Below are 55,387 nucleotides of genomic sequence, written 5' to 3'. Positions count from 1 at the left end.
GACCCTCTCCGGATGGCAGCAGCTCCACTTCGCCACCCCCGTGCCCATCACCGCCGGCACCACCTACGTCGCCTCCTACCACGCCCCCAACGGCAAGTACGCGGTCGACGGCGGGTACTTCACGGCGGCCCACCGGTCCTACCCGCTCGTCGCCCTGGCCGACGGCCCCGGCAGCGGCAACGGCCTCTACAAGTACGGCGCCTCCGCCGCCTTCCCCACCAACACCTACGGCTCGGTCAACTACTGGGTCGGCCCCGTCTTCACCACCACCGCCCCGGCCTCGCTCGCTGCGGACGGATCCACGGAGGTGACCGGCCAGTGAGCACCGTCAGCGTCGTCATCCCCTGCTACAGGTACGGCCACTTCCTCGCCGACTGCGTCCGCAGCGTCCTCGACGAACAGGAAGGCGTCGACGTCCGGGTCCTGATCATCGACGACGCGTCCCCCGACGACTCCGCGGACGTCGCCCGCGCCCTCGCGGCCGCCGACCCGCGGATCGAGGTGCACGTCCACGAACACAACAAGGGCCACATCGCCACCTACAACGAAGGCCTGCTGGAGTGGGCCGACGGGGACTACGTCGCCCTGCTGTCGGCCGACGACCGGCTGGTCCCCGGCGCCCTGGTGCGCGCCGCGGCCCTGCTCGACGCCCACCCCGAGGCCGGCTTCGCCTACGGCAGGCCGCTGCGGTTCCAGCACGGCGGACCGCTCCCCGCGGCCCGCACCCGCAGCACCGGCTCCGTGGTCTACCCGGGGCACTGGTGGCTGGAGCGGCGCTTCCGGGAGGGCACCGGCTGCATCACCTCGCCCGAGGTGGTCGTCCGCACCGGCCTCCAGCGCAAGGTCGGGGGCTACGACCCCGACCTCCCGCACGCCGGAGACATCGAGATGTGGATGCGGCTCGCGGCGCACGCCGACGTCGGCTACGTCCGCGGGGCCGACCAGGCCTTCTACCGCGTCCACGGCAACAACATGTCCACCACCGACTTCGGCGGACAGCTCGACGACCTGCGCCAGCGCCTCGTCGCCTTCGACGCGGTCCTGGACAAGTGCGGCGACCTGCTCCCGGACAAGGACCGGCTCTCGACCGCGGCCCGCACCCGGCTCGCCCGGTACGCACTGCGCCGCGCCTACCGCGCCTACGACCGGGGCCGCACCGCCGTGGTGCCGGTCGAGGAGCTGGAGGCCTTCGCCGCCCAGTGCCTCCCGGGCTACACCGCGCTCGGCGAGTACCGGGCGCTGCGCCTGCGCAGGCGGATCGGGGCCCGCGCCATGCCGTACCTGCAGCCGCTGGTGCTCTCGGCCGTCGCCGACCGGGGCCGCGAGTGGCTGTGGTGGCAGTCCTGGAAGCGCCGAGGGATTTGATGGACCGTCCGCACCACCGCCCCGTCCGCGGGGCACGGCCGAAGCGCCGGCCCGCCTCCTCAGCGGGCCGGCGCACCCACCGGCACCGGTACCGGCACCCGTCCCGCGTTCCCGGAACCGGCGCCGGCGCCCTCGCGCCGGAGCCGGTCCCGGCACACCAGCAGGCGGTCGGTCCACAGGGCGAAGGCCACCCCGCACACCGCGGCCAGCAGCACCGCCCCGGCCAGGGCGCGGCTCTTGGTGCCGCTCTGCGCGACCGGCGTCGGCGGGACCAGGACGGACACGCTCATCCGGGCCGCCTCCGGGATCTGCTGTCCGGCCTGGAGGTCCGCGACGTGCCGGGTGTACACCTCGACGACGGTCTTCACGGCCCGGTCGGCAGCGCCGGGATCACGGTGCTCGGCCTGCACCTGGAGCGAGGGGATCAGATAGCGGGGCGTGACGCTGGTGCCGCTGTTGCGGGGGATCAGCCGGTACGTGCCCCGCACCCCGGCGGCACGCAGCTCGGCCGCCCCGGCCGGCGCCTCCAGCTGCTGCACCGCCGCGTAGGAGACCGCGGCCAGCGGCGGCTGGAGGTTGGCGAGCTGGTTCGGGTGGGTGCCGGTCACCGGCGGTTTGACCACCACGATCGCCGAGCTCACGTACGCGGGGGCGGGGCGCAGCAGCGGTACGGCCCCGGCCGCCGCGAGGACGGCCGCGCCCACGAGCACGTACCAGCGGCGGCGCAGCGTGCGGAACAACTCACCAGGCGACACAGGATTCCTTCCGTCGCACCCGATCCTTTCAGGACGCGCAGCGGCCCGCCATCGGTTCCGGTACCTCCCTGCCGGCCGCCGGGGAGGCGACCGTGAGCATCGGCGAGATCCTGGCGGTGCTGCGGCGCCGCTGGTACGTGATGGCCTCCCTGACCCTGCTCGGCCTCTTCGCGGGCCTGCACCTGTACCGGTCGGTGCCGGTGGAGTACCAGTCGCAGAGCTCGGTGGCCCTGCTGGACTCCGCGGCCGTCGCCGAGCTGGCCCCCGCCTTCGGCAACCCCATCTCCAACGCCGGCGGTTCACTGGTCGTCACCGCCGACGTGCTGATCAGGACCCTGTCGGGAGCCGACGCGGCACGGGACCTGCAGGGGCTGGGCGTGAGCGACCCGTACACGGTCGGCTTCGCCGCGAACACCTCGGGCCCGATGCTGACGCTGACCGTCACCGGCCGGGACCGGGCCAAGGTGCTCAAGGAGACCAGCACCCTCACCGCCTTCGCGGGGGAGCAGCTCAACGCGCTGCAGGCCGCCTCCAAGGTGGAGCCCGCCTACTTCGTGCAGACCGCGCCCGTGGTGCTGCCGCAGACCCCCAAACCGCAGCTGAAGAGCCGCTACCAGCAGGTGCTGGCGGTGGTGATCACAGGCTTCACCGCCGGTTTCGCCCTCTCCTTCGTGACGGAGACCCTGGCGGCGTACCGGCGCCGGCGGCGAGAGGCCGCCGCCGCGGCGGCCGCGGCCGGGCAGCAGCCGAGGGGGCGGCGCCCGCGCCGCCGGCCCCGCACCCGGCAGCTGGACGCCGTCGCCGTCCTCACCGGCTACCTGGCCCTGGCCTTTTTCATCCCCTCGAACCTGACCCTGCCGGGCCTGGGCGGGGTCGGCACCCCCGCCAACGTGTGGGCCCTGCTGGGCCTGTTCTGGTACCTGGCCACCTGGATGACGGGCCGCGTCCGGCCCGCCCCCGGCACCCGACTGCCCCGCGTCGTGATGTGGCTGCTCGCGGTGTCCGTCCTGGCCTCGTACCTGGCCGACGCGGTCCGCGGCAGCTCGCACAAGGAGGTCCTCGGGGCCGACCGCGGCCTGATCGGGCTGCTGGTGTGGGTCTCGCTGGTGGTGCTCGTCACCGCCGGCATCCAGGACCGCGCCCGCCTCGACGTCCTGCTGCGGCGGGCGGTGGTGATGGCCGCGATCGTCGCCGCCATCGGCTACTACGACTTCTTCACCGCCAGCAACATCGCCGAGCGGATCAGCATCCCCGGCCTCCAGTCCAGCGTCGCGAAGATCACCACCCTGGACCGCGGGGCGTTCACCCGGCCCCGCTCCACCACGGCCCAGCCGCTGGAGTTCGGCGGCATGCTCGCCCTGCTGCTGCCCTTCGCCGTGCAGCAGGCCTTCGACCCGGTCCGCGCCCACCTGCGCGCCTGGCGCCGCTGGGGCCCGGTGGTGCTGATGGGCGGCGCCCTTCCGCTGACGGTCTCGCGGACCTCCATCATCGGCGCGCTCATCGTGGTGCTGGTGATGGTGCCGCGCTGGAAGCCGCAGCGCCGCTGGACCGCGATCGGCCTGCTGCTGGGCTCGGTCGCCTGCTTCAAGGTCCTCGTACCCGGCCTGATCGGCACCATCACCACGCTGTTCGGCTCGTTCCTGTCCAACTCCGACAGCAGCACCCAGGCCCGCACCGTCAAGTACACCGCGATCGTGCCCTACCTCGAGGAGCGCCCGCTGTTCGGGCGGGGCCTGGGCACCTTCACCCCCGACCTGTACTTCTTCACCGACAACCAGTACATGCTCACCCTTGCCGAGATGGGCCTGCTGGGCCTGGCCGCCCTCCTGGCGCTGTTCCTCACCGGGATCCACCAGGGCGGGGCCGTCCGCCGCCTCGCCGCCTGCGAGTCCGACCGCGAGCTCGGCCAGGCCTACTTCGCCTCGGCCCTCGTCGCCCTGGTCAGCAGCGCCACCTTCGACGCCCTCAGCTTCCCGATGTTCGCCGGGATGTTCTTCCTGACGATCGCCGCCGGCGGCAGCCACCTCGGCTTCCTCCGGCGTGCCACGCCGCAGTCCCCTACCACGGAGCCCGCATGTCCTCCCGTCACCCCGTCCCGGGTACCGGTCCCGTAGCCGTCCTCGTCGTCACCTGGAACAGCGCCCGCGTGCTGCCCGGGTTCCTGGCGTCCCTGCCCGAGGGCATGGCCGGCCTCGACTGGCACCTGGTCGTCGCCGACAACGACTCCGCCGACGGCACGGTGGACCTCGTCCGGTCGCTGGCCCCCGACGCCACGGTCGTCCGGACCGGCCGCAACGCCGGCTACGCGGCCGGGGTCAACGCCGCCCTCGAAGCCGCCACCGCCCGGTACGGCGACGACCTGCGGGCCGCCCTGGTCTGCAACCCGGACGTCCGCATGCGGCGCGGCTGCGCCCGCCTCCTCGTCGACGCCCTCGACGCCCCGCTGTCCGGCGGCCGCCGCGTCGGGATCAGCGTCCCGCTGCTGTACGAGGAGGACGGCACGCTCCAGCACTCGCTGCGCCGCGAGTCCCGGGTGGCGCGCGCCCTCGGCGAGGCGGTGATCGGCAACCGGCGGGCCGGCCGCTTCCCGCGGTGGAGCGAGCTGGTGACCGACCCGGAGGCGTACGCGCGGGCGACCGTCACCGACTGGGCCACCGGGGCCCTGATGGCCCTCTCCCGCGACTGCCTGGACGCCTGCGGCGCCTGGGACGAGTCCTTCTTCCTGTACTCGGAGGAGACCGAGTACTGCCTGCGCGCCCGCGACCTCGGCTTCGCCACCCGGCTCGAACCCGGGGCCTCGGCGGTCCACCTCGGCGGGGACTCGCAGGTCTCCCCGCGGCTGTGGACGCTGCTCACCCTCAACCGGGTGCGGCTCTACGGCCGCCGGCACGGGGCGGCGGCCACCGCCGCCTTCCGCGCGGCCGTCCTGCTGCGCGAGACCTCCCGGGCGGCGCTGGGCCGGCCGGCCAACCGGGCCGCGGCCCGGGCCCTGGCCAGCCCGTCCGCGCTGCACACCACCCCGGGCCCCTGACCGGCCCCCGCCCCGAAAGCCGGGTCACCCGGAGGGCGCCCGCCCGTCCCACGCGGTGTAGAAGCTCTCCGGGTTGACCAGGTACCGGACCGTCGGCCGGGGCAGGTGGCGGACCTCGTGGCGGCGGCCGTAGCGGCGTACGAGCTCCCAGTCCTCCCGCGGCAGCACCTCGGGCGTCCGGCGCAGTCGGCTGAAGTGCAGCGCCCGGCTGCGCCGCGCCACGAACGCGTTGGTGTCGAGGAAGGCCTCGTGCGCGGCCCGGCGCCGGTCGAAGGGCACCGACAGCACGTCCCGCTCGGAGCCGTCGGGCAGCACCCGGCGCAGCGCGGTGTACACCCCGTCGGGCCCGCCGGGCGCCTCCAGGACGGCCAGGGCCTGAGCGAGGTGGTCCGGCTCCCAGAGGTTGTCGTCGTCCAGGAAGGCCACGTACCGCGAGCGGGTCAGCCGGATCCCCACGTTGCGCACGACCCCGGCCGTGCCCGTGTTGCGGACCAGCGACACCGCGAACAGCCTTGGATCCTCCGGGAGTTCACTCAGCCCCGCTCCGTCGTCCACGACGATGACCACCTGGTCCTGCACGGTCTGCGCCAGCGCCGAGCGGACCGCCGCGCGCAGCGCCTCGGGCCGCCGGTGCGTGGCGATCACGGTGGCCACCAGGGCGTGCGGCGGCCGGCCCAGCAGGGCGGCGAGCCGGGCCGTCTCGGCGTCCTCGAAGCGGCGCAGCCGCACCGCCGACGGGGCGAGCAGCACCTTGTTCCTGGCCTCGAAGAGCACCAGCCAGCCGAAGGCCCGCTTGAGCAGCTCCCAGGGGGCACGGGCGATGCGCCGCATGAGGTCCTTCCGGTCGTCAGGGGGAGATCGGGGGTTCGACGGGCACGCCGCCGGTCGTGCGGTTGCCGCGCCACACGTTGCCCGCACCGCCCGCGTTCCAGGCGGTGGCATGGCCGTACGCCCCGGCGGCCGCGTGGTACTCGGTGGAGAAGACGTTGTCGGTGACCTGGATGTGCGTCGCGCCCGGCCCGCCCGCGTAGAGCGCGTACGCCCCGCCCGCCAGCCAGTTGCGGTCGACGGTCACCGAGGAGACGGTGCCGGTGTCGGCGAACAGCCCGATCGCGGCGGTCGCGCCCTGGTCGACGCGGACCGGGTTCAGCAGGGTGTTGTGGCGCACGCTGAGGCGGCCCTTGTTCCCGCCGCCGCTGATGACGGCGTCGGTGTGCTGCCACTCGCCGCCCTGGTTGCGGAAGGCGACGATGTCGTGGACGTAGTTGTCGTGCAGGTCGCCCTGGCCCATGGACAGCGCGTTGCCGAACACCGAGATGTCGCACCAGCCGACCTCGATCGAGCTGGTGCCCATGTTGGACACGGCGTAGTTGACGCCGCCGTTGTCGGGCCCCTTGCCCGGGACGGCGGTGATCGTCGTGTGCAGGACCTTGAGGCCGCCGTAGCCGGGGCGCAGGTTGATGCCCCACCAGTTCGCCGAGGTGATCCGGCTGTCGATGACGGTGACGTCGTTGGCGTAGACGTCCAGCGAGCCCTTGATGTCCCAGCCGCGGATCACCGTGCCGTCGGTCTTGACCGACATGTTGCCGGTGTCGTGCCGCTCCAGCCCGGTCCGCGGGCCGGTGCTGCGCTCGTCGGGGAAGCCGCAGGCGCCGGGGGAGGAGCAGGGCCCCGCCGGGCTCGGTGCGCCCGGCCCCGTGGGGGAGCCGGGGGAGGGCGAGCCGGAGGACGTGGCGGGGGAGGGGCTCGCCGTCCCCGTGGCGCCCGGGTCGGCCGAGGGCGCGGGCGGGGCTGCGGCGCTCGCCCCGGGGCCCGGGCAGTCGAGGGCGCTCTGCGGGCAGGGCCCGGCCGAGGGCTCGCCCCTGCCGGTGCGCTGCGCCTGGTACAGGGTCAGGACGACGGCCAGCAGGAGCCCGGCCGCCAGCCAGGCGGCAAGCCGCTTCCGGTCGCGTGCCACGGCGGCTACTCCCCGGCCGCCGCGGCCGCACCGGCGGACGCGGTCGCACCGGCGGACGCGGTCACGCCGCCCGCCGCGCCGCCCGCCGGGGAGCCGCGCAGGAAGCCCCGGCCGGGCAGCACGCACACCGCGTAGCAGACGGTGCCGGCGGTCGCGGTCGCGAGCAGCGCGAGGACGCCGTCGCCGAGCAGCCGCTCCAGGCCGAGGAGCACCCCGGCCATCACGGCACCGCCCAGGAACGGCCAGGCACACGCCCGTCCCACGGTCCCCACCCGTACCCCGCTGCGGTGCAGGGCCAGCAGGAACACCGGCACCACGACGACCCCGGCCACGAGCACGTGCCCCTGCGCCACGCCCACGATCCCCCCCGCTCCGGCGCCGGCCACCAGCACCGGGACCAGGACCACCAGCCACAGCCCCTGCACCCCGATCAGGGAGCGGCGCTGTCCGACGGCCACCAGGCAGTCGTACGCCAGCTCACAGCCGATCCGGACCAGGCCCAGCGCCATCAGCCAGGGCAGCGCGCCCGCCGCGGGCAGCCAGCGCTCCCCGTACACGAGCCCGATCACCGGCCCCGCGAGGACGGCGAGCAGCACGCACAGCGGCACGGTGCCGGTCATGACGACGCCCATGGCCCGCCCGAATCCGCCGGCCAGCGCCCCCGGCGACTCGGCCAGCCGGGAGAACCCGGCGAAGGACACCCGGCGGGCCGCCTCGGAGATGATCCGCACCGGCCAGCCCGAGATGTTGAAGGCGAGCACGTAGAACCCGAGGGCCGCCTGGTCGAGGGCGGAGCCCACCACCATGGTGTCCACGTTGACCACGCCGAGCGCGAGCATGCTGGCGCCGGCGAGCGGCAGCCCGAACCGGAGCAGCGCCCGCGCCTGCACCGCGTCCCAGCCGAACCGCAGGGTGCCCGGAGCGGCCAGGCAGCAGCCGACGAGGGCGGCGGCGTTGCCGGCGACCGAGCCCCAGGCGAAGCTCATGGCGCCCCAGCCCCGGACGGCCAGCAGCAGGGTGACCGCGGTGCTCAGGACGAAGTTGACGGCGTCGACGGCCATCCGGCGGCCCTGCGCGAACTCCCGGGTGAGGAAGCCGGCCGGGACCTGCGCCAGGCCGTCGAGGACCACGCACGCGCACATCACCCGCAGTACGCCGTCGGCCCCGGGCGCGCCGAGGACCCGGGCCACGGCGGGCGCCGCCGCGAACAGCGCCGCGTACAGCAGGCAGCTGGAGGCGGCGCTCAGGGTGAGGACGGTCGGGGCGAACCGGCGCGGGTCGCCCTCCCAGCGCACGAGGGCCAGGGACACGCCGAGTTCGTTCGCGGAGAGCAGGACGAGCAGGACCGTCTGGGCGATCCCGTAGACGCCCCACGCCTCGGGGCCGAGGAAGAAGCGGGCCAGGACGATCCCAGTGGCGAAGTTGCCGAGCCGCATGACCACGGTGTTGACCAGGCTCCAGCGGGCGGCCGAGCCGACCCTGCGCCCCAGGGACGGGGCCGGTGGCGCGGCCGCCGCCGGGGCCCCCGCTTCCGTACCGGCTCCGGTGCCGGTGGCCGGGCCGGTCACGGCGATCCCCCGGTCCGGTGCGCGGCGCCCGGCAGGGCGGGCTCCTGCGGCACGGACGCGGCGGCGCCGGACCCGGCCGCGCCGGGCTCGGACGCCTCGGACCCGGCCGCCCCGGCCCCCTCCGGTGCCGGCTCGGGCGCGGCGGGCCGGTGCCGTCCGGGCTTGCCCGGGCCGCGGCGGCGCGCCTCGACGAAGAAGGTGGCCACCAGGCTCAGCACGAAGCCCAGCACCCCCGCCATGACCAGGTACTGGATCCGGGTCTTGGTCTGCGGCTCGGGCTTCTGCGGCGGGACGATCGTCGCCATCCGGATCATCGCGTCCGGCGCCACCGACTGCTGGGCCTGGAACTCCTTCAGCCGTTTCTCGGCGTACGCGGTCAGCAGCTGGTCCGACCTCAGCACGGCGGCCGGCTCGGTCCCGGTGGCGCTCAGCCACATGAAGGGCCCCTGGGCATTGTCGGCGATCTTCGCCTCGTAGGTCCCGGTGACGCCCTGCGCCTTCAGCTCGGCCCGGGAGGCGTCGGAGTTGAGGTTGCGGGCCAGGCCGTCGGCCATTCCGGTGAGCGAGGACTGCGTGCTGAGGAAGGGGTTGCCGTCGAAGGCCACCGTGGCCTTCTTCGAGTTCAGGAGCGTCACCGTGCTCTGCGAGGTGTACTCCGCCGGGACCAGCAGGTACACGCCGGCGACGAGCGCGGCCGTGAGCAGCAGCCCGGGCAGCAGGACGTACCAGCGCCTGCGCATGACCCGCCAGATCTCCGCGAGATCCATGGTCTTCCCCCTCGCGGCGGCGCCCCGGGCGGAGCGCCGCCGCCCTGTTTCATTGCGGTGGTTGCGGTGTGGTGCGGTCTTGCAGTCGTACGGCCCTACGGTGCGCGGTGCGCCCGGGGCGCCAGGTCGGTGGGCCGCAGCCGGGTCCGCGCGCTCCCGCCGTCGAGCAGGACCCGGGCGATGCGCTCGCTCGCGCGGCCGTCCCACAGCTCGGGGCAGCGCGGCGCGGGCGGGTCGTCGAGCACCCGGTGCACGGTGGCGGTGATGCGCTCCGGGTCGGTGCCCGCGAGGACGTTGGTGCCCTCCTCGACGGTGATCGGCCGCTCGGTGTTCTCCCGCAGGGTCACGCAGGGCACGCCCAGCGCGGTGGTCTCCTCCTGGACGCCCCCGGAGTCGGTGAGCACCAGGCGGGCGCCGTCCTGCAGGGCGATGAAGTCCAGGTACCCGGCGGCCGGCACGAGCCGGATCCCGCCGGGCACGCCGGCCTCGGCCAGCCGGTCGGCGGTCCGCGGGTGCACCGGCCACAGCAGCGGGCAGCGGCCGGCGACCTCGCCGAGGGCCTTCAGCAGCCCGCGCAGGGCGTCGGGGTCGTCGACGTTGGCCGGCCGGTGCAGGGTGACCAGGCCGTACCCGCCCCGGGCCAGCCCGTGGCGCTCGAGCGCGTCGTTGGCCCGGGCCCGGTCCAGGTTGGCCAGCAGCGTGTCGATCATGACGTTGCCGACGACGTGGACCTGGTCCTCCCGGTACCCCTCCGAGCGCAGGTTCGCGGCCGCGTCGGGGGAGGGGGCCAGCAGGTAGTCGCTGACCCGGTCGGTCGCGACCCGGTTGACCTCCTCCGGCATGCTCCAGTCCCGGCTGCGCAGGCCCGCCTCCACGTGCGCGAGCAGCGGGCCCGCCTTCGCGGTGACCAGGGCGCAGGCCAGCGTGGAGTTGATGTCGCCGACCACCACGACCGCGTCCGGGGCCAGTTCGCCGAGCAGCGGCTCGAAGGCGGCCATCACCCGGCCGGTCTGCTGGGCGTGGGTGCCGGACCCGGCGCCCAGGTACCGGTCGGGCGGGCGGATGCCGAGGTCGCGGAAGAAGACGTCGTTCATGGAGGCGTCGTAGTGCTGGCCGGTGTGGACGAGCACCACCTCGGCGCCGTGCCGCTCCAGTGCGTCCATCACCGGTTTGATCTTCATGTAGTTGGGCCGTGCTCCGGCCACGCAGACGATCCGGGGCATGGGGTCAGAGCACCTCCACGGTGGGTCCGGACATCCGGTTGCGGCAGTCGAGGACGAACGAGGCGTGCTCGGTGACCATCGCGTAGTCGAAGGAGTCGTGGTCGGTCAGCAGGACGACCACGTCGGCGGCGGAGAGCTCCTTGCGGGTGGGCTCGACCCGGGTGAGCCGGGCGTCGACCTCCACGCTCTCCACCACGTGCGGGTCGGCCGCGCGCACCTTGGCCCCCATGTCCAGCAGGAGTTGGGCGATGCGCGCGGACGGCGACTCCCGGGCGTCGCCGGTGTTCTTCTTGTACGCGAGCCCCAGCAGCAGGATCCGCGAGCCGTTGACCGAGCGGCGCCTGTCGTTCAGCGCGTCGATGACGCGGCGCGTGACGTACTCGGGCATGTGGTTGTTGATGTCGTTGGCCAGTTCCACGAAGCGGAAGTTCTGGCCGAGTTCGCGCTGCACCCGCCACGACAGGTAGGACGGGTCGATCGGCAGGCAGTGCCCGCCGACCCCGGGGCCGGGGGTGAACTTCATGAAGCCGAACGGCTTGCTGGACGCCGCCTCGATGGCCTGCCAGACGTCGATGTCGAGGTGCCGGGCGAACATGGCGATCTCGTTGACGAGGGCGATGTTGACGTGCCGGAAGGTGTTCTCCAGCAGCTTGGCGAGCTCGGCCTCCTTGGGCGAGCGCACCGGCACGGTGGTGTCGACGAGCTCCCCGTAGAAGGCCTCCACCGCCTTCAGCGAGGCCGCGTCGACACCGGAGACCACCTTCGGCGTCTGCTGGAAGCCCCACACCGTGTTGCCGGGGTCGATCCGCTCGGGGCTGTAGCCGAGGTGGAAGTCGGCCCCGGCGCTCAGGCCCGAGCCGTCCTCCAGGATGGTGCCGAACAGCTCTTCGGTGGTGCCGGGGTAGGTGGTGGACTCCAGCACGACCGTCGCACCCGGCCGCAGGAACCGGGCCAGGGTGTGCGCCGACTCCTCGATGTAGCGCAGGTCCGGGGCGCCGTCCTGCAAGGGGGTCGGGACGGTGACGACCGCGACGTCGAAGCCGCCGCAGTCCCGCGCCAGTTCACTGGGCCGGTACGTGCCGCGCTGCAGGGCGCGGGCCAGCCGCTCGGAGGAGACGTCCTCCACGTACGACTCCCCGGCGGCGAGGCTCTTGACCCGCCGCGCGTCGACGTCGTAGCCGATCACTTGGTGTCCGACCTCCGCGGCCCTGATGGCCAGCGGGAGGCCTACGTATCCCTGTCCCACGACGACGACGCGCATCAGTGACTCCTGTTCGCGGAACCGGCAGACGGCGTCCGGCGGATGAGCTCCCGGACGGTCATGAGGAGGAAGGCGGTGTTGGTGGTGGCGTAGCGCTTGCCGAGGCGGCGCGGCTCCTGCAGGGCCCGGTAGAACCATTCGAGCCCCAGGCGCTGCCAGAGCTGCGGGGCCCGTCTGGTGATGCCGGCCAGGATGTCGAAGGAGCCGCCGACGCCGTGCACCACGTGGGCGCCGGTGCGCTTGCCGTAGCCGGCGGTGAAGATCTCCTTCTTGGGGGAGGTCATCCCGAGGAACAGCAGCTGCGCGCCGCTGTCGGCGACCGCGTCGGCGACCGGCCCCTGCTCGGAGTCCTCGAAGTAGCCGTTGCGGCTGCCGGCCACCCGCAGCGCCGGGAACCGCTCGGCGATGCGGCGGAGCATGAGCTCCAGGACGTCCTGGCGGGCGCCGAGCAGGTAGACGGGGATGCCCGCGGACTCGGCCGCGGCCAGCAGCCGCATGAACAGGTCGATCCCCGCCACGCGTTCGGGCAGCCGGACGCCGAGGACGCGGCCCGCCCACACCACGGCCTGGCCGTCGGCCAGTACGAGGTCGCAGCCGGCGACCGCCGCGGCGAGCCGCGGGTCGCGCCGCATGTTGACCAGCTTGGCGGCGTTCACCATGCCGATCTCGATCTGCTCCCCGCGCCGCACCGCCTCCAGGCAGCGCTGCACGGTCTCGTCCATGGTCAGGGCGTCGAGCGTGACCCCGAACAAGGACACGCGTCGGCTCATCCGTCCAACCCCCCGAGCCAGGCGTGGAGCATCCAGCCGAACTCGTACGGCCGGCACTCGCGGTCCACCGCGAGCGGCCGGAAGACCCGGTCGAGCGGGGCCAGCCGGGCCTGCGGGGCCACCCGCGTGGTGAGCCCGCGGGCGGCCCGTACCGCCTTGGCCGGGTCGCCGCGGTAGACCTTGCGCCAGGTGACGCCGTAGTCCTCGCGGATCATGGGCTCGCGCGGAGCGCCGTCGGGCCCCTGCAGCTCGGGCACCTGCACCATCCACGCCAGGCCGCACCGGATCGCGGCCCCGAAGTCGGTGCCGCCCGCCTCGGCCAGGTCGAACAGGGCGGTCGGCGCCATGGCGTGCTGGTGCACGCTGTACACCGGGTAGCCCTCCACCACGCCGCCCGTGCGGGAGTCGTAGTGCCACCACCACTGCCCGCCGTCCCCCTGCAGGGCGCAGATCCGGGCGGCGCAGGCGTCGGCGGCCTCCAGGGCCTGCGGGTCCGTGCCGCTCGCGTGCAGCCGGGCCAGCGCCTGGAGGGGATAGGTCTGGTCGGCGAAGCAGGCCACGTGCGAGCGGTATCCGGGGACCAGCCCCGGGCCGGTGGCGTGTGCGAAGAGCGGCACGCTGGGCGTCCTGGCCGCCAGCAGGCGGTCGCGTGCGGCCGCCAGGCGGTACTCGACGTCCGCCGAGTTCCGCGCCGCGGCGAGGGCGGAGAGCACCCAGGCCGCCTCGACCGTGTACTGCGGCCGGTCGGGCACGTCCAGCGCGGCGACCCGGGCGAGGGCGTCCGCGAGCTTGGGATGGCCGGTCTCGGCGGCCGCCCAGGCGATCAGCGCCGCGTCACCGAGATTGGGCACTGCGGGCAGCCGCTCCACCAGCAGCCCGGTGAACTCCTGGGCGGAGTGTCCGCCGAGCACGGCACGCTGCCGGTCCTCGGGCAGGAACCGCGCGCCGAGCGCGGTGATGGCCGCGTACCGGGTGCTGGTCCCGCGCCGCTCCACCCGGCGGGTGCCGTCGCGGGCGATCCTGCCCGCCCGGGTGAACACGAAGGTGTCGGCCCCCGGCACGTACATCTCGGGCAGGCCCGCCTCGGCCAGCGCGAGCAGCCGCTCGGCGAGCGCGTGCAGCGGCGGGTCCTCCTGGGCCAGTGCTCCTAATCGTGCGGCGGTCGCGGTCACCGGGCCCCCACCCCTGCCCCCCGCGCACTGCGCGCACCCCGTATGTCCGAGCTGCACGGCTCCAACACACCTACCCCCTCTGATCGCTCCTGGGACACGGCGGGCGGCGGCGTCCGGCAGGGGGTGCGCCCACGACGTGCGCGTTGCGCGTGACGGTGCACGACACGACCGCGCCGTGCTGCGCACGGCGCACGACGGCGCGCACGTACCGGCGGTGTGATCCTCCTGCGGCACGAGCCGTCCGGGGCCGCCCACTGGATCCCCCCAGCGATGCCCCGTCGTGTACAACCCCCCACTGAACCAAGCCTGTTGCCTGCTCAGATCCCGTGTACACGGACAAGGTATGCCCAAGGATGTTCGTTGATTGCGGTTTTGAGGAAATGCCGGTGACCCAAATTCCGACGCACCGTCAGGTCGGTGCGCGGGCCGGTGCCGGGCCGGTGTCCGGGCGGTGTCCGGCCGGTGTCAGGCCAGCTCGACCAGCGATCCGTCCTTCTCCTCGTGCAGCGCACCGGTGCGCGGGCACTCCCACACGCCCGGCCGCCCCTCGCACTCCACCAGCCGCACCCCGGCCCGGCCCACCCAGCCGATCCGCCGGGCGGGCACCCCCGCCACGAGCGCGAAGTCCGGCACGTCCCGGGAGACGACCGCGCCCGCCGCGACCAGCGCCCACCGCCCCACGCGCACCCCGGCCACGCACACCGACCGGGCCCCCAGCGAGGCCCCCTCGCCGACCACCACGCCGGCGGCCTCCCAGTCGTCCCCGCGCTTGAGCCGGCCGTCCGGGTCGACCGCCCGCGGATAGAAGTCGTTGGTCAGCACGGCGGCCGGCCCCACGAACACCCCGTCGCCGAGGACCGCGGGCTCGTACACGAGCGCGTAGTTCTGCAGCTTCACGTGGTCCCCGATGTGCACCCCCGGACCGACGTACGCACCCCGCCCGACGATGCAGCCGCGCCCGAGCCGGGCCTCCTCCCGTATCTGCGCCAGATCCCAGATCGTGGTCCCCTCCCCGAGTTGGGCGGTGTCGTCGACCTGGGAGGAGGGCTGGATGCGGACACTCACGGCGGTCCCCTTACGGCTCGCGAGGCGTTCGGTCACGCGCGCCGCTGCGGCGCACGCCCGGAGCATATGCGCCGCCGGCCCGTCCCACCCGCCGGATCAACGGACCGGCCGGGAACCGGACGTGGCGGCAGGCGGCGGCGCGTACGCCGTCGGGCCGGGCAGCGGACGCGCCGGCGCCCCGCGGCGCTGCCGCGACCCGGCAGCGCCGCCCGCCGCTCAGGGCCGGATGCCGTCGCAGGCGATCATCAGGTGGCGCGGGCCCCGCAGCACCGCGTTCCGGCGGTACGGCGGCGGATCCTCCAGCAGCCGCGGGTTCTCCAGCCGCCGCGCCAGCTCGCTCAGCGCGAGCTGCGCCTCCAGCCGCGCCAGCGGCGCACCGAAGCAGCTGTGGATGCCGCTGCCGAGCCCCAGGTGCTGGATGTCCTTGCGGTCCGGGTCGAAGCGGTCGGGGTTCTCGAACCGCTGCGGGTCCCGGTTGCCGGCCGCCAGCACCAGCCACATCGGTGCGCCCTTGGGGATGGTGACGCCCCGCACCTCCATGTCGACCAGCGGGGTGCGCTGCGGCAGCAGCTGGACCGGCGGCTCGAACCGCAGCAGTTCCTCCACCAGCGGCACCGCGAGCCCCGGCTCGGCCCGCAACCGCTGGAGCACGTCCGGATGGCGCAGCAGCGTCAGCATGCCGTTCGTGATCAGGTTGACGGTGGTCTCGTGCCCGGCGATCAGCAGCAGCGCCGCGGTGCTCAGCAGCTCCATGGTGGACATCGACTCGTCCGGGCCGTGCCCGGCCGCCAGCTGCGACAGCATGTCGTCGCCCGGGTTCTTGCGCCGCTCCTCGATCAGCCCGGCCAGGTACATGCCCAGCTCCATGCGGGCGTCGTGCGTGGTCTTCGCCCGCTCGGCCGCATCCGCGTCCGGATCGGGGTCCAGGCTCGCCGCCAGCGTGTCGGCCCACACGTGGAAGCGGGCCTCGTCCTCCCGCGGCACCCCGAGCAGCCGGCAGATCATGGTCACGGGGAACGGGTAGGAGAACTGGTCGACCAGGTCGATGCGCTCGGTGCCGGCGGTGTTCCCGCCGGCCCCGTTGCCGAGGCCGTCGATGAGCCCCTTCACGATGCCCCGGAGGTCGTCGCGCATCCCCTCGATCCGGTGCGGGGAGTGCGGCGGCCCGAAGGGCCGGTTGGTCATCCGGCGCAGCCGGTCGTGCTCGGGCGGGTCCAGCTTCAGGAAGCTCGGCGGCAGCGCCCCCTCCTCCTCGTCGTCGGCCAGCGGGTCGCCGCCGGAGGCGGTGCGGTTGCGGGCGTCGGAGCTGAGCCGCGGGTCGTGCAGCAGGCTCTTGATCTCGTGGTAGGTGCTGACCACGTACGGGCCCTCCCCGTCGTGGTAGACCGGCGTCCTGCGGAGCTCCTCGTACAGCGGGTACGGGTTCGCGCGGTTCTCGTAGTCCAGGATCTGGGTCAGGATGCCTTGCTTCATGGGCGGGTCCTCCGGGAGCGGGCGTGCGGGGCGGTCAGTGCCCGGCGGGGGTGAACGTCAACCGCCGGTCGGCCGGCGAGTATCCGCTGAGCGTCACGGTCGGCCCGTGCGTGGGAACCGACGGGTCGGGGAAGTCCGCCGGCACGGGCCGGGCCCCCTCGGCGCGCCGGTCGACGTTGGTGAACGGCGGCGGGAACGGCGCGGTCGTCTCGATCTGCCGCTCGTAGAACTCCAGCCAGCGCGCGTTGTCGAAGGTGACCGCGCCGATGACCCGGCCCTGGTACCCGTACACGCCGGTGAACCGGCGCTCGCCGAGCGAACCCTGCGTGATCATGATCTCGGTGCCCATCGACGGCACGCCGACGGACTTGATGTTCACGCCGAACTGGGACGACCAGAAGGCCGGGACCCAGAGGTGGGGGCGCCGGTCGGTGCTGTCGCTGAGCATGTTGTGGGCCGCGGTCTCCGCCTGGGAGACGGCGTTGCCCCAGTGCTCCAGCGACAGGAACTGGTAGCCGAACAGCGGGTGCGGGGAGCGGGCGACGTCGCCGGCCACGTAGACGTCGTCGGTGACGATGCCCCGGATGTCGAAGGCCCGGCAGCCCGCGTCGCAGGCGATGCCGCGCGGCCCCGCGCCCAGCCCGGAGCCGGCCAGCCACTCGGTGTTGCGCTGCGCGCCCAGCGAGACGACCACCACGTCGCATTCCAGCGTGGTGCCGTCCGACAGGTGCGCGGACCGGACCCGCCCGGTGGAGTCGCCCTCCAGGCCGGTCACCATGACCCCCGTGCGCAGGTCCACCCCGTTCTCGCGCTGCAGTTCGGCGGCCACCGCCCCGATGACCCCGCCGAGCGCGCCCACCAGCGGCGCGTCGGCCCGCTCGGCGACGGTGACCTCGAGCCCGCGCTCCCGGCAGGCGGAGGCGATCTCCGACCCGGTGAACCCGGCCCCGATGACCAGCACCCGGCGCGGCCCGGCGTCCAGCCGCTGGGCCAGCGCCGCCCCGTCGTCGCGGGTGCGCAGCACGAACACGCCGTCGAGCTCGCCCTCCGCCTCGTTCGGCCACGGCCGCGCCCGCACGCCGGTGGCGATCAGCAGCCGGTCGTAGCCGACCTCCTCGCCGTCGGCCAGTCTGACCCGGCGGGCCGCCATGTCCAGGCCGGTGGCCGCCACGCCGAGCCGCCACTGCGCGTCGACCGCGCGGCGGCGGGGCAGGGCGGTGTGCTCGGCGCGGGCCTTGCCCAGCAGCACCTGCTTGGACAGGGGAGGCCGGTCGTACGGCTCGTGGGGCTCGTCGCCGATCATGGTGAGGGAGCCCTTGAAGCCCTTCTCCCGGAGGGTCTCGGCCGCCCGCAGCCCGGCCAGCGACGCGCCCACGATGACGATCCGGCCGCCCTGCCTCAGGTTCTCCAGCGCCGTGTCAGGCATCGCGCGCCTCCAGCTCCTCCACGAGGATCGCCTGGACGGGGCAGGCCGCGGCTGCCTGGGCCACCCGCTCGCGCTGGGCGGCCTCGGCCTCCGGGTCGTACAGCAGCCCCTCGTCCCCGTGCATCGCAAACACGTCGGGCGCCAGGAAGGCGCACTGCGCGTACCCCTGGCATCGGTTCAGATCGACGACAAGCCTCAGCAAGGTGCGGTCCTTTCGGTGGTCCCCCGGGGCTTCCCGGCCAGCGTGCGGTCGGCGGCGGCCCGGGGCCCGTCCTGGGCGGCCGTTGGGGTGAGCGCGGCGAGCGCTAGGCGGTGGGCCGGCGGGCCGCGCGCAGCACGTAGAGGCTGACGGCCAGGGCCCAGGCGGGGAACGCCAGTTCCGCCCAGGGCACGGAGGAGCCCAGGGCGAGCAGCACCAGCCCGACCGCGTACCCCAGCAGGCTCAGCACCCGGGGGAAGACCCCGAGCCTGTGCCCGATGGTCGAGGTCGCGATGACGAAGACGGCGCCCATCCGCATGCCGTACGCGGTCAGCAGCGTGTACGCGTAGTGGCGGCCGAAGTCCTGCGGCTGGTCGGCCGCCAGCACCGTGCCCGCCGCGGCGGCCGCGCCGAAGAGGCAGGCGACGAAGACCAGCCCGCTGCCGAGGAAGACGGTGGCCAAGAAGCGGTCCTCGGCGTCCCCGGTGTGCTCGCGCAGCGCCCCCATGAACCACAGGAAGGCGATACCGGCGAACGGGACGAGCTCGACGGCCCAGTCCAGTGCGGCCCGGCGGCCCGGGGCGACGGCCACGTGCTCCCCGCCCGCCCCCGTCGGCAGGGAGATCCGGACCAGCACGATCGCCGCCGCCAGCAGCACGGCGAACACGACGCCCGCCAGGCCGGCGGCCTTCGGAGTGCCCGGATCGATGGTCCGGGAGCCACCCGGCGCGCGTTGTCCCATGCCCCCAGCAAGCCTGCCGGGGCGGGCCCCGGCCAGCGGAACCGGCCGCCCGGGTGACGTGGGGTGCCGCGCGCCGGCCCGGCCGGGCGGGTCAGTGCCCGGGTACCGCGCGGGGAACGGGCTCCCATGGGGAACGGGTCGCCCCGAAGCCGCTCTCGTGCACCCAGACGTGCGTGCAGGAGGGGCACTGCAGGTGCAGCAGGCTGCCCGTGTTCGCCAGCAGGTAGCGCCAGTGCCGCGCGCAGGTCCGCTGCGCCGCGCACGGGTCGCAGCCCTGCCGGTCGTCGCAGTTCGGACAGGCCACCCAGGCGCGGCGGCCCCGGTCGGCCTGCGGGTCAAGCGGCAGCACGGCCGCCGCCTTCGCGCGGGGGCAGCACACCCGCCGCGACCAGCTCCGCGTGGATGCGCTGCTGGTCGGCGTCGAGGCCGGAGTACAGCAGGGCGTGGGCGGCTTCCTCGCCGCGCAGCACCTCGACGGGGTCCCACTGCGGACCGAGGGCGGCCAGGACCTGGGCGCGGCGCTGCAGCTCCTGCGCGGTGAGGTCGACGTCGAAGGCGACCAGCGGGGTGCCGGAGCCGGGGGTCTGGTCGTGGGGGGCCATGCTCAGGAACTTAGGTATGCCTTCTCTCCCCGGTCAAGGGGAGGTGGGCAGGGTCACAGCGGGGCGGGGTCACAGCAGGCCGGAGGCCCGGTGGTCCCGCACCGGGCCTCGTACGGCCGGTGCTCCCGCACCGGGGCCGGACGGCCGGGGGCCGCACCGGCCTCGTACGGCCGGGGGTCCCGCCCGCCCACGGACGGCCCGGGCGGCCGGGTCCTGCGGCCGGGCCGGTCAGAGCCTCGGCGCCGACACGGGTACGCGCCGCACCGCGGAGACGGACCGGATCACGCCGCCGTCGACGTGGTTCGCCTTGAGCGCCTCGTACGCCTGGAGCAGCGCCCGGGTCCGGATCTCGCGACGGGCGGCGCAGGCCGTCAGGTCGCCCGCGCACTGCAGCTCCCAGCGGGGGAAGCGGCGCCGGGTCCGGGCCACGGGTGCGCTGGGCGCGAAGTACAGCATCGTGGTGTTCTCGTGCGGGTTGTGGGCCGAGCCCTCGTAGACCATCCGGCCGGCGGTCTCCAGCCGGTCCGCCAGGCGCGTGAGGGCGGCCTCCTCGGCCTCGGCCATGAACAGGCCGACGTGGTTCTCGAAGCCGTGGACGCGCTCCTGCGCGCTCACGTCGTCCTTGTAGCCGGGGCTGCAGCGCGGGAAGAGGAAGACCTCCACCTCCGGCGCCGGTTCGGTGGTGACGCGCAGCCGCGTCACCCGTATGTCCGCATCGTCCGGCAGCCAATGGCGCTCCACCAGACGGCGCTTGACCAGCACGCTCGGTATGGTGGTCGAGGCGCGCCAGCCGTTTTCCTCGAAGTACTCGAGAGCGGACTCGACCGTTTCCGGGAACAGTAGCGTTGCGCAATGCGAAACGACGCATCCGCTCTTGAGTTCCCGTTTGAGATCTCCCGGAATCCAGGGGGGGAGGAGAGCGTCCAGTGATTTGTTGGAGGCGTGGAGGGCGTAGTCAACAGCATGCTGGAGCCGCTGGACGTCGCACGGTTCGAACGTCACGGGATGCATGTCGCAGCCTTTCTGTTGCCGACACCCGATTAAAGCCATGTCACCCGTCAGGCGGCATTCGGCCCTACTCTGAATGGGTGAGCAAAAGTCGTTGACCTGCGCACCTTTGAGTTCTCCCGTGCCGCGGCCGGACCCCCTAAGGGATACGGGACCTGTGGCGGAAGGGTCTTCCCCAGGAGGTGGTGAGAATGTCGCGGTACGACAGAAGGAAATCTCCGCGTATCGTGATCGCCGGTGCCGGAATCGGCGGCCTGACAACCGCCTTGAGTCTTCATGCGGCAGGCCTGGACGATGTCGTGATCCTGGAATCCTGCCCGAAGATGCGCGCCGTCGGCGCGGGAATCAACCTGCAGCCGGCCGCCGTACGGGAACTCACCGAACTCGGTCTGGCCGAGGCGCTCGACGCGGTCGCCGTCGCCACCACGCGGCTCCAGTACCACCACCGCTACGGCGGCCTCATATGGTCGGAGGCCCGCGGCCGGGCCGCGGGCTACCGCTGGCCCCAGTACTCGGTGCACCGCGCCCGCCTCCAGGACCTGCTGCTGGCGGCGGTCCGGGACCGGCTCGGGCCCGGCGCGCTGCTGACCGGCCGCCGCATGGTCCGCTACGAGCAGGACCAGGTGCCCGGACGCCCCCGCGTACGGGCCTACGTGGCGGGGGAGTCCGAACCCTTCGCCTGCGACCTGCTCATCGGCGCCGACGGCATCAACTCGACCGTGCGCGCCGCGATGTACCCCGACGAAGGGCCGCCCCTGCACAACGGCATATCCATGTGGCGCGGGGTCACCCAGGGACCGCCCTTCCTCGACGGGCGCACCATGGTCATCCTCGGCTGCAACTCCCGGGTGAAGGCCGTGGTCTACGCGGTCTCCCGGCCGGACCGCGACGGACGGTGCCTGCTCAACTGGGTGGTGGAGAGCCGCACCGGCCACGGCACCGGCCCCGGCACCGAACCCGGCGCGGACGCGGCGGACGCCACCGGCGCCGACTGGGACCGCACCGTGCCCCCCGAGGACGTCCTCGCCCACATCGACGGCTGGCGCAGCGACTTCCTCGACCTCCACGGCATCGTCGCCGCCGCCCCCCGCATCGGCCTCTACCCGATGATCGACCGCGACCCGCTGCCCTCCTGGACCGACGGCCGCGCCGTCCTGCTCGGCGACGCCGCGCACCCCGTCTACCCCACCGGCTCCAACGGCGCCTCGCAGGCCGTCGTCGACGCCCGCGTCCTGGCGTACGAGCTCGCCCACCACGACGTGGACGAGGCCCTGGCCCGCTACGAGGCCGCCCGCCGGCCCCACACCACCAGCCTGCTCGCGGCCCACCGCCGCCTCGAACCCGACCCGCTGCTCCGCCAGGTGGAGGCCCTCGCCCCGAACGGCTTCCTCGACATCCGCCACGTCCTGCCGGCCGACCGGCTCGACGGCATCAAGTCCTGCACCCGCCAGGTCACCGGCACGGACGCCGCGGAGCTCAACGCACGTACCTCCTGGAGCGTCCCCGCATGAACGGCTTCCGCATACGCCCTCCCGCCGCCGCAGGGCTGGCCTCCGTCGCCCTGCTGGCGGCGCTCGTGCCCGCCCTCCTCCAGCCGCCGGCCGCCCGCCCCTCCGCCGGATCGGCCGCCCGGCTCCCCGACTGCGCCGCCGCCCCCGCCGGCGCGGCCGCCTGCACCCGGTGGGGCCCGGCCGCCGCCCTGGGCCACGGCACCGTGAGAACCTACGCCGAGTACGCCGGCGGGCACCCCCGGGCCCTGGGCGTCTCCCTGACCGCCGCCGCCCTCACCGGCCTGCCCACCGCCCCCACCGACGGCAGGCACTGCTACGACGCGGACGGCGACGCCCGCATCGACGGCATGCACGAATGCGTCGGCGGCCACAGCCGGGAGCTCGCCCTGCCCGACGCCCGGTCCGCCTCGACGGAACTCCCCTTCCGGTGGGCGCTGTTCAATTGGAACCCGTACGGCCACAACCCGCACGGACGGTACGACGTCCCCCACTTCGACGTGCACTTCTACCTCGTCCCGCAGGAGGAGCGCGCGCAGATCAGAACCGGCGGGTGCGCCCTGCTCATCGCGTGCGACCAGCTGAACGCGGCCGGCGAGCCCGTCCCCGCCGCCTACCTGCCGGCGGGCTACCCCGCGAGCAGCCCGCAGACCGCCGAGGGCGCCATGGGCGCCCACCTCGACAGCCGCCCGCCGACCACGGGCACGCTGAGCGGCCAGACCTTCATCTACGGGGCCTACGCGGGCCGGATCGTCTTCCTGGAGCCCATGCTCACCAAGGACTTCCTCCAACAGCAGCGCACCGGGCCCGCCCCGCACCGCACCTGCGAGGCGGTGCCCCAGCCGAAGTCCTGGCAAGTACCGGGCTGGTACCCCACCCGGTACTGCACCGCCTACCGGCCCGAGCGGGGCGACTACACGGTCTCCCTGACGGACTTCGTCCGCGCGCCCGCCACGCAGGACCTCGCGAGCGGCGGCTGACGGCGCCGCACGGCACGCGGCTCCGCATCCGGCACCGTCCCTGCATCGCACCGGGGCCCCCGCGTGGCGCACCCTCCGCGCCCGGCCTGCGGCCGTCACAATCGGAACGGCTCATGCCGCCCGAAGAGTCCCACCGCCTTTCACACCCGTTTGGGGGCCGGTTCATGTACGCAGCTGTGGTCCACGCCTTGGGGCAGCCGCCCCGGTACGAGTCCGTGCCGGAGCCCGTCCCCGAACCCGGCGAGGTCCTCGTCGAGATGCTCGCGGCGGCGCTCTACCCGCTGGTGCGCTCGTTCGCCTCGGGCGGCCACTACACGGGCGGCGACGCCCTGCCGCTGACCCCCGGCTTCGACGGGGTCGGCCGCACCGCGGACGGCGCACTCGTCTACGTCCCGGCCACCGAGCCCCCGCGCGGCACGATGGCCGAGCGCCTCGCCGTACCGGCTGCCGCCCTGATGCCCGTACCGGACGGCCTCGACCCGGTCGCGGTCGCCGCCGCCATGAACCCCGCCTCCTCCGCCTGGATCGCCCTGCGCGAGCGGGCCCGGCTGCGCCCGGGCGAATCCGTCCTCGTCCTCGGCGCCACCGGGAACGCCGGCCGGGCCGCCGTCCGCCTGGCCCGCGACCAGGGCGCCGCCGAGGTCGTCGCGGCCGGCCGCGACCCGCGGGCCCTGCAGGCGCTGGGCGGGCTCGGCGCCGACCGCACCGTCGCGCTGGACGGCAGCGACGAGGAGATCGCGGCCGCCTTCGGCTCCGCGGCCGCCGATGCGGACGTGGTCCTGGACTACCTGTGGGACCGGCCCGCGGAGCTGGCGCTCGACGGCATCCTGCGCCGCCGCACGGACCTCGCCCGGCCGCTGCGGTGGGTGCAGATCGGCTCGGCGGCCGGGCCCGACATGACCCTGCCGTCCGCCTGGCTGCGCAAGGCGGACGTGAGCATCTGCGGCAGCGGCCTCGGGTCGATCCCGGCCTCCCGCCGCGCCGCCGCCCTGCGCGACCTGCTCGCCCACCTGCCGTCCCTGGAGCCGACCACGGAGGTGACCGCCCTGCCGCTGTCCGAGGTGGAGGAGGCCTGGCAGTCCCCGCTGCCCTCCGGCTCCCGGATCGTCTTCGTGCCGTCCGGCGGCGGGGCACGCGCCGCGGGGGCCTCGCAGGTCTCCGCCGCCGGCGCCTGACGCGGCCGGCCCGGCGGGGGCGGCCCGCCGGGCCGGGCCGGCGGCCGGGTCAGTCGATCCGGTCCACGGGGGCGAGCAGCCCGTCCGCGGAGCCGGGCACCACGGGCAGGGACCGGGTGGTGAGCAGGTCGCCCGGTTCCACGGCGCCCGCCGCCGAGAAGCCGATGTGCACGCGCAGCCCGTATGAGCGTGCGGGATCGAGGTCCGGGACCCGCACGCCGAACGGGAGACGTCCGCCCGGGCGCAGGCGCACCCCCGTCCGTAGCTGCGAGCCCACCACCGTGGACGGCGCATCGGCCCGGGACACGTCCCGGACCTCCACCAGGACCCGGGCGCAGGCCACGGCGGGCGCATCGGCGGGCAGCACCACCCATCCCGTGACCTCGGACGTCATCCGGGCCGTCCCGCCCGGGCCGCCCCGTCGGCGGCCGGGGCCCCGCCGTACGGGACGGCCGGGATCACTGCAGTCCGGTGCGGCCGGCGAACAGGGAACCGAGCTGGGACACCAGGCTGTTGTGGCTGAGCTGGAGTTCCCCGACGAGCTGGGTGAGCCGGCGCACCTGCTCGGCGATGCCGTCGGACGGGCCGTCGGCCATGCCCGGTGCACGGTGCGGGCCGGCCGGGGCGAACGGGCTGCCGAAACCGAGGGCCGTGGCCTCCACGGCCGGCGCCCGCAGCCCGCGCGTCACCGGGTACAGCGCGTGCACCCCGTCGATGTCGCCCTGCGAGAGCCCGGTGCGCTGGCCCATCACCACGCCCGCGGGCAGCGGCTGCCGGGGCACGAGGGTCGGCTTGGCCGGATCGATCGCGAACGCCGTCGGCGGGTAGTGCATGATCGAGCCGTAGTCGTAGGGCCCCAGGTCGTCGCCGTCGGCGATGTGCTGGAGGAAGTTGAACTGCATCGACGGGTCGATGTTCGAGAACACCACCTTGACGAACCGGTCGCGGTCCTCGCGGCTCTGCTCGTGCCACAGGCCCACGGTGTGCCCGATCTCGTGGATGGCGTTGCCGGCCGTGCAGTGGGGGCCCAGGGTGATCGGCTGCCGGCCGCCCTGGCGGCCGACCATCGACGAGCAGCCGTCGCCCGGGACGAACCGGACGAAGTCCGGGAAGAGTCCCGCGTTCGCCGGCGTGCGCTCCACGAAGCGGATCCGCGTGTGCGCCTCCCAGTGCGCGATCGCCTCGGTGACGCGCTGGGGGTCGGGCAGGGCGGGGTCGATCTCGAAGGGGACGGTGGCGTTCGGCCAGCGGAACTGCCGGCCCGGGATCCCGATCGATTCCAGCAGCGACGGGTCGGCGGAGGCCTCGTTCTGCAGCTCCTTCACGGTGCCGAGGACGATGTCGCCCTCGAACACCGCCATCCCGTCGACGTCGGCGTACGGCAGCCCCTTGGTGCGGAACGTCTCGCCGGAGACCAGCGCGGTACCGACCGCGGGCCCGGACCGCAGCTCGCCGCTTCCGACGGGGCGGCCGCCGGTACTGCGGGCCCGCCCTGGTCCTGACGCGGTTTTCCGGCCCGCCGGTGCCTTCTCCGTCGCGGAGGCCTTCTCGGCCGGCTTCGCGCTCCTCGCGGCGGGAGCGGTCGTGGCCGTCTTCTTCGCGGCGGTCTTCTTCGTGGCGGCGGTCTTCTTCGTGCGGCGCTTCGGCTCCGGCGCGGGTGTGTTCATCGTTCACCTCGGTGCGGGGGGGTGGTGGGTCACGGCCATGCGTTCCACCTGCCGCCCGTCATCCATGCCTGCGGTGCCCCGATTTGCTCCGAACCGATGCCGCACGAGCGCGGCCGCCGCGAGCAGGGCGATCAGGGCGCACACCGCCGGCCAGCCGAACGCGGCGTACGCGCGCACCCCCAGCCAGGACCCCGCCGTTCCGCCCAGGTAGGAGCAGGTCATGTACGCGGTGGTGAGCCGGCTGCGGGCGTCGGGCCGGACGGCGTACACCCGCGCCTTGTTGGCGACCATGCCGCCCTGCATGGCCACGTCCAGCAGCAGCATGCCCGCGGTCAGCGCGGCCAGCCCGGCCGCGCCGCCGAGGGCGCCGGCGGCGAGGACCCCGGCCGAGACGACCACCCCCAGCAGGCAGACCAGGTTGACGGGGCGGGGCCCGTACCGGTCCACCAGCCGGCCGACGTACGGGGTGCACGCGAGGGTGGCCCCGCCGACCAGGGCGAGCAGGCCGACCGCCTGGGCCCCGTGGCCGTACACGGGTCCGGTCAGCAGCAGGGCCACGCTGGTCCACGCCGCCGAGAACCCGGCGAAGACGGCCGACTGGTAGAAGCAGGAGCGGCGCAGCTCCGGCTCGGCGAGCAGCAGCCGCAGGGGCTGCGCCAGGAACTCCCCGTACGGGCGGCGGACCGCCGACTCCGAGGGGGTGGTACGCGGGGCCGCGTACGCCATCACGGCCGCCAGCAGCAGGGCCGTCGCCGAGGCCACCAGGTACGGGGCCCGCCAGCCCAGCCACTCGCCGAGCACCCCGCTGAAGGTACGGGCCAGCAGCATGCCCGCGGTGGAGCCGCTCAGCAGCGTGCCGATGACGGCCCCCTGGCGCTCCGGCGCCGCCATCCCCGCGGCCATGGGCCCGATGACCTGGGCGGCCACCGTGGTCAGGCCGACCAGCCCGCTCGCGGCGACCAGCGGAGCCAGGGCCGGGGCGCAGCCGGCACCCAGCAGTGCCAGACCGGTGAGGGCGAGCAGCACCACCAGGAGCGGGCGGTTGGGGAACCGGTCGCCGAGCGGCACCAGCAGGACCATCCCGGCGGTGTAGCCGATCTGGGTGGCGGTCACCACGAGGGAGGCCGCATCGGGCGGGACGTCCAGCCCGGTGGCGATCAGCGGTCCGATGGCCTGGGGGAAGTAGAGGTTCCCCACGGCGACGGCGCAGGTCACGGAGAGGACGAGCACCAGCCGGCGGCTCGGCGGGCGGGCGGGAGCCGGGCGCGCGGGAGCCGGGCCCGCAGCGGGAGTCGGGGAGGTCATGGAGGCAGTCCACGCCAGCGGCAGCGCCCTGCCAACTGATGTAGCGTACGGCTTAATGATCAGCTTCGAGCTCGGCGTCGAGGACCTGGCGCTCACCCGGTTCGCGGTATCGCCGCTGGGCGAGACCGTGCTCAGCCTGCGGGTGCTGCGCGACCCGGGGATCTCCGCCCTGCACCTGCCGTGGCTCAGGACGGTCCGCCCCCGGCTGGCCGGCCTGGACCGCGACCTGCTGACCGCCCTCGTCACCGACCTCCTCACGCTGCCCGACTTCCTGACGCCCCGGCCCGCGGCCTTCGAGCCGGCCTTCGAGGACGAACTGGCCGTCGTCCGCGCCACCCCGCCCGACGTGGTCCGCCGCGACCTGCTGGCCGCATACGGCGGGGAGCCGCTGCCCGCGCCCCTGCACGCGGCCACCGCCGGCGGCGACGGGCCCGTCAGTGACCTGCGCGATGCCGTCTGCGCGCTCCTGCACGGGTACTGGGAGCGCGCCGTCCGGCCGTTCTGGCCGCAGATCCGCCTGGTGGCCGAGGCCGACATGACCTACCGGGCCCGCCGGCTGGCCCGGGGCGGCGCCCGGCTGCTCTTCGCCGACATGCACCCACAGCTGAGCTGGGAGGACGAGGGGGGCCGCGGCGTCCTGCGGATCCACCGGACCATCGGCGGCTACCACACCGAGGCCTCGGGCCGGGGCCTGCTGCTCGTGCCCTCCGTCTTCGCCCACAAGTGCGCTCCGCCGGTCGGCCCGCAGGAGCCGCCCGGACTGCTCTACCCCTGCCGCGGCGTGGCGACGCTCTGGTCAGCGGTGCCCGCGGACGATCCCGCCGCCGGCCCGCGGGGCGGGAGTTCGGCGGCCGGAGGCTCGGCCCTGGCGCTGCTGCTCGGCGCCCCGCGCGCCCGGCTGCTGCGCATGCTGGCGGAGCCGCTGGCGACGGTCGAGCTGGCGCGCCGGCTGCGGGTCACGCCGAGCGCCGTCTCCCAGCACCTGCGGGTGCTGTACGCGGCCGGCCTGGTCACCCGGGCCCGCCACGGGCGGCAGGTGCTCTACCGGCGCAGCCCGCTCGGAGACGGGCTCACCGCGGGCCGCGCGGGCGGCGCCGCCGACGGGGCCGGTACGGCCGCTGCGGCGGACGGAGCCGGCGGGGGCGGCGGAGCGACGGGGCCGGCAGGGGCGCCGGAGCGCTGACGGGGACGCCGCCCCGGCCCTACTCAGGCGGTCCCGCGCCCCGGACCTTCGTCGTCCAGCGCCCGCAGCAGCAGCCCGGCCTCGGCCCGGAGGCGGGCGGCGTCGGCATCGGCGCAGCACACCTGCAGACCCAGCCCGGTCATGGCCGGGTCGCCGGGGAAGCCGTAGTACGACTGGTAGGCCAGGTACGGCCGCAGCCCGTCGGCCGGGTCGCGGCCGACCGACAGCTGCGCGGTGCACACCTGCCGCCGCGGCCCCGACGGCGTCGAGCGGGTCTCCTCGTCCGACAGGACCAGCTCGTGCTCGTACGGCTCGGCGGCGACCGGGAGCCGCAGCACGGCCCGGGCGAACTCCCGGGCCTGGGCGGCGTCGTCGAACGGCACCAGCTCGCTGAAGTGGGGCAGCGCGGCCAGCAGCAGCCATCTCCGGCCCGCCGCCGTGGGCTCGTACGCCACCGAGATGACCGAGACACCGGGCTGCGACGGGTCGTCCTGCCAGGCATGGGTGAACACCTGCTCGAAGTACATGGCGCCAGTATCCCGGCGACCGGCACGGGAGGGACGGCCCTGTGGTCCGGCGGCCAGGGGCTCGGGGGCGGCTCAGGGGTGCGTCAGGGCCTTCCCCGAGGACCGGGACGGGCGGCCGGGACGATGATCCTTCCATGTCGAACACACCCCGCCCGTGGCCGTGGTTCACCGTCGGCCCGCTCTGCCTGACGGCCTACGGAGTCATCCGCCTCACCGACCCCGCGCACGGCCCCGGCTTCGCCTGGAGCCTCGGCCATCTCGCGCTGCTGGCCGCCGTCGTGGCCTTCGTCCCGGCGCTGTGGCGCCTGCGGCGGTGGGCGGCGGCCGACCGCGGTCCGGCGGCCCGCGTCTTCGCCGGCGCCGCGGCGGCCGCGGGTCTGCTCGGAGCGGCAGCGGTGACGGCGCAGGCCGTGATCGACCTGGTGGTCGGGTTCCTCTGCGCGGACCGCGCGGCCATGGACGTCATGTTCGACGGCGTCAGAAGCCACCCGGGCGTGACACCCGCCGTCTACACCGTAGGCCCGCTGCTCTTCCACGTCGGCATCGTCCTGCTCACCTCCCAGCTGGCGGCCCAGCGGCGGATCGCGGCCCGGCGACCGCTGCTGGTGGTCGCGGGTATCGCCGTCACGGCCGCCGACCTGGACCTCATGCCACTCGGCGGGCTGCTGCTGCTCCTGGCCCTCGCCCCCCTGGACCGGCAGCGGCCCCAGGGGCGGCAGCGCCCGGCGCCGGCACCGGCGCAGGGCTGACTCCTGCTCAGGTCGGACGCGCAGGCGGCGAAATCATCATCCGGTCGCAGCAGCCGGCGCACCTGCGGCGCCGAGAATGGCGGCCATGGAACAACAACTCGCCGCCCTCGCCCGGCAGACCGCCGAGCGGCTGGCCGAGCAGCACGTGGGCGCGGTCGTCGCCGCGATCGCCGGCGACGACGTGGAGATCCACGGCGCCGGACGCACCGCCGGCCCCGGCTCCGCCGCCCCCGGCCCCGACACGCTGTTCGAGATCGGCTCGGTGACCAAGGTGTTCACCGCCCTGGTCCTCGCGCGGCTGGCCGTGGCCGGCACGGTGGAGCTGGACGAGCCGCTGGCGGCGCTGCTGCCGCCCGAGGCCGTCGTCCCGTCGCGCGGAGGCCGGCAGGTCTCCCTGCGCCACCTGGCCACGCACACCTCCGGCCTTCCGCGCCTGCCCAGGGGCATGATGCTCCCGGCCCTGCTGCGCCCCTCCAAGCCGGACCCCTACGCCGGCTGCACCGCCGACGTCCTGCTGTCCGGTCTGGCCAGGACCCGCCTGGGCGCGGTGCCCGGGGAGCGGTTCCGCTACTCCAACCTCGGCGCGGGCCTGCTCGGCCTCGCCCTCGCCCGCCGCGCCGGGACGGACTACGACGCCCTGGTCGGCCGGGAGGTCTGCGCCCCGCTCGGCATGGCCGACACCGCCGTCACCGTTGCCGGCAGCCGTTCGGCCGCCCTGGCCCAGGGCCACACCGGGCGCGGGCGCCCCGCCCGCCCATGGCACCTCGCGGACCTGGCCGGCGCGGGCGGGCTGCGCTCGACCGCCACCGACCTGGCGGCGTTCCTCCGGGCCCAGTGGGGCGGCGCCCCGGCCGGGCTCGCCGAGGCGGTCCGGCTCAGCCGCGAGGTGGAGCACCGCACCGGCCCGTTCGCGTGGATCCACCTCGGCTGGATGGCGCACCGCCTGCACGCCCGGCAGGGAGGCCACCTCCAGGTCTGGCACAACGGGGGCACCGGCGGCTTCTCCTCCTTCGTCGGGTTCGACCCGGAGAAGCGGGTGGCCGTCGTGGCACTGGGCAACACCCAGCGCTCGGTGGACACCCCGGCCTTCGCCCTCCTGCGCACCCTGCAGGAGGCGTGACGCCGGCGGCCGCCGGGCCCGCCGCGCGCGGGGGAGCAGCGGGTGCCCGGCGGCGCCCGCGACCGTAGCGTGAGGGGAGGAGGCGGGGACGCGCCCGCCCCGCGGAGGACGACCGGCGAAGGGACGACCTGCGATGCGCCGCTATCCGCCGATCGGGGACCACGGGCTCATCGGGGACCTCCGGACGGCCGCGCTGGTCTCCTCCGAGGGCGTGCTCGACTGGTTCTGCGCCCCCCGCTTCGACTCGCCCAGCCTCTTCGCGTCCCTCCTGGACCACGACCGGGGCGGCCGGTTCGCCCTCACCGCCGAGGCCCCCGGCACCGTCACCCGCCAGCTCTACCTGGCGGACACCGCCGTCCTCGTCACCCGCTTCATGACCGGGGACGGCGTCGGCGAGGTCATCGACTTCATGCCGGTGGGCGAGGCGGAGGCCCCCGCCGACCGGCACCGGATCTTCCGGATCATGCGGGTCCCCCGCGGCAGCATCCGGTTCCGGATCGACTGCCGGCCCGCCTTCGACTACGGGCGGGCCGCGCACGCCCTCGCGCTCGGCCCGGACACGGCCCGCTTCACCGGCCCCGACCTCACGGCCCACCTCCAGGTGGTGGGCCCTTCGGTCCGGCTGGCGCAGGCGGACGGCCCGGGCGTGGACGGCGAGGTGGAGTTGGCGGAGGGGGAACTGGCGGCAGCCGTCCTGACGGTCTGCCACGACCCCGCCGCCGCACCGCCGGAGCCGCTCACCGCCCCGTACGTCCGACGCGCCTTCCTGGCCACGTACGACTACTGGCACCGCTGGCTGCGCCGCAGCCGCTACCGGGGCCGGTGGCAGCAGGTGGTCAACCGTTCGGCGATCACGCTCAAGCTGATGACGTACGCGCCGACGGGCGCCCCCGTCGCCGCCGTCACCATGGGCCTGCCCGAGCGGATCGGCGGGGAGCGGAACTGGGACTACCGCTACACCTGGGTGCGCGATGCCTCCCTGTCGGTGAAGGCCCTGCTCGACCTGGGGCTCGAGGACGAGGCGGAGGCCTTCCGGCGCTGGCTCGGGGCACGCGTCCACAAGACCCAAACCGTGACCGGGGAGCCGCTGCAGATCATGTACCGGGTCGACGGCGACCCGCACCTCGACGAGGAGGTCCTCGGCCACCTGGAGGGATACCGCGGCTCCGCGCCCGTGCGGCTCGGCAACGGCGCGGCCGGGCAGCTCCAGCTCGACATCTACGGCGAGGCCGTCTTCGCCCTCAGCCACACCTCCGACCTCGCGCAGCTGGCCGGGTACGACGGCTGGAGGAGCCTGAGCGACCTCCTCGACTGGCTGGCCCGCTCCTGGGACCGGCCCGACGAGGGCATCTGGGAGACCCGCGGCGGCCGCCGCGACTTCACCTACAGCCGCCTGATGTGCTGGGCGGCCTTCGACCGGGGCATCCGGCTGGCCGCCGAACTGGCCCGGCCCGCCGATGTGGCCGGCTGGACCGCGGCGCGGGACGCCGTCTTCCAGCAGATCATGGAGCGCGGCTACAGCGACCGCCGCAAGGCCTTCGTCCAGCACTTCGACGGCGACGTCCTCGACGCCTCCCTGCTGCTGATGCCCACCGTCGGCTTCCTCTCCCCGAAGGACCGCCGCTGGCTGTCGACCCTGGACGCCATCGAGACCGACCTCGTCTCCGACAGCCTCGTGCACCGCTACGACCCCCAGGCCTCCCCGGACGGCCTCCGCGGCGAGGAGGGCACCTTCTCCCTGTGCACCTTCCTGTACGTCAGCGCCCTCGCCCGCGCCGGCCGCCTCGACATGGCCCGCTACGCGTTCGACAAGATGCTCACGTACGCCAACCACGTCGGCCTGTTCGCCGAGGAGATCGGCCCGACGGGCGAACAACTGGGCAACTTCCCCCAGGCCTTCACCCACCTGGCCCTGATCTCGGCGGCGATGGCCCTGGACGAGGAGCTGGACCGGGCGGAGTCCTGACGCCACCCGTTCAGGGAAGGGCGCGGTACTCCGGCGGCGGCTCGACCAGCTCGGGGTGGTCGGTGACGTAAGCGGGGCCGTGCAGCGTCAGCATCGCCCAGTGCCAGGGCTCCTCGTGGAAGACCAGAAGCCGGTAGAAATCGTCCCCCGCCTCGTAGGGGTAGCACTCCAGAGCCGCCCGCTCGGCCTCGGCCGCACCCATCCCCCGGTACCGCTGCATGATCCACGCATAGGCGCGGCGCCCGCTCAGCAGCATCTCCACGTACTCGTCTTCACTGGACACGGTGGAGCAGCTCCCTCCCCTGGACGGCAGCACGAAGGCCCCGGACTCCACGAGGAGTCCGGGGCCTTGATCGAGCGCTGGGCAGGCCTTGCACCTGCATCCCCCCACAGGAAGTGGGGTGCCTTTCCTTGGACCACCAACGCCGGGCCGACCACCGCGATCAGCGGCGGCGAGCTCGAGATCCACTCTACAGCACGAACGAGCGGTTCCGCCCGGCCCGGCCGGGCCGGTGCCTGCCCCGCCGTCACCACCTCACGTGCAGGGCGGCGGGCGAGCGGTCGATCAGGGTGGGGCGCATCCGCGGGCGGGGCCGGGACTCGTCCAGGCGGAGGTCCGGCAGGGTGCGGGTGAACAGCTCCAGCGTCAGGCGCAGTTGCTGACGGGCCAGCCGGGCGCCGGGACAGGCGTGCGGGCCGTGGCCGAAGGCGAGGTGGTGCCCGTTGCCGGCGCGCCGGATGTCGAACTCCCCGGCCCGCGCGTACCGCTGCTCGTCGCGGTTGGCGGAGGCGTAGGCCACGAGCACCGCGTCCCCGGCGGCCAGCTTCGTCCCGGCGAGTTCCAGCGGCCGCGTCACGGTCCGCCGGAAGGCCTGCACGGCCCCGTCGAAGCGCGCGCCCTCCTCCACCGCGGCCGGGACCAGCCCGGGATCGGCGCACAACGCCCGCCACTGCCCGGGGTGGGCCAGCAGGTGGAGCAGGGTGGTCGCGATGAGGGCGCTCGTCGTGAGGAAGCCGGCGATCAGCAGGTTCTGCAGGTTCGCCACCAGCTCGTGGCGCTGTTCGAGGGTCAGCTCCCCCTCCCCGGGGGCGAGGGCGGCCACCAGGTCCGAGCACAGGTCGTCCCGGGGCTCGGCGCGCCGCTCGCGTACGTAGCCGTCCAGCAGGTGCTGGAGGGCGACCACCTCCTCGGCGGCGGCCACCTGTTCCCGCGCGGACAGCGGCCGGAAGAACAGCTCCTCGGCCCGGTACCCGCCGGCCACCGCCACCGGAACGTCCGCCGGGTCGAGGCCGATCAGGCGCCCCACGACCTGCCCCGGCAGCTGCCGGGCGTACGCCTGCACCAGCTCCGCGGAGCCGTCGCCGGCGAAGCCCTCCACCAGGGTGCGCGCGCACCGGCGGGCGTACGGCACGAGCTCGGCCGTCCGCGTGGCCGACAGGCCCCGGTTCAGCGGGGCGCGGTGGCGGCGGTGGGCGGCCCCGTCGGAGGTGAGGACGGTGGGCCGCGGCCCGAAGCCGCCCGCCAGCACCCCGAGCGCCGCCTCCGACACCGGTATGTCCGGCAGCAGGGCGTTGGCGGAGGAGAAGTCCTCCGCACGCCGCAGCACCTCCCGCACGTCCTGGTCACGGGCCACCAGCCATGCGTCGACCTCCGGCACGTACAGCAGCCCGGCGGTCCGCCGTGCGCGGGCGTACAGGGAGTGGGGGTCGCGGTAGAACGCGTCGCGCCGTGCCTGTTCGGTCGGGTCGTGCTGCGATGCCACCACGGGGCCTCCGGTTCGCCGTCGGGGTGCTGCCGGTGCGCCGGGCCATGCTGCCCGATGGCCCAGGCCGCCCGGAAGAGCGCCCCGACCGGCCCGCGTCAGGCGTCGCTGCGCCGCTCCCTGTCGGGCCGGGACAGCCGGTGCAGTCGGACCTCCGCGAGGCGGCCCCGCGCCACCCGCACCGTCATGTACGTGCAGTACGGCTGGCGCCGCCGGTCGGTCGGCGAGCCGGGGTTGAGCAGCCGCAGCCGGTCGCCGGCCACGGAGTCCCACGGGATGTGGCTGTGGCCGAAGACGAGGACGTCCAGATCGGGGAAGCGCTCCGCACACCGCCGCTCGCGCCCCTGCGCGGGACCGGTCTCGTGCACGACGCCGAAGCGCAGGCCGCCGAGTTCGGCGTACGCCACCTCCGGCAGCCGCGCCCGCAGGTCCGGCCCGTCGTTGTTGCCGAACACGCCGACCAGCCGGCGGGCGCGGGCCTCCAGCAGATCCAGGGTGGCGGTGTCGACCCAGTCGCCGGCGTGCAGGACCACGTCGGCGCGCGGCACCAAATCGAGCAGTTCGGCGGGCAGGGCCTTGGCGCGCACGGGCAGGTGCGTGTCGGACATGAGCAGGAGGTCCACCCGTCCGACGCTAGCGCCTCGTGCCCCGCCTCGCCTCGCGCCGCCCCGTCTCGCCCCCGTCAAGGCCGCGGCCGCGGCTGCCCTGCGGTCAGTACACCAGCTTGTAGGTGACGTCGTGCGGCAGCGGCGGCGGTGCCGTGTCCGGGTACACCAGGCGGAGCGAGGTGTAGCGGTGGGTGCCGGGGCGGGCCGGCCAGGCCGCGGGGCGGCTGAGGGTGACCTGCACCGGGTACGGGCGGAACTTGCCGGCCGCGCAGTAGGGCAGGCAGTCGTTGACCAGGTCGGTGCCGGTCGCCGTCGCGGTCCGGGTGCCCCAGCTCTTCCAATCGAGCCCGACGAGGCGGTTGTTGCCGTCGCCGCAGGCGATCAGGTACTCGCCGGGCCGCACCTGCGCCCCACCGGAGCAGTCCACGACCACCACCGACGCCGGATCCCGTGCGGGGGCGGCGGATGCGGATGCGGATGCGGGTGACGGGGCTGCCGACGCCGGCACCGGCGCTGCGGCGAGCGTCACCGCCAGGAACGTCAGGGCCGCGGCCCGCGCACGCGCCACGGCGGCGCCGGTGCCACGACGGCCTCGTGATCCGTCCACGGGCCCTCCTTGTGCTCGCGTACCGCCGCGGCGGACGGGCGTGCTGCGGCTACCGACAGCTTCCCCCATCGGGATCCGCCGCGCACCCGCAGGCCGTCAAGGGGCCCTCACCGCACCGATCCGGTCAAGCTGAATGGCCGTTGGGTGAACCGCACCCGGACCGCAGCGGGGCCGCGGCCGCAACGCCGCACGTCACGCCGGCGGTCACGCAGGGTCGCTTCGGGGCCGCGGTCCGGCCGCACCCGCGGTGAGCTGCCCGAACACCCTGTCGATCTCCGATATGCGAACGACGTGTCCGTAAATCGGCCGTCGATATGCGACCCACCTTCGCATTCGACACACTCGGCGATGTCGGGTCGCGGGATTGCATGGAAATCCCGCATTCAACCTCTGAATCGAAAGTTGGTTTTGTCGTGCGTCACCGCTTCGCTGCCGTCTCCGCCGCCGCCCTCCTCTGCCTCGCGGGCGCCACGGGCATGGCGGAGGCCAAGCCCACCAGCCTGTACGCCCCGTCCGCCATGGTCTTCGCCGTCGCCAAGGGCGACGACGCCGCCACGGCCACCGTGGTGCGGGCGTCCACGCTCAGCTGCATGCCGACCGCCCAGGGGACGCACCCCGACCCCAAGGCGGCCTGTGCGGCGCTGAATTCCACGGACGGTGCATTCGACCGCCTGCTGGCCGCCCCGAGGCCGGACCGGGCCTGTCCGATGCACTACGACCCCGTGACCGTAACCGCCGACGGCATCTGGCAGGGCAGCCGCGTCTCCTGGAAGCACACCTTCGGCAACGCGTGTGCCATGAACGCCACCCTGAACGGCAACGCCGTCTTCGCGTTCTGACCCGCGACCCCGGGCTCCGGCCGGACTGCCCTTCCGCGGCGGCCCGGCCGGCGCGCATGCCCGCCGGGACGGTGCCACGCTGGGAGGGGCGGACGCGTACGGCCGGCGCTCCCGCCCTCCGCACCCGCCACCTCCAGGAGGCAGCCATGACCCACGCAGGAAAGGGCGGCGGCGCGGCCCGCGGCCGGCGGCGCGTCCTGCTCGCGGCGGCCGTCCTCTGCGGCACGCTCGCGACCCCCGCAGGACCGGCTGCCGCCGCGGCGGGGACGGCACCCGTACCCGCCTGCCGCGGCGGCCAGCTGGCGGCCAACAGCGCCGCCCGGCTGGGCTCGACGCAGGTGCGGATCACCGTCGTCAACGAGGGTCCGAAGCCGTGTGTCCTGACCGGCCACCCGACCGTCGCCCTCGCCGCTCTGGGTTCGCCCGACCGGAACAAGCCCCTGGCAGTGACCCGCGAGGGCACCGCGCGCCCGGTCCTGCTGCGCGCCGGCGGAACCGCCGAGACGCGGGTCTCCTTCACCCCGGTCCTCGGGGAGGCCGAGGGCTACTGCGCCTCCGGCGCCCGCCCGGCCGTCGCCCCCTCGCTGGTCGTGGGCATCGCCGCCACCCGCTTCCAGCTCGCCCCGGACGACGGCGGCGAGTTCGCTCTCTGCGGGACCGCCATGCGCGCCACCGCCTTCCGCGCCGCGTCCTGACGGCGGCGTGAGCCGCGTCTCACCGGCCCGCCCGGCCTTGCCTATGCAACTCGTTGCATAGAAGGATCGGAGCATGGCGCTCGACCACGCGATCCTCGTCTCCCTGCTGGAGAAGCCGGGTTCCGGCTATGAGCTGGCCCGGCGTTTCGAGCGGTCCATCGGCTACTTCTGGACCGCCACGCACCAGCAGATCTACCGCGTGCTCAAACGCATGGAGGGCGAAGGACTCCTCGCCGTGCGCGAAGTCCCCCAGCAGGGCCGACCGGACAAGAAGGAGTACTCCGTCGCCGCCCCCGGTCGCGCCGCCCTCTCCCGGTGGCTGCACGAGCCGATCGAGCCCGAGAGCATGCGCCACGACCTCGCCGTGAAGATCCGCGGTGCGGCCTTCGACGACCCGGCCGCCCTGGTCCGCGAGGTCGAGCGCCACCACCGGGTGCACAGCGACCGGCTCGCGCACTACCTCGCGGGCGAGCGGCGCGACTTCACCGGGCCCGACGCCCCCGCGCCGCTGGACGCGGGCCAGGAGCTCCAGCACGTGGTGCTGCGCGGCGGCATCGCGTACGAGCGGATGACGATCGCCTGGCTCGACGACGTGCTCGCCACCCTCCACCGGCTCGGCGGCGGAGCGACACCGCCGTCCGCCTGATCCGCCGCCGCGCCGGAACGGCACCCGCCGCGACCCGCGCCCTCTGCACCCCCCCGTCCGCTTCCGCACCCCTCAACCCACCGACTCCGGAAGGCGACCGTCCATGGCCGACGCCCTGCTGTTCAACCCGCACACCTACGACCCGGCGCACTTCGACCCCGAGACCCGCAGGCTGCTGCGCGCCACCGTCGACTGGTTCGAGGAGCGCGGCAAGCGCCGGCTGATCGAGGACTACCACTCCCGCGCCTGGCTGGCGGACTTCCTCGCCTTCGCCGCCAAGGAAGGCCTGTTCGCCACCTTCCTCACCCCCGCCTCCGCCGCCGGACGGCCGGACCAGCGCTGGGACACCGCCCGCATCGCCGCGCTCAACGAGATCCTCGGGTTCTACGGCCTCGACTACTGGTACGCCTGGCAGGTGACCATCCTCGGCCTCGGCCCGGTCTGGCAGAGCGACAACGCCGCCGCCCGCGTCCGCGCCGCCGAACTCCTCACCCAGGGCGAGGTGATGGCGTTCGGACTGTCCGAGAAGACGCACGGCGCCGACATCTACTCCACCGACATGCTGCTGGAGCCCGACGGCAGCGGCGGCTTCCGCGCCACCGGCTCCAAGTACTACATCGGCAACGGCAACGCCGCCGGACTCGTCTCCGTCTTCGGCCGCCGGAGCGACGTCGAGGGCCCGGACGGGTACGTCTTCTTCGCCGCCGACAGCCGCCACCCCGACTACCACCTGGTCAAGAACGTCGTCCCGTCCTCGAAGTTCGTCAGCGAGTTCCGCCTCGAGAACTACCCGGTGCGCGAGGAGGACGTCCTGCACACCGGCCGCGCCGCGTTCGACGCCGCCCTCAACACCGTCAACGTCGGCAAGTTCAACCTCTGCACGGCCTCGATCGGCATCTGCGAGCACGCGATGTACGAGGCCGTCACCCACGCCCGGGGCCGCATCCTCTACGGCCGCCCCGTCACCGCCTTCCCGCACGTGCGCCGCGAGCTCGCCGACGCCTACGTCCGCCTGGTGGGCATGAAGCTCTTCAGCGACCGCGCGGTGGACTACTTCCGTTCGGCCGGCCCCGAGGACCGCCGCTACCTGCTCTTCAACCCGATGACGAAGATGAAGGTGACCACGGAGGGCGAGAAGGTCATCGACCTGATGTGGGACGTCATCGCCGCCAAGGGCTTCGAAAAGGACAACTACTTCGCCCAGGCGGCCGTCGAGATCCGCGGGCTGCCCAAGCTCGAGGGCACGGTCCACGTCAACCTCGCCCTGATCCTCAAGTTCATGCGCAACCACCTCCTGGAGCCGGTCGAGTACCCCGCCGTGCCGACCCGCCTCGACGCGGCCGACGACGACTTCCTCTTCCGGCAGGGCCCGGCCCGCGGCCTGGGCTCCGTGCGCTTCCACGACTGGCGCCCCGCCTTCGACGCGTACGCCGAGGTGCCGAACGTGGCCCGGTTCCGCGAACAGGCCGACGCCCTGTGCGACTTCGTCGCCACCATGGCCCCCGACGAGGAGCAGAGCCGCGACCTCGACTTCCTCCTCTCCGTCGGCCAGCTGTTCGCGCTCGTGGTGCACGCCCAGCTGATCCTGGAGCAGGCCCGCCTGACGGAGCTGGACGAGTCCGTGCTCGACGAGCTCTTCTCCGTCCTCGTACGGGACTTCTCCGGGCACGCCGTCGAACTGCACGGCAAGGACTCCGCCACCGCCGACCAGCAGCGCTGGGCCCTGGGCGCGGTCCGCCGCCCCGTCGTCGACGAGGCGCGCTCGGCCCGCGTCTGGGAGCGGGTCGAGGCCCTCGCCGGCGCCTACGAGATGACGCAGTAACCACGGGCCCGAGCGGCCCGCCCCCGTCGTGCGACCGGGGGCGGGCCGGCCCCGTTCCTCCGGCCGCCCGGCGCCGGGCCCCTGCTAGACGCAGGCCCCGGCGGCCGTTCCCGCCGGCATGCGGGGGGCTATCCGCATGCGGTCCCCGGCGAACTCCACCGTCTCGCCCGGCAGGATCAGCAGTCCGGCCTCGCCGTCCGGCCCCGTGCCGATCCGGCGGACCTGGACCGCCGGGCCCAGCGCGCCGGCCATGAACACCGTCGGGTCGACCTCCCAGCCGTGCCCGGCCAGCCAGCGCTCCAGCGCCTCGCCGTCCGCCGCCTCCGCCCCGCGCGGCCATGCGTACGTCCTCGTGCTCTCCATGCCTACCCCCTGTAGCTGATGGGACCACCGGCCCAGATGGTGCCACCCGCCTCCGACAACGACCCGCGGGATTCCTGGCCCGGCAGGGCAGACGAAACCGCTCTGCCTTGAGGCACCAAGGCAGGTATCCCGTTTCGTCCTGGGGTTCGAAGAGCCGTCTGGCTCCCACGCCTTGGAAACCCCGCACAGCGGGTGTGTGCGACACCACTCGAACGTGGCGGGCCCGCACCCCGCCGCAGGCGCCGGCCCCAGGGGTGCCGGGGGAGATCCGGGGCATCGGGGCGCCGCAGCGGGCGGCTTCGCGGCCGACGGCGCGGGATCACGCCAACTCCGTTGTTCCCCAGTCGAGTTGATCTGGGCTGATCTATGTTCTAGGGGCCCGTATCGGTTCACGGTTCACGGTTCGCCCCAGGAGGTCCGCTTGCAGCCCAGACGCGCCCGCGGCCGCGCCCTCGCCCGAGCGTTACGCCGTTCCCATCTGCTCATCGCCTTCGCCCTCGGCTCGCTGCTCGTCGGGGTGACCCCCTGGCTCGGCGTGGCGAGCCCGGGTCCCGGCGGCCGCGGCCCGACACCCCGGCCGGCCCCCGTGCCCTTCGACCAGCAGACGGCGAAGCAGTCGCCGCACCACGGCGTCGCCCCGGCCAACGCCATGGAGCCCTCGGCGCCCGTCCTCGACCGCACCGGATGGACCGCCGCGGCGAGCGACGAGGAGACCACCGGCGAGAACGGCCGCGCGGCCAACGTCCTCGACGGCAGCACGGCCACCATCTGGCACAGCAAATGGACGGCCACCGCCGCGCCCCTGCCGCACAGCATCACCGTCGACATGCACCGCACGGCCGTGGTCTCGGCACTCGTCTACCAACCCCGCACCGACGGGCCCAACGGCCGCATCGGCGAGTACAGCATCAGCCTGAGCGCCGACGGCCAGAACTGGGGCAGCCCGGTCGCCACCGGCACCCTCGCCGACGACGCCAGTGCCAAGACGCTCGGATTCGCCCCGCAGGGAACCCGGTTCGTCCGGCTCACCGCCCTCACCGAGGCCGGCAACCGCGGACCCTGGACCTCCGCCGCCGAACTCAACCTGCTCGGCGACCCCGGCACCCCCGCCGCCACCGTCGACCTGCCCCGCACCGGATGGACGGCCGCGGCCAGCGACGAGGAGACCACCGGGGAGAACGGCCGCGCGGCCAACGTCCTCGACGGCGACGCCGCCACCATCTGGCACAGCAAGTGGTCCGGCACCCCCGCCCCGCTGCCGCACAGCATCACCATCGACATGCACCGCACGGCGGCCGTGTCCGCCCTCGTCTACCAGCCGCGCAACGACGGCCCCAACGGGCGCGCAGGTGCGTACACCGTCACCACCAGCACCGACGGCACCGCCTTCGGCGCACCGGTGGCCGCGGGCACGTGGCGCGACGACGACACCGTCAAGACCGCCACCTTCACCCGCACCGAGAACGCCCGCTACATACGCCTGACCGTGACCGGCGAGGCCGGCAACCGCGGACCCTGGACCTCCGCCGCCGAGATACGCCTGAGCGGACCGGCCGACCCGGCCGCCCACGGCTCCTGGGACCGGATCACCGGCTTCCCCCTGGTGCCGGTGGCCACCGCCGTCCTGCCGGGCGACAAGCTGCTGGCCTGGTCGGCGTACGCCGTCGACCGCTTCGGCGGGAGCAACGGATACACCCAGACCGCGATCCTGGACCTCAAGACCGGCAAGGTCACCCAGCGCCGCATCGACAACACCGGCCACGACATGTTCTGCCCCGGCATAGCGATGCTCGCCGACGGCCGGGTCCTCGTCACGGGCGGCAGCAACGCGGAGAAGGCCAGCATCTACGACCCGGCCGCCGACGCCTGGTCCGCGACCACCAGCATGAACATCGCCCGCGGCTACCAGGCGATGACCCTGCTCTCCACCGGCGAGGCCTTCGTCCTCGGCGGATCCTGGAGCGGCGCCACCGGCGACAAGGCCGGCGAGGTCTGGTCCCCGGCCACCGGCACCTGGCGCAAGCTGCCCGGAGTCCCCGCCGCCCCGGCCCTGACGGCCGACCCGGCCGGCGCCTACCGCGCCGACAACCACATGTGGCTGCACGCCACCTCGAGCGGCAAGGTACTCCAGCTCGGCCCGAGCAAGCAGATGAACTGGATCACGACCGGCGGCAACGGAAGCATCACCTCCGCCGGCACCCGGGCCGACAGCCAGGACGCCATGACCGGCAACGCCGTCGCCTACGACATCGGCAAGCTGCTCACCCTGGGCGGCTCGCCCGCGTACGAGAAGACGCCCGCCACCCGGCGCGCGTACACCGTGAGCATCGACGGGAACCAGGTCCAGGCCGCCCGCACGGGCGACATGGGCTACGCCCGCTCCTTCGGCAACAGCGTCGTCCTGCCCGACGGCAAGGTCGCCGTGTTCGGCGGGCAGGCCTACCCCGTGCCGTTCAGCGACGCCACCTCCGTCCTGACCCCCGAGCTGTGGGACCCGGCGACCGGACGGTTCACCCCGCTCGCCACCATGGCGATCCCGCGCAACTACCACAGCGTGGCGAACCTGCTGCCGGACGGCCGCATCTTCTCCGGCGGCGGCGGCCTGTGCGGCGACTGCGCCACCAACCACGCCGACGGGGCCGTGTTCACCCCGCCGTACCTGCTCAACGCGGACGGCTCGCCCAAGCCGCGGCCCGCCATCACCGGCGGCGTGCCGCCCCGGGCGGCCGCGGGCGCCTCGCTCACCGTCTCCACCGACGGGCCGGTGGCCTCCTTCGTCCTGATGCGGGCCGCGGCCGCGACCCACTCCACCGACAACGACCAACGGCGGGTCCCCCTGGTGTCCACGGCCGCCGGGACCGGCACGTACACGGTCTCCATCCCGGCCGACAAGGGCGTGGTCCTGCCCGGCACCTACATGCTCTTCGCCCTCGATGCCCACGGCGTGCCGAGCACCGCCCGGTTCGTCACCGTCTCCTGAGACCCCGACGACGGCTCCGCCCCCAGCCGGGCTCGCCGGGCGGGGGCGGCGCCGGCGCCGGGGCCGTTTGAGGACGGCCGCTCCTTCCGCTAAGATCAATCACGAGCCCGCCGCCGCGGACAGCGGAAGCGGGCCCGGCGTTGGTGGTCCAAGGAAAGGCACCCCACTTCCTGTGGGGGGATGCAGGTGCAAGGCCTGCCCAGCGCTCGACCAAGGCCCCGGCCTCCCTGAGGAGGCCGGGGCCTTCCGCATGGCCGCGGGCGTGTGACCATAACCCCCTCGCACATCCGCACGTCATGGGGGGACCATGCGCACCCGCACCACCCGCACCACCTCCGCCGCCACCGGCCTGGCGGCCGCGCTCACGGCGCTGCTGCTCCTGACCGGCTGCACCGCGTCCGACCACGGGCCGCGTCCGGGTTCGGGCGGTACCGCCGCCGCCCCCGTACCGGCCGGCGGCTCCGCGTACGAGGGCCCGCGCCCGCAGGACCAGAACCTCCTGGCCTGGACCGGCGACCCCAACGACGCGGGCCACGTGACCGCCCAGTCCGCGGCCGGGGTCGGCGGACGGGTCACCCTGGTACGGATCGTGCTGCGCGAGCAGATCACCTGGTCCAACATCTGGCTCGGCCTCGCCGGCCTGGACCCGAACGCGCAGCTCTCCGACTGCTACCTCGGCGTGTACGACGCGGGCGGCACCCTGCGGGCGACCACCGCGGACATCTCGCCGCAGCTGATGACCGACGCCGTCGCCAAGCCGCTGCCCCTCGCCAAGCCGTTCACCGCCGCCCCGGGCACCTACTTCATCGCCCTCCTCCTCAACGGCAACTGGGCCACCAACGCCCTCACCCTCAAGGCCACGGGCGCCGGCATCTCGGTCAATGCCGGGCTCGCCCCGCCGAACCTGCGCTACAGCACGGTCCTGACCGGCCAGACATCCCTGCCGGCCCACGTGAACCTCGCCGAGCAGTCCACCAGCACCATCAACACCGGCTGGGCCAGCCAGTGGTACGGCATCTCCTGACCCGCGGCCCCCGACCCACCCCGCCCCGGCCCGTCCGGAGCCCGTGACGTCCCGGGCCGCCGCCCGCTCCGGCAGCGGACAGGCGGCTCGGCGTACGGCCGGCCATCCCCCTTGCCGAGGGCCGCGGCCGCATCCGATGATCCTCGGATGAGCCTTCCCCCACAGGTGGTGCACCTGGACGCCCCGGACGCCCCGGGCGGCCTGACGCTCCGCCGCTTCGAGGCGGAGGCGGACCTGCCCGAGTTCCTGCGGGTCCTCGAGGAGTCGCTGGAGCACCTGCGCCCCTGGATGCCCTGGGCCGCCGAGCACACTCCGGCCGCGGCCCGCCGGTTCCTGGCCGACCGCCCCGCACGCTGGGCGAGCGGCGAGGCGTACACGTACGCGATCGTGCTGGACGGGGCGATCGTCGGCTCGTGCGGACTGTACCGGCACGAGGACACCCCGGCCGACGGCATCGAGATCGGCTACTGGCTGCACCCCGCCGCCACCGGCCGCGGGGTGGCGACCCGGGCCGCCCGCGCCCTGGCCGAGGAGGCCCTCCGCCTGCCCGGCGTGGACCACGTCGAGATCGTCCACGACCCGGCCAACCGCGCCAGCGGCGCCGTCCCCGACCGACTCGGCTTCACTGAGCGGCCCCGCCGCCCGGCCGGGGCCGGCGAGCTGCGCGTCTGGCGGCTCTGCCGTCCTAGCAGCGGTTCAGGGGGCCGGTCTGCCGGGTGAGGTTGTCGTTGGACATCCAGCCGGCCCGGTCGGTGCCGGGCACGCGGACGTACGTCCACTTGTGGCCGTAGGAGTTGACGACGAAGCAGTGGTACAGGAGCTTCGTACCCGACTTGGCCAGGGCCACGGCCGGGCACGCCTGGTACGGCCCGGTCACGATGTGGAAGTCGCCGGACATGTAGCCGTACGAGCCCGGGCTCCGCTCCTGGTGGCTCCAGCCCGCGCAGGTCGTCGGCACGGGGCTGGGTCCGGCGGCCGCTGACGCCGAGGCGCCGCCCTTCGGGCTCGGCTTGGCGGCAGGGCTCTTGCCGCCCGCGGGCCGGGACGGGGCGCCGGACGACGGGGTGGGGGAGGGGGCGGCGGGCTGCGGGGATTCCGCCCGGACACGGCGGTCGGTGCGGCCACCGCCCGCGTCGTCGTCGCCCACCACGGCGTAGGTGACCCCGCCGCCCGCGAGCACCGCGGCGGCCGCGGCCGCGACGACCAGACGGCCGCGGAACCGGCGCCCCGCGGCGGCCGCCCCGCCGGCGTGCGGAGCCGTAACCGGCCCGGCGTGACCGGCGTACGGGGCGTGCGGCGACGGCAGCGGCTGGGGTGGGGGCGTCGGCATCGGCACGGGGGTCGGCGCCGGCATCGGCACCGGTGTCGGCTGCGGGTAGGGCGTCGGCGCGGGCCCGTACCCCGGCGGGACCGGCGGCGCACCGGCGGCCCGCCCCGCCACCGGACCGGCGCCAGGCCCGGCGGTGGCCGCCGCGGGGCCGGGGGCCGGGCTCCCGCCCGCGGCCACGCGTTCCAGCATCGCCCGCGCCCGGGCGGCGTCCGGGCGGTCCTGCGGCTCCTTCGCCATGAGCGCCCGCAGCACGGGCCCCAGCGGCCCCGCACGCCGCGGCTCCGGCAGCGGGTCCGAGACGATCGCCGACAGGGTCGACCAGGCCGACGTACGGCGGAACGGCGAGCCGCCCTCCACGGCCGCGTACAGCGTCATCCCCAACGACCAGATGTCCGACGCCGGACCGGGCTCCCGGCCCTGCGCCCGCTCCGGCGCGAGGTAGTCGAGGGAGCCGATGAGCTGACCGCTGCGGGTCAGCTTCGCCGTGGCCTCGTCCGCCGCCTCGACGGTGGCGATCCCGAAGTCGGTGAGCACGACCCGGCCGCCGGGCTCCAGCAGGACGTTGGCCGGCTTCACGTCGCGGTGCAGCACGCCCGCCCGGTGCGCGGCGTCGAGCGCGTCCATCAGCCGGGCCCCGATCGCCGCCGCCTCGCGCGGATCCAGGGGGCCGCGCTCGTCCAGCACGCTGTCGAGCGAGGGACCCTCGACGAGCTCCATGACGATGACCGGCAGCCCTTCCTCCTCGGCCACGTCGTGCACGGTGACCACCCCGTGGTGGCGGATCCGCGCGGCGGCCTGCGCCTCGCGCTGCATCCGGGCGCGCAGATCCGCCAGTTCGGCCGCGGAGGCATCGGTGTAGGCCCGCATGACCTTGACGGCGACCTCGCGGCCCAGCAGTTCGTCCACCGCGCGGGCGACGACGCCCATGCCGCCCCGCCCGATCGTCGCGGTGACCCGGTACCGGCCGCCGAGCACCCTCCCGACCAGCTCCCCGCCGCCCCCTGCCGCCCCCTCCGCCGTCACGCGCTCGCTCCCCGTCCCCACTGCTCGTCAACTCGGTCGTGCCCGTGCGCCCCAGCGTAAGGGCAGGCACGTGCGGCGCAGCGACCGACTTCACCCCCCGGGCAGGGGGTGTAGCTGGGTACACCCCCTCGGGCAGCTACGTGCAGGGGCGGCGGGCGCGGCGGGCGGCAGAGTCGGGCGTGCGGTGCGAGGGACGTGCCGGGAGCGATCGAAGGGCGAGGGGGCCGGGCGCAATGCCGGAGCTGAAGCAGAGGGGCGCGGGGGCGGGACGGGACGCCGTTTCCGCCGCGGCGGCGGCGGGGGAGGGGCCGGGGCCGAGGCCGTGGAAGGCGGAAGCGGGGGTGTTCCTCGCCGTCGCGTTCGCGGCGGCGGGGGCGTGGGGCGCCGTGCAGCCCGCGACGGGGATCCCGCCGGAGGTGGTGCAGTTGACCCAGTTCGGGCCCGCCGTCGCCGTGGCGGCGGTGGCCGCCCTGTGGCCGGGCCGGATCCGGCGCCGGCTCGCCGGAGCCCTGCCGGGCGCGGGCGCAGCCCCGGCGGGGGAGCGGCGCGGGCCCGCCCGGGGGCCGCTCCTCCTGCTCACGGCGGTACTGATCACCACGCTGAGCGCGGGCGCGTACGCGATGGCGGAGGCGGGGCCGGTGCACCTGACCGATCCCCGGAGCCTGCGGAACCCGTTCCTCCTGATCGCCGTGGCCCAACTCGTCGGCGCCTGCGGCGAGGAGATCGGCTGGCGGTGCCTGCTCCAGCCCCTGCTGCGGACCCGTTTCGGCCCGCTCACCGCGTCCTCGCTGGTCGGCGTGGTGTGGGGGCTGTGGCACGTGCCGGTCCTCGCCCAGGCGCCGGCGTACGCGGCCGCCTTCCTGGCGGGCACGGTCGCGATGTCCGTCGTCCTCGGGCTCGCCCTGGAGCACGTCCGCGGGAACCGGCTGCTGCTCGCGGGCGGCTTCCACACCCTGGTCAACCTCGGGATGCTGCTGTGCATGGACGAGGAGTCGGGGGCCGTGCTGCCCATGGTGCTGTTCGGCGGCGCCTGCGTGGCCGTGGCCGTTCCGTGGGTGGCGGCCGCCGTTAGGATCACGGCCGGGGCGGCGCACGAGGCGCGCTGACGGGGCGGAACGACGGGTGGTCATGGCAGAGCGGGGCGGACACCGCCCGGGCACCGGGGACGGGCGAACCGCCGCCAGGGCTGGGCTCCCGGGCACCACGCGCCGGATGCCCGGCTCCACGCGCCGGGACGCCGGCCCCGCACGCCCTGACCCCGGCCCGGCGCGCCGGGAACCCGTCCTGCGGTCCGTCCTGGCCGACCTCGGGCGCTGCCAGCTGCTTTCGCTGTCCGCCTTCGCGGTCTGCGCGGCCGGCGCGCTCGTCGGGTGCGTCCTGCTCCTGCTGCCCGTCGGGGCCGGCTTCCCGCTGCTGCCGCCCGCCGCGAGGACCCTGCGCCGCCTCTCCGACCGCTACCGCACCCGGGCCGAACGCCGGACGGGCACCCCCGTCGCCGCGCCCGACCCCCTCGCCTTCGACGACGCCTCGGCGAGCCGCCGCGAGCGCGCCGTGGCCGTCCTCGGCGACGACGGCTTCTGGCGGGACCTGCGCTGGGCGTGGGCCGAGCCCTGGGTCGGCGGCCTGCTGGTGGCGGCGCCCCTCGCCCTCGTGGAGTACGGGGTCTTCGGCGCGCTGGTGCAGCCGTTCGTCTGGCGGATGCTGGGCGACGGCAACTGGTACGCCTTCGTCCCGGTCGACTCCCGCGCCGGCATGCTCGCCGCGCTCGTCCTCGGCCTCGGCTTCGCCGCGGCCGGACTGCGCCTCGCACCGGCGGTGCTGCGGCTGCACGCCCGCTGGAGCCGGCGCCTGCTCGCGCCGCCGCTCGCCGCCGAACTCGCCCGCCGGATCACGCACCTGGCCGAAACCCGGGCCGACGCCCTGGACGTACAGGCCGCCGAACTGCGGCGCATCGAGCGGGACCTGCACGACGGGGCGCAGGCCCGCCTGGTGGCCCTCGGCATGACCCTGGACGAGGCGACCCGGCTCCTCGACTCCGACCCGCGGGCGGCGCGAGCGCGGCTGGAGGAGGTGCGCGCCACCGCGCAGCGGGCCCTGCAGGACCTGCGCGACCTGGTGCACGGCGTCCTGCCGCCGATCCTGGCCGACCGCGGACTCGGCGACGCCGTACGCTCACTGGCCCTGGACAGCCACCTCGACGTGCACGTCGAGGCCGAGCTGCCCCACCGCCTGCCCGCGCCGGTGGAATCGGCGGGCTATTTCGCCGTCGCGGAGCTGCTGGCCAACGCAGCCAAGCACTCCGGCGCCCGCGAGGTCCGCATCCACCTCGCCCACGCGGACGGCGCGCTGCGCGCCACCGTCAGCGACGACGGCCGCGGCGGGGCGGATCCCGCCCGGGGCAGCGGACTGCGGGGCGTGCGGCGCCGGTTGGGTACCTTCGACGGAACCCTCGCCCTGCACAGCCCGCCCGGCGGGCCGACCACCGCGACCCTGGAGATACCGTGCGCGTCGTCCTCGCCGAAGACCTCTTCCTCCTGCGCGACGGGCTGACGCGCACCCTGCAGGACCACGGATTCGAGGTGGTCGCGGCCGTCGACAACGGCCCGTCGCTGCTGCGCGCCCTGCGCGAGGAGGCCCCGGACGTCGCCGTCGTCGACATCCGCCTGCCGCCGTCGTTCACGGACGAGGGCCTGCGCGCTGCCCTGGAGGCCCGCAGGTCCCGGCCCTCGCTGCCCGTCCTGGTCCTGTCCCAGTACGTCGACCAGCTCTACGCGCACGAACTGCTGGCCGGCGGCCAGGGGGCCATCGGCTACCTCCTCAAGGACCGGGTCACGCACACCGCCCAGTTCGTCGATGCGGTCCGCACCGTCGCCGCGGGCGGCACGGTCATGGACCCCCAGGTCATCGCCAGGCTCCTGGCCCGCAGCGACGCCCGCGGCACGACGGCGGCGCTGACGCCGCGCGAGCTGGACGTACTGCGGCTGATGGCGGAGGGCCGGTCCAACGCCGCCGTCGGCCAGTCGCTGCACATCAGCGAGAGCGCCGTCGCCAAACACACCGCGGCCATCTTCGCCAAGCTGCGGATCGACCCGTCCCCGGACGACAACCGGCGCGTCCTGGCGGTCCTGGCCTACCTCAAGCGGTAGGGCCCCCGAGCCGGTTCCGGTCCTGGCCGCGGCCACGGCCCGGGCCCGCCGCCGGGGCGGTGCGGCCTCAGGCCACGGGGTCGGGTGCCAGCTCGATCACCTCGGCGGGGCCGGCCCGGAACGCCGGGCTGGCGGCGTCGGCCTCGATCATGTGCGCGGTGACCTCGTGCGCGGCGAGCGCCGCCCTCGACGACCACTGCTCGACGAGCACGAAGCGGTCGGGATCGCCGCTCACCCGGTGCAGGTCGTACTGCAGGCACCCCTCTTCGGCGCGCACGAGGGGCGCGAGCCGCTCGAAGGCGTCGACCTGCTCCCGGCCGCGGCCCGGGAGGGTGGTGATCAGTATGTGGAGGCGTACGGGTTCTGACATGCGGCAGAGCCTAGATCGGCACCCGAGGCACCGAAAGGCCCGTTCCGCTGGCCGGACGCCCCGGACCCCGGACACGGGCCGGTGCCGACGCCACCCGGAGACGCCACCCGGAGACCTAGGAGGGGGCGGCTCACGGCGGGGGCAGCGGTGGTCCTAGGGTGGCGGGTGGGGTTGCGGGGATCCGTGCGGGGTCCGGCCGGGCCCGAAGGTTTCGTCTCTCCCTGGGGGTTGTCGGCCATGGTGCGCTCGCTCGACGGTCTCGTCTTCGTTCCCGTTGCCGACCAGGCGGCGGGGCAGGTCGGGCGGCAGACCCGGTTCGCGTACCACGAGCAGGACGGGCGGATCTGGGCTGAGTACGCCGGCGGGGACGTGGTCCGGGGGCACCTGGTCGGCACCCGCGCGGGCGACGCCCTCGACTTCCGCTACGTACAGCTCCGCCTCGACGGCACCACCGCGTCCGGGCACTGCACCTCGCTGCTGAGCGAGCTCCCCGACGGCCGCCTCCGCCTGGAGGAGACGTGGAGCTGGGAGTCCCAGGAGGGCAGCGGCACGAGCGCGGTCGAGCAACTGCCCTCCTGAGCCGTGGCAGGCTGTGCACACGAGTGCGCACTGATGGGCGAGGGAAGGGAACGGATGGGCTTCGCGCTGGAGGGACCGCTGCTGGAAGGGGCGCTGGTGCGTCTGGAGCCGCTGGACCACCGCCACGCGGCCGGGCTGGCCGCGGCGGCGGAGGAGGACCGCAGCTCCTACGGCTACACCTGGGTGCCGAGGGCGGCCGAGATCGAGGACTACATCGACGGCCAGCTCGCCCGCGCAGCCGCCGGCACGGTGGCCCCGTACGCCCAGGTGGACCGGGCGACGGGCCGGGTGGTCGGCGCCACGGGCTACCTGGACGCCCGCCCCTGGCCCACCGGGGGCGCCGGGCTGTGCGCCGTCGAGATCGGCTACACCTGGCTCGCGGCTTCGGCCCAGGGCACCGGCGTGAACACCGAAGCCAAGTACCTGCTGTTCCGCCACGCGTTCGAGAACTGGGGCGTGGCACGCCTCGACCTGAAGACGGACGCCCGCAACGACCGCTCCCGGGCGGCCATGGAGCGCCTCGGGGCGCGCTTCGAGGGCGTGCTGCGGAACTGGGCGCGGTCCTGGGCGCCGGGCGAGGACGGCCTGCTCCGGGACTCGGCGATCTTCTCCGTGACGGCGCAGGAGTGGCCGCAGTGCCGGGCCGGACTGGAACGCCGCCTCGCGCGGACGCCGGCCCGCAGCTGATCCCCCTACCCGCCGGCGGTCAGTCCGCGGCGCCGTCCTCCCGGCGGACCAGGACGCCGTTGGCGTCGCGGCGGTAGACGCGCCTGCGGTTCTTGGCGAGCTTGGCCTCGACCTCGTCCTGGAGGTCGTGGCCGGTCATCTCCGCGAGGGCCGCCAAGTACAGGAACACGTCGGCGAGTTCCTCACCCGCGTCGGGCAGTTTCCGGCGCCACGCGGTGAAGGCCTCGCCCAGCTCGGCGTTCAACAGCCCGAACTCCAGGGCCACGTCGGTCGTGTTGAAGCCCTTGTCCAGCTTGTTCTCCCAGGCGAGCTTCTGGGCTGAGCGGATGTCCACCGGTTCCTCCGGACGCGGATCGCGACTCCTGTGCTGCCCCGAGCCTAGCGACCGGCAGCCGGTGAACCGCCCGGCGGTCGCCGTCCTGGCTTCGCTGGCCGCCAACGCCGCCACGGCGCAGGACCGTTGGCCCGGAGCCGTCGACCGGATCCGGCAGCAGCCGTGGTGGTGGGTCGGCGGCCTCGGGGCCCCCGCCGCCGGGCCGGCACGTACGGATCTGGGACACGGCCACCTGGACCGGTGGGCCGGAGCTCACCCGCCACCACGGCGACGTACGCTCCCTGACGGGCCATCCGGACGGCAGCCGCATCGCCTCGGCCGGCTGTGGGACGCCCGCACCGGCCGCGCCGCCACCGCCCTGCGCACCGAAGCTCCGCTGTACGCCTGCGCGCGGGGCCCCGAGGGTACGGACCTGGCCGCCACGGGGCTCGGCGGCCTCTACCTCTTCGCACTCCATGCCTGAGGCTGTGGCGGGCCACGGACGTGCGTGACGAGCGCCGCACCCCGAGGGCGGAGCCGGCCGGACTTGAACCGGCGTCCTCGCGGTGTGGGAGACCGCGCGCGTCGACCTCTGCGCTACGGCCCCGCCCCTGCGCATCCTAGGCGCTTCCCGGGAGGACGCCGGTCGCGGCCGTGGCCGGTTTTCACGGCCCTGCCGGAGCACCGCCCGGTGGGGCTGGCTTAGGATTTCCACCTTCGGCGTGGTCGTGTCCGGGGAGGGTGAGGGGCGGTGCCGGAAGGAACGATTCTGGGCCGGCTCGCTCGGATGGGCAGGCGGTCCGAGGGTTCGGTCGGGCGTCGTGCCGTCCGCAAGGAGGCCAGGCGGGCGCTGCGGGAGATGCCGCTGCCCCGTCCCTTCAGCATGCCCGCTCTGATCGCGGCCATCGAGGCGGAGCGCGGCCGGCGGATCGAGCTGGTGGCGGTCCCGGACCGGCTGCTCGGACAGAGCGACGTCTGCGGACTGTGGATCCGGCACGAAGACGCCCCCGTGGACCTGGTCTTCATCCCGGAGAGCATCTCCGGATACCACCGCCAGCGCGTCCTCTTCCACGAGCTGGCCCACCTGTGGTGCGACGACCCGGAGACGTTCGCCGGGCAGACGGCGACGCTGCTGCCGGGCTTCTCCCCCGAGCTGCTGGCCCGGCTGGCCGGCGCGGGCCCGTTCATGGCCAGGCACCGCTTCGACACCCACGTCGAGCTGCGCGCCGAGATGATCGCCGATCTGCTCCACCAGGAGGCGTTCGCCTCCGCGCCCGTCGGGGACGGCACCCTGCAGGGTCTCGACGACACCCTTTCCCATCCCTTCTCCCGCCCGGCCAGGAGTCGTCTTGACTGACATGCTGACGTACGGCGTCGTTCTCCTGCTCCTCGTGCAGGTCGTGTGGCGGATGCCCGCCGCGATACGCGGGCGGGTGCGCGAGCGCTCACTGTGGGGCGCCTTCGCAGCGCTCGCCTGTGCCTGGCTGATGCGCAGCAGCCTGGGCAGGCGCCTCGTCGACGGGCTCGGCGTGGACGACCTGGCCACGCTGCTCAAGCACTGCCTGACCATCGCCGGGATGTGCGTGCTGCTCCGCTACATCGCCGCCGTCTACCGCGAGGGCGCGGCCGGGGGGACGCCCTCCCGGCAGGCGCGCGTGACGGTCGCGGTCCAGCGGTACGCCGTGGCCGCGGCAGCCCTGGCCTGCGCCGGCATGGCGGCGGTCTTCCTGTTCGCCCTGCACCGCGGGCCGGTACCGGTGGACTCGCACTTCGTGGACCGGCACGCCGGCGAACCCGGTCTCGCCGTCTACATGACGCTCTTCTACGGCTACAGCGGCGCCGTGATCACGCTGTGCGGCTACCAGTGGGCCAGCGCAGCCCGCCGGGCGCCCCGCCGGGCCCTGCGCACCGGCCTGCGCCTGATGGCCGCCGGCATGGCGATCGGCACCCTGTACTCCGCGGTCCGGGCCGTCTACAGCATCGTCGTCGCCCTCCACCCCATCCCGGTCGCCGCCGCCCACATCCAGGAGAACATCACCGACGGCATGCTCTACGCCGCCTTCCTGTGCTGGGGCGTCGGCGTGATCGCCCCGGCGACCCAGGCCGCGGTGAACCGGGTACGGGCGTACAGGATGCTGGCGGGGCTCCATCCCCTGTGGCGGGACCTCGCGCTCACCGCCCCCGACATCGTGCGCCACGCCCCCAGCCGCACCCTGCCGGGGCGCCGCGCCGCACACCGCCTCGACACCCTGCGCGACCTGGTCTCGCACGACGTCTCGCCCCACGTCCGCCTGGGGCGCTACGTCACCGAGATCCGCGACGTCATCCACGCGCTGCGCCGCCAGGCCCCGCACGACCTCTACCAGGTCGCGCTGGAGCTCGCCGAGAGCGAGGGGCACACGGGCGCGGACGCCGAGGCCGTGGCGCAGGCGTACTGGATCATGGCTGCGCGCTCGGCCATGCGGGCCCCGGTCCGCGAGCCCGGCGTACCGGCCGAGTTCCCTGCGGCCGGCGAGGACTTCTTCTCCGAGGAGGTGCCGTGGCTGCTGCGCGTGTGCGAGGCGTACACGCGAGCGGATCCCGCGGTCGCGGAGGAGGTCCTGGAGGACTCCCGCACCTCCGCCTGAGGGCCTCGAACGGCAACGACACTCACGGCAACGACACTCACGGCAACAACACCCATCACAGGAGCACTCACTCATGACCGCATCCACCGGCCGCGCGAAGGCGACGAAGGCCACCGCATCGGCCGCCGCCATCGTCAGGGACGAACAGGGCCGGGTGCTCATCGTCAACCCCGTCTACAAGGAGCGCTGGAACCTGCCGGGCGGTCACATCGACGAAGGCGAGCTCCCGAGCGCGGCCGTCCGGCGCGAGCTCCGCGAGGAGGTCGGCCTGGACGTCGAGATCGGCGACCTGCTGGTCACCGCCTGGGTCACCCGCCCCGAGGGGTCCCACGTCTTCTACGTGTTCGACGGCCCCGAGCTGACCCCGGAGCAGCAGCGGGGCATCACCCTGCAGGACTCGGAGATCGGGGAGTTCCGGTTCAGCCTGCCGGAGGACATCTCGCCCGACATGATTCCGCCGTTCGCACTGGCCATCTGGCGCAAGGCGCTGGCGGCGCGGGAGGAGAAGCGGGCCGCGTACGTCGAACTCGCCCTGTAGGCGCGTACGCGCCCGTCGGCGGGGTGCGGACGCCTCCTTCGGCCTGCTTCCGCCTACTTCGGCCGCATCCCGTCGACGACACCGCCGATGAACTCCAGCAGCTCCGCGGGAAGTGCCTCGCCGCCCCCTCGGGCCGCGAGGCCGGCCAGGCCGCCGCGCACGAGGCGCATGCCGCTGACGATCCGGTGCACCTCGGCGTCGTTGCTCCGGAAGAACAGCGGCGGCACGGCGAGCGCGGCCGCGAGCGCGTCGAGGACCTCGCCGGGCACCGCTTCCACCTCGCCGGTGCGCAGGGCCCGTACGAGGTCCTCGCTCAGCACTGCGGAGCCCACCTTCGTGTTGCCCAGGCGGGCGATCTGGGCGTCGGTGGGGTGCGGGGCGGTGTAGGTCTCCTCGAGCAGGTGCGTGATCTTCTCGGCGATGGTGACCGGCAGGCGGGGCGTGCCCTTCGGCGCGGCCTCGTCGCCAGGGGTCTGCTGCTCGGTGCGACCGATCGGGACCGCCGCCGGAGGCGTCCGGGGGTCGGGGTGGAAGGAGCGCTCCTGCGCGGCCAGCAGCTCCTCCACGCTCACGCCGTACGCATCGGCCAGGGTGGGCAGGAACTTCTCCGCGAGGCGCCGCCTGCCCCGTTCGGCGTTGGCCACCGGGCCGGCGCTGCGGGTCCCGGTGATGGCTGCCGTCTGGTACTGGGAGTAGCCGGCATCGCAGCGCAGATCCGCGAGGTCCGGGGGCAGGAGCCGGGGGAAGAGCTCGTCCAGATCCATGCCGAGCGCCTGGGCGAGGGCGGGGAGCTTCTCGCCGTCCGGCACCGACTTGCCGCTCTCCCAGCCGACCACGGCCGGCACGGAGACGCCCAGGCGCTC

The 55,387-nt window shown here is 74.7% G+C and carries 57 protein-coding genes and 1 tRNA gene (2 of these 58 running past the window's edge); 27 read left to right on the top strand and 31 right to left on the bottom strand.

Annotation, left to right across the window (positions count from 1 at the left end; genetic code table 11):
* Together AB0953_RS23180 and AB0953_RS23175 are read left to right on the top strand one after the other, a co-directional pair.
* Nucleotides 1-322 carry the final stretch of a DUF4082 domain-containing protein gene (locus AB0953_RS23180; RefSeq protein ID WP_366861437.1) on the top strand. Its footprint begins 2,978 nt before the window's first position, so only the last 322 of its 3,300 coding nucleotides appear in the window; its start codon lies beyond the left edge, outside the window; its stop codon occupies nt 320-322.
* A complete protein-coding gene (locus tag AB0953_RS23175) occupies nt 319-1,365 on the top strand; it encodes a glycosyltransferase (protein WP_366861436.1) in 1,047 nt (348 codons plus the stop codon). Before AB0953_RS23180 ends, AB0953_RS23175 begins: the two co-directional genes overlap by 4 nt.
* A 59-nt stretch (nt 1,366-1,424) precedes the next feature.
* Here AB0953_RS23175 and AB0953_RS23170 read toward each other — a convergent pair whose 3' ends face one another.
* A complete protein-coding gene (locus AB0953_RS23170) occupies nt 1,425-2,120 on the bottom strand; it encodes a hypothetical protein (protein WP_366861435.1) in 696 nt (231 codons plus the stop codon).
* Nucleotides 2,121-2,212: 92 nt separating this feature from the next.
* Here AB0953_RS23170 and AB0953_RS23165 point away from each other — a divergent pair, with 92 nt between their 5' ends.
* Entirely contained in the window at nt 2,213-4,234 is a 2,022-nt protein-coding gene (locus AB0953_RS23165; protein WP_366861434.1) for an O-antigen ligase family protein, read from the top strand.
* On the top strand, nt 4,195-5,151 hold the full coding sequence (locus tag AB0953_RS23160) for a glycosyltransferase family 2 protein (RefSeq protein ID WP_366861433.1): 957 nt from the start codon (nt 4,195-4,197) through the stop codon (nt 5,149-5,151). Before AB0953_RS23165 ends, AB0953_RS23160 begins: the two co-directional genes overlap by 40 nt.
* A 24-nt stretch (nt 5,152-5,175) precedes the next feature.
* On the opposite strand, the gene AB0953_RS23155 is transcribed toward AB0953_RS23160, so the two are convergent.
* The 16 genes from AB0953_RS23155 to AB0953_RS23080 form a co-directional block, all read right to left on the bottom strand.
* Nucleotides 5,176-5,982 (bottom strand): glycosyltransferase family A protein, encoded by an 807-nt coding sequence (locus AB0953_RS23155; RefSeq protein WP_366861432.1) that lies wholly within the window; start codon nt 5,980-5,982, stop codon nt 5,176-5,178.
* A 16-nt stretch (nt 5,983-5,998) separates the two neighbouring features.
* On the bottom strand, nt 5,999-7,108 hold the full coding sequence (locus tag AB0953_RS23150) for a hypothetical protein (RefSeq protein WP_366861431.1): 1,110 nt from the start codon (nt 7,106-7,108) through the stop codon (nt 5,999-6,001).
* Between the two features lie 5 nt (nt 7,109-7,113).
* Entirely contained in the window at nt 7,114-8,676 is a 1,563-nt protein-coding gene (locus AB0953_RS23145) for an oligosaccharide flippase family protein (RefSeq protein ID WP_366861430.1), read from the bottom strand.
* Complete coding sequence (locus AB0953_RS23140; RefSeq protein ID WP_366861429.1) at nt 8,673-9,443, bottom strand: chain length determinant protein; 771 nt, start codon at nt 9,441-9,443, stop codon at nt 8,673-8,675. The genes AB0953_RS23145 and AB0953_RS23140 overlap by 4 nt, the downstream gene beginning before the upstream one ends.
* A gap of 95 nt (nt 9,444-9,538) precedes the next feature.
* On the bottom strand, nt 9,539-10,666 hold the full coding sequence (wecB, locus tag AB0953_RS23135) for a UDP-N-acetylglucosamine 2-epimerase (non-hydrolyzing) (RefSeq protein ID WP_366861428.1): 1,128 nt from the start codon (nt 10,664-10,666) through the stop codon (nt 9,539-9,541).
* A gap of 4 nt (nt 10,667-10,670) precedes the next feature.
* Entirely contained in the window at nt 10,671-11,927 is a 1,257-nt protein-coding gene (locus AB0953_RS23130) for a nucleotide sugar dehydrogenase (RefSeq protein WP_366861427.1), read from the bottom strand.
* Nucleotides 11,927-12,685 (bottom strand): WecB/TagA/CpsF family glycosyltransferase, encoded by a 759-nt coding sequence (locus AB0953_RS23125; protein ID WP_366861426.1) that lies wholly within the window; start codon nt 12,683-12,685, stop codon nt 11,927-11,929. Before AB0953_RS23125 ends, AB0953_RS23130 begins: the two co-directional genes overlap by 1 nt.
* Nucleotides 12,686-12,693: 8 nt before the next feature.
* Complete coding sequence (locus tag AB0953_RS23120; RefSeq protein ID WP_366861425.1) at nt 12,694-13,869, bottom strand: hypothetical protein; 1,176 nt, start codon at nt 13,867-13,869, stop codon at nt 12,694-12,696.
* A gap of 465 nt (nt 13,870-14,334) precedes the next feature.
* Nucleotides 14,335-14,934 (bottom strand): DapH/DapD/GlmU-related protein, encoded by a 600-nt coding sequence (locus tag AB0953_RS23115; RefSeq protein WP_366861424.1) that lies wholly within the window; start codon nt 14,932-14,934, stop codon nt 14,335-14,337.
* A gap of 216 nt (nt 14,935-15,150) precedes the next feature.
* Nucleotides 15,151-16,407 (bottom strand): cytochrome P450, encoded by a 1,257-nt coding sequence (locus AB0953_RS23110; protein WP_366861423.1) that lies wholly within the window; start codon nt 16,405-16,407, stop codon nt 15,151-15,153.
* A 34-nt stretch (nt 16,408-16,441) separates the two neighbouring features.
* The gene (locus tag AB0953_RS23105) at nt 16,442-17,833 is read right to left on the bottom strand and encodes an FAD-dependent oxidoreductase (RefSeq protein WP_366861422.1); all 1,392 of its coding nucleotides are present in this window, start codon (nt 17,831-17,833) and stop codon (nt 16,442-16,444) included.
* Nucleotides 17,826-18,032: a ferredoxin gene (locus AB0953_RS23100; RefSeq protein WP_361908986.1), complete on the bottom strand. Its 207-nt coding sequence runs from the start codon at nt 18,030-18,032 to the stop codon at nt 17,826-17,828. The genes AB0953_RS23105 and AB0953_RS23100 overlap by 8 nt, the downstream gene beginning before the upstream one ends.
* Nucleotides 18,033-18,138: 106 nt before the next feature.
* Nucleotides 18,139-18,774, bottom strand: coding sequence for a hypothetical protein (locus tag AB0953_RS23095; RefSeq protein WP_366861421.1), 636 nt, complete (start codon nt 18,772-18,774; stop codon nt 18,139-18,141).
* A gap of 91 nt (nt 18,775-18,865) precedes the next feature.
* Nucleotides 18,866-19,123 carry a hypothetical protein gene (locus tag AB0953_RS23090; RefSeq protein ID WP_366861420.1) on the bottom strand — a complete coding sequence of 86 codons (258 nt, stop codon included), beginning with the start codon at nt 19,121-19,123 and terminating at the stop codon, nt 18,866-18,868.
* A complete protein-coding gene (locus AB0953_RS23085) occupies nt 19,110-19,376 on the bottom strand; it encodes a DUF6400 family protein (RefSeq protein ID WP_366861419.1) in 267 nt (88 codons plus the stop codon). The genes AB0953_RS23090 and AB0953_RS23085 overlap by 14 nt, the downstream gene beginning before the upstream one ends.
* 228 nt (nt 19,377-19,604) lie before the next feature.
* Entirely contained in the window at nt 19,605-20,138 is a 534-nt protein-coding gene (locus AB0953_RS23080; RefSeq protein ID WP_366861418.1) for a hypothetical protein, read from the bottom strand.
* A 437-nt stretch (nt 20,139-20,575) separates the two neighbouring features.
* Between AB0953_RS23080 and AB0953_RS23075 the strand changes: the two genes are divergently transcribed.
* The 3 genes from AB0953_RS23075 to AB0953_RS23065 all read left to right on the top strand — a co-directional run bounded on the left by AB0953_RS23075 (nt 20,576) and on the right by AB0953_RS23065 (nt 24,047).
* Nucleotides 20,576-21,895: an FAD-dependent monooxygenase gene (locus tag AB0953_RS23075; RefSeq protein WP_366861417.1), complete on the top strand. Its 1,320-nt coding sequence runs from the start codon at nt 20,576-20,578 to the stop codon at nt 21,893-21,895.
* Complete coding sequence (locus AB0953_RS23070; RefSeq protein WP_366861416.1) at nt 21,892-22,872, top strand: hypothetical protein; 981 nt, start codon at nt 21,892-21,894, stop codon at nt 22,870-22,872. Before AB0953_RS23075 ends, AB0953_RS23070 begins: the two co-directional genes overlap by 4 nt.
* A 164-nt stretch (nt 22,873-23,036) precedes the next feature.
* On the top strand, nt 23,037-24,047 hold the full coding sequence (locus AB0953_RS23065) for a zinc-binding alcohol dehydrogenase family protein (RefSeq protein ID WP_366861415.1): 1,011 nt from the start codon (nt 23,037-23,039) through the stop codon (nt 24,045-24,047).
* A gap of 49 nt (nt 24,048-24,096) precedes the next feature.
* Here AB0953_RS23065 and AB0953_RS23060 read toward each other — a convergent pair whose 3' ends face one another.
* The 3 genes from AB0953_RS23060 to AB0953_RS23050 form a co-directional block, all read right to left on the bottom strand.
* Nucleotides 24,097-24,441 (bottom strand): YbaY family lipoprotein, encoded by a 345-nt coding sequence (locus AB0953_RS23060; RefSeq protein WP_366861414.1) that lies wholly within the window; start codon nt 24,439-24,441, stop codon nt 24,097-24,099.
* A 64-nt stretch (nt 24,442-24,505) separates the two neighbouring features.
* Nucleotides 24,506-25,714 (bottom strand): Dot/Icm T4SS effector Zinc-dependent metalloprotease LegP, encoded by a 1,209-nt coding sequence (gene legP / locus AB0953_RS23055; protein WP_366861413.1) that lies wholly within the window; start codon nt 25,712-25,714, stop codon nt 24,506-24,508.
* Nucleotides 25,715-25,717: 3 nt separating this feature from the next.
* Nucleotides 25,718-27,019 carry an MFS transporter gene (locus tag AB0953_RS23050; RefSeq protein WP_366861412.1) on the bottom strand — a complete coding sequence of 434 codons (1,302 nt, stop codon included), beginning with the start codon at nt 27,017-27,019 and terminating at the stop codon, nt 25,718-25,720.
* Between the two features lie 55 nt (nt 27,020-27,074).
* On the opposite strand from AB0953_RS23050, the gene AB0953_RS23045 reads away from it, so the two are divergent.
* On the top strand, nt 27,075-28,202 hold the full coding sequence (locus AB0953_RS23045) for a helix-turn-helix domain-containing protein (protein WP_366861410.1): 1,128 nt from the start codon (nt 27,075-27,077) through the stop codon (nt 28,200-28,202).
* 23 nt (nt 28,203-28,225) lie between these two features.
* On the opposite strand, the gene AB0953_RS23040 is transcribed toward AB0953_RS23045, so the two are convergent.
* Nucleotides 28,226-28,729 (bottom strand): hypothetical protein, encoded by a 504-nt coding sequence (locus AB0953_RS23040; protein WP_366861409.1) that lies wholly within the window; start codon nt 28,727-28,729, stop codon nt 28,226-28,228.
* Nucleotides 28,730-28,863: 134 nt separating this feature from the next.
* Between AB0953_RS23040 and AB0953_RS23035 the strand changes: the two genes are divergently transcribed.
* The 3 genes from AB0953_RS23035 (at nt 28,864) to AB0953_RS23025 (ending at nt 32,564) form a co-directional block, all read left to right on the top strand.
* The gene (locus AB0953_RS23035) at nt 28,864-29,478 is read left to right on the top strand and encodes a hypothetical protein (RefSeq protein WP_366861408.1); all 615 of its coding nucleotides are present in this window, start codon (nt 28,864-28,866) and stop codon (nt 29,476-29,478) included.
* A gap of 85 nt (nt 29,479-29,563) precedes the next feature.
* Nucleotides 29,564-30,598, top strand: a complete 1,035-nt coding sequence (locus AB0953_RS23030) for a serine hydrolase domain-containing protein (RefSeq protein WP_366861407.1) — start codon at nt 29,564-29,566, stop codon at nt 30,596-30,598.
* A gap of 133 nt (nt 30,599-30,731) precedes the next feature.
* Entirely contained in the window at nt 30,732-32,564 is a 1,833-nt protein-coding gene (locus AB0953_RS23025) for a glycoside hydrolase family 15 protein (RefSeq protein ID WP_366861406.1), read from the top strand.
* A gap of 10 nt (nt 32,565-32,574) precedes the next feature.
* On the opposite strand, the gene AB0953_RS23020 is transcribed toward AB0953_RS23025, so the two are convergent.
* The 4 genes from AB0953_RS23020 to AB0953_RS23005 all read right to left on the bottom strand — a co-directional run bounded on the left by AB0953_RS23020 (nt 32,575) and on the right by AB0953_RS23005 (nt 35,542).
* The gene (locus tag AB0953_RS23020) at nt 32,575-32,847 is read right to left on the bottom strand and encodes a hypothetical protein (protein WP_366861405.1); all 273 of its coding nucleotides are present in this window, start codon (nt 32,845-32,847) and stop codon (nt 32,575-32,577) included.
* A 244-nt stretch (nt 32,848-33,091) separates the two neighbouring features.
* The gene (locus AB0953_RS23015; protein ID WP_366861404.1) at nt 33,092-34,330 is read right to left on the bottom strand and encodes a cytochrome P450; all 1,239 of its coding nucleotides are present in this window, start codon (nt 34,328-34,330) and stop codon (nt 33,092-33,094) included.
* A gap of 95 nt (nt 34,331-34,425) precedes the next feature.
* Nucleotides 34,426-34,950 (bottom strand): metallophosphoesterase, encoded by a 525-nt coding sequence (locus AB0953_RS23010; RefSeq protein ID WP_366861403.1) that lies wholly within the window; start codon nt 34,948-34,950, stop codon nt 34,426-34,428.
* An 88-nt stretch (nt 34,951-35,038) separates the two neighbouring features.
* Nucleotides 35,039-35,542 carry a hypothetical protein gene (locus AB0953_RS23005; RefSeq protein ID WP_366861402.1) on the bottom strand — a complete coding sequence of 168 codons (504 nt, stop codon included), beginning with the start codon at nt 35,540-35,542 and terminating at the stop codon, nt 35,039-35,041.
* 476 nt (nt 35,543-36,018) lie between these two features.
* Here AB0953_RS23005 and AB0953_RS23000 point away from each other — a divergent pair, with 476 nt between their 5' ends.
* The 4 genes from AB0953_RS23000 (at nt 36,019) to AB0953_RS22985 (ending at nt 39,544) form a co-directional block, all read left to right on the top strand.
* Entirely contained in the window at nt 36,019-36,381 is a 363-nt protein-coding gene (locus tag AB0953_RS23000; protein WP_366861462.1) for a subtilase-type protease inhibitor, read from the top strand.
* Between the two features lie 146 nt (nt 36,382-36,527).
* A complete protein-coding gene (locus tag AB0953_RS22995; protein ID WP_366861401.1) occupies nt 36,528-37,076 on the top strand; it encodes a DUF4232 domain-containing protein in 549 nt (182 codons plus the stop codon).
* 73 nt (nt 37,077-37,149) lie between these two features.
* A complete protein-coding gene (locus AB0953_RS22990; RefSeq protein WP_366861400.1) occupies nt 37,150-37,722 on the top strand; it encodes a PadR family transcriptional regulator in 573 nt (190 codons plus the stop codon).
* Between the two features lie 103 nt (nt 37,723-37,825).
* Entirely contained in the window at nt 37,826-39,544 is a 1,719-nt protein-coding gene (locus AB0953_RS22985; RefSeq protein WP_366861399.1) for an acyl-CoA dehydrogenase family protein, read from the top strand.
* Between the two features lie 84 nt (nt 39,545-39,628).
* Here the strand turns inward: AB0953_RS22985 and AB0953_RS22980 are convergent, their stop codons facing one another.
* Nucleotides 39,629-39,907: a hypothetical protein gene (locus tag AB0953_RS22980; protein WP_366861398.1), complete on the bottom strand. Its 279-nt coding sequence runs from the start codon at nt 39,905-39,907 to the stop codon at nt 39,629-39,631.
* A 421-nt stretch (nt 39,908-40,328) separates the two neighbouring features.
* On the opposite strand from AB0953_RS22980, the gene AB0953_RS22975 reads away from it, so the two are divergent.
* From AB0953_RS22975 to AB0953_RS22965, 3 genes are all read left to right on the top strand, one after another.
* A complete protein-coding gene (locus AB0953_RS22975; protein WP_366861397.1) occupies nt 40,329-42,887 on the top strand; it encodes a discoidin domain-containing protein in 2,559 nt (852 codons plus the stop codon).
* A gap of 307 nt (nt 42,888-43,194) precedes the next feature.
* A complete protein-coding gene (locus AB0953_RS22970) occupies nt 43,195-43,911 on the top strand; it encodes a hypothetical protein (protein WP_366861396.1) in 717 nt (238 codons plus the stop codon).
* Between the two features lie 147 nt (nt 43,912-44,058).
* Nucleotides 44,059-44,631 carry a GNAT family N-acetyltransferase gene (locus AB0953_RS22965; RefSeq protein WP_366861395.1) on the top strand — a complete coding sequence of 191 codons (573 nt, stop codon included), beginning with the start codon at nt 44,059-44,061 and terminating at the stop codon, nt 44,629-44,631.
* On the opposite strand, the gene AB0953_RS22960 is transcribed toward AB0953_RS22965, so the two are convergent.
* The gene (locus tag AB0953_RS22960) at nt 44,597-46,264 is read right to left on the bottom strand and encodes a serine/threonine-protein kinase (protein WP_366861394.1); all 1,668 of its coding nucleotides are present in this window, start codon (nt 46,262-46,264) and stop codon (nt 44,597-44,599) included. The genes AB0953_RS22965 and AB0953_RS22960 overlap by 35 nt on opposite strands.
* 233 nt (nt 46,265-46,497) lie before the next feature.
* Between AB0953_RS22960 and AB0953_RS22955 the strand changes: the two genes are divergently transcribed.
* The 3 genes from AB0953_RS22955 (at nt 46,498) to AB0953_RS22945 (ending at nt 49,410) form a co-directional block, all read left to right on the top strand.
* On the top strand, nt 46,498-47,370 hold the full coding sequence (locus AB0953_RS22955; protein WP_366861393.1) for a CPBP family intramembrane glutamic endopeptidase: 873 nt from the start codon (nt 46,498-46,500) through the stop codon (nt 47,368-47,370).
* A gap of 106 nt (nt 47,371-47,476) precedes the next feature.
* Nucleotides 47,477-48,814 (top strand): sensor histidine kinase, encoded by a 1,338-nt coding sequence (locus tag AB0953_RS22950; RefSeq protein WP_366861392.1) that lies wholly within the window; start codon nt 47,477-47,479, stop codon nt 48,812-48,814.
* Nucleotides 48,766-49,410, top strand: a complete 645-nt coding sequence (locus AB0953_RS22945) for a response regulator transcription factor (protein WP_366861391.1) — start codon at nt 48,766-48,768, stop codon at nt 49,408-49,410. Before AB0953_RS22950 ends, AB0953_RS22945 begins: the two co-directional genes overlap by 49 nt.
* Nucleotides 49,411-49,477: 67 nt before the next feature.
* On the opposite strand, the gene AB0953_RS22940 is transcribed toward AB0953_RS22945, so the two are convergent.
* A complete protein-coding gene (locus tag AB0953_RS22940; RefSeq protein WP_366861390.1) occupies nt 49,478-49,780 on the bottom strand; it encodes a putative quinol monooxygenase in 303 nt (100 codons plus the stop codon).
* Between the two features lie 237 nt (nt 49,781-50,017).
* Here AB0953_RS22940 and AB0953_RS22935 point away from each other — a divergent pair, with 237 nt between their 5' ends.
* Together AB0953_RS22935 and AB0953_RS22930 are read left to right on the top strand one after the other, a co-directional pair.
* Nucleotides 50,018-50,359 (top strand): hypothetical protein, encoded by a 342-nt coding sequence (locus tag AB0953_RS22935; protein ID WP_366861389.1) that lies wholly within the window; start codon nt 50,018-50,020, stop codon nt 50,357-50,359.
* A gap of 54 nt (nt 50,360-50,413) precedes the next feature.
* Nucleotides 50,414-51,046, top strand: a complete 633-nt coding sequence (locus AB0953_RS22930; protein WP_366861388.1) for a GNAT family protein — start codon at nt 50,414-50,416, stop codon at nt 51,044-51,046.
* Nucleotides 51,047-51,065: 19 nt separating this feature from the next.
* Here AB0953_RS22930 and AB0953_RS22925 read toward each other — a convergent pair whose 3' ends face one another.
* Nucleotides 51,066-51,380 (bottom strand): hypothetical protein, encoded by a 315-nt coding sequence (locus AB0953_RS22925; protein WP_366861387.1) that lies wholly within the window; start codon nt 51,378-51,380, stop codon nt 51,066-51,068.
* Nucleotides 51,381-51,441: 61 nt separating this feature from the next.
* Between AB0953_RS22925 and AB0953_RS22920 the strand changes: the two genes are divergently transcribed.
* A complete protein-coding gene (locus AB0953_RS22920) occupies nt 51,442-51,843 on the top strand; it encodes a hypothetical protein (protein ID WP_366861386.1) in 402 nt (133 codons plus the stop codon).
* A gap of 48 nt (nt 51,844-51,891) precedes the next feature.
* Here AB0953_RS22920 and AB0953_RS22915 read toward each other — a convergent pair.
* Nucleotides 51,892-51,966, bottom strand: a tRNA-Gly gene (locus AB0953_RS22915).
* 276 nt (nt 51,967-52,242) lie between these two features.
* On the opposite strand from AB0953_RS22915, the gene AB0953_RS22910 reads away from it, so the two are divergent.
* From AB0953_RS22910 to AB0953_RS22900, 3 genes are all read left to right on the top strand, one after another.
* Complete coding sequence (locus tag AB0953_RS22910) at nt 52,243-52,716, top strand: hypothetical protein (RefSeq protein WP_366861385.1); 474 nt, start codon at nt 52,243-52,245, stop codon at nt 52,714-52,716.
* Nucleotide 52,717: 1 nt separating this feature from the next.
* Nucleotides 52,718-53,986 carry an MAB_1171c family putative transporter gene (locus AB0953_RS22905; RefSeq protein ID WP_366861461.1) on the top strand — a complete coding sequence of 423 codons (1,269 nt, stop codon included), beginning with the start codon at nt 52,718-52,720 and terminating at the stop codon, nt 53,984-53,986.
* 73 nt (nt 53,987-54,059) lie between these two features.
* Nucleotides 54,060-54,524 carry an NUDIX hydrolase gene (locus AB0953_RS22900; RefSeq protein WP_366861384.1) on the top strand — a complete coding sequence of 155 codons (465 nt, stop codon included), beginning with the start codon at nt 54,060-54,062 and terminating at the stop codon, nt 54,522-54,524.
* Between the two features lie 53 nt (nt 54,525-54,577).
* Here the strand turns inward: AB0953_RS22900 and AB0953_RS22895 are convergent, their stop codons facing one another.
* Nucleotides 54,578-55,387: the 3' portion of a helix-turn-helix transcriptional regulator gene (locus AB0953_RS22895; RefSeq protein ID WP_366861383.1), read on the bottom strand. The gene runs 78 nt beyond the window's last position; only the last 810 of its 888 coding nucleotides appear in the window; its start codon lies off the right edge, out of view; the stop codon is at nt 54,578-54,580.

It is taken from the genome of Streptomyces sp. NPDC046866 (genome assembly GCF_040704625.1).
Lineage (GTDB): Bacteria > Actinomycetota > Actinomycetes > Streptomycetales > Streptomycetaceae > Streptomyces.
This window is presented reverse-complemented; position numbering and strand designations above follow the sequence as displayed.

Bases quoted from the DNA above. Each gene is read 5' to 3' on its own strand.
- AB0953_RS23160 (WP_366861433.1), top strand. From the start codon at position 4,195: ATGTCCTCCCGTCACCCCGTCCCGGGTACCGGTCCCGTAGCCGTCCTC.
- AB0953_RS23155 (WP_366861432.1), bottom strand. From the start codon at position 5,982: ATGCGGCGCATCGCCCGTGCCCCCTGGGAGCTGCTCAAGCGGGCCTTC.
- AB0953_RS23140 (WP_366861429.1), bottom strand. From the start codon at position 9,443: ATGGATCTCGCGGAGATCTGGCGGGTCATGCGCAGGCGCTGGTACGTC.
- wecB (WP_366861428.1), bottom strand. From the start codon at position 10,666: ATGCCCCGGATCGTCTGCGTGGCCGGAGCACGGCCCAACTACATGAAG.
- AB0953_RS23130 (WP_366861427.1), bottom strand. From the start codon at position 11,927: ATGCGCGTCGTCGTCGTGGGACAGGGATACGTAGGCCTCCCGCTGGCC.
- AB0953_RS23110 (WP_366861423.1), bottom strand. From the start codon at position 16,407: ATGAAGCAAGGCATCCTGACCCAGATCCTGGACTACGAGAACCGCGCG.
- AB0953_RS23105 (WP_366861422.1), bottom strand. From the start codon at position 17,833: ATGCCTGACACGGCGCTGGAGAACCTGAGGCAGGGCGGCCGGATCGTC.
- AB0953_RS23095 (WP_366861421.1), bottom strand. From the start codon at position 18,774: ATGGGACAACGCGCGCCGGGTGGCTCCCGGACCATCGATCCGGGCACT.
- AB0953_RS23085 (WP_366861419.1), bottom strand. From the start codon at position 19,376: ATGGCCCCCCACGACCAGACCCCCGGCTCCGGCACCCCGCTGGTCGCC.
- AB0953_RS23075 (WP_366861417.1), top strand. From the start codon at position 20,576: ATGTCGCGGTACGACAGAAGGAAATCTCCGCGTATCGTGATCGCCGGT.
- AB0953_RS23070 (WP_366861416.1), top strand. From the start codon at position 21,892: ATGAACGGCTTCCGCATACGCCCTCCCGCCGCCGCAGGGCTGGCCTCC.
- AB0953_RS23065 (WP_366861415.1), top strand. From the start codon at position 23,037: ATGTACGCAGCTGTGGTCCACGCCTTGGGGCAGCCGCCCCGGTACGAG.
- AB0953_RS23060 (WP_366861414.1), bottom strand. From the start codon at position 24,441: ATGACGTCCGAGGTCACGGGATGGGTGGTGCTGCCCGCCGATGCGCCC.
- legP (WP_366861413.1), bottom strand. From the start codon at position 25,714: ATGAACACACCCGCGCCGGAGCCGAAGCGCCGCACGAAGAAGACCGCC.
- AB0953_RS23050 (WP_366861412.1), bottom strand. From the start codon at position 27,019: ATGACCTCCCCGACTCCCGCTGCGGGCCCGGCTCCCGCGCGCCCGGCT.
- AB0953_RS23045 (WP_366861410.1), top strand. From the start codon at position 27,075: ATGATCAGCTTCGAGCTCGGCGTCGAGGACCTGGCGCTCACCCGGTTC.
- AB0953_RS23040 (WP_366861409.1), bottom strand. From the start codon at position 28,729: ATGTACTTCGAGCAGGTGTTCACCCATGCCTGGCAGGACGACCCGTCG.
- AB0953_RS23035 (WP_366861408.1), top strand. From the start codon at position 28,864: ATGTCGAACACACCCCGCCCGTGGCCGTGGTTCACCGTCGGCCCGCTC.
- AB0953_RS23030 (WP_366861407.1), top strand. From the start codon at position 29,564: ATGGAACAACAACTCGCCGCCCTCGCCCGGCAGACCGCCGAGCGGCTG.
- AB0953_RS23025 (WP_366861406.1), top strand. From the start codon at position 30,732: ATGCGCCGCTATCCGCCGATCGGGGACCACGGGCTCATCGGGGACCTC.
- AB0953_RS23000 (WP_366861462.1), top strand. From the start codon at position 36,019: ATGGCGGAGGCCAAGCCCACCAGCCTGTACGCCCCGTCCGCCATGGTC.
- AB0953_RS22995 (WP_366861401.1), top strand. From the start codon at position 36,528: ATGACCCACGCAGGAAAGGGCGGCGGCGCGGCCCGCGGCCGGCGGCGC.
- AB0953_RS22990 (WP_366861400.1), top strand. From the start codon at position 37,150: ATGGCGCTCGACCACGCGATCCTCGTCTCCCTGCTGGAGAAGCCGGGT.
- AB0953_RS22985 (WP_366861399.1), top strand. From the start codon at position 37,826: ATGGCCGACGCCCTGCTGTTCAACCCGCACACCTACGACCCGGCGCAC.
- AB0953_RS22980 (WP_366861398.1), bottom strand. From the start codon at position 39,907: ATGGAGAGCACGAGGACGTACGCATGGCCGCGCGGGGCGGAGGCGGCG.
- AB0953_RS22970 (WP_366861396.1), top strand. From the start codon at position 43,195: ATGCGCACCCGCACCACCCGCACCACCTCCGCCGCCACCGGCCTGGCG.
- AB0953_RS22965 (WP_366861395.1), top strand. From the start codon at position 44,059: ATGAGCCTTCCCCCACAGGTGGTGCACCTGGACGCCCCGGACGCCCCG.
- AB0953_RS22955 (WP_366861393.1), top strand. From the start codon at position 46,498: ATGCCGGAGCTGAAGCAGAGGGGCGCGGGGGCGGGACGGGACGCCGTT.
- AB0953_RS22950 (WP_366861392.1), top strand. From the start codon at position 47,477: ATGCCCGGCTCCACGCGCCGGGACGCCGGCCCCGCACGCCCTGACCCC.
- AB0953_RS22940 (WP_366861390.1), bottom strand. From the start codon at position 49,780: ATGTCAGAACCCGTACGCCTCCACATACTGATCACCACCCTCCCGGGC.
- AB0953_RS22935 (WP_366861389.1), top strand. From the start codon at position 50,018: ATGGTGCGCTCGCTCGACGGTCTCGTCTTCGTTCCCGTTGCCGACCAG.
- AB0953_RS22930 (WP_366861388.1), top strand. From the start codon at position 50,414: ATGGGCTTCGCGCTGGAGGGACCGCTGCTGGAAGGGGCGCTGGTGCGT.
- AB0953_RS22910 (WP_366861385.1), top strand. From the start codon at position 52,243: ATGCCCGCTCTGATCGCGGCCATCGAGGCGGAGCGCGGCCGGCGGATC.
- AB0953_RS22905 (WP_366861461.1), top strand. From the start codon at position 52,718: ATGCTGACGTACGGCGTCGTTCTCCTGCTCCTCGTGCAGGTCGTGTGG.
- AB0953_RS22900 (WP_366861384.1), top strand. From the start codon at position 54,060: ATGACCGCATCCACCGGCCGCGCGAAGGCGACGAAGGCCACCGCATCG.